Origin of the sequence: Streptomyces sp. NBC_00984, from assembly GCF_045162475.1 — a bacterium.
Classification (GTDB): Bacteria; Actinomycetota; Actinomycetes; order Streptomycetales; family Streptomycetaceae; genus Streptomyces.
On record NZ_CP108734.1, the window covers coordinates 7327271 to 7383530 of the forward strand.

The following is a 56260-nucleotide window of genomic DNA, read 5'->3' on the forward strand; positions in this document are numbered from 1 at the left end:
GGGCGATCCCTGGCCGGAGCTGGATGTGCCGGCCCGCGCCCTGACCGTCCAGGCCGCCGCGCTGGCCTTCGCCAAGTCCGCGGCGGAAGACCGGAATCCGGATGAAGTGGAGCAGACGATGATCGACGCCTGTGCCCGAATCGCATCCCTCCCGCCCGAGTTGGCCGCCGAACACTCGTCGTAGGCTGAACCGACCGTCGACGGGCATGCATTCCGGCGACGGCGACCCGACGGCGAGGAGTGAGCCGAACCATGCAGTGTCCCAAGTGCCACGCGCAGATGCACACGTACAACCGCAACGGCATACAGATCGAGCAGTGCAGCGGCTGCCGGGGAATCTTCCTCGACTACGGCGAGCTGGAGTCCCTCACCCGCATCGAGGCGCAGTGGACGCAGCAGGCCCCGCCCGCACCGCCGGCCCCGCAGGCCTACCCGGCCGCCCCGACGCCCGCCTGGGGTGCCCCGCAGCACCACGGCGGCCACCACGGCGGTCACTACCGGCACAAGAGCTTCGGCCGCATGCTCTTCTCGTCCTGAACGGACCGGCGCCCGACCGCGGGCCCGGACGCCTTCCGTCCGGGCCCGCAGTGCGCCCGTACCGGCAACTCGTACGCCGGGAACGACAAAGCCCCGGTCGTCGGGACGACCGGGGCTTTTGCTGGTGCGCGATACTGGGATTGAACCAGTGACCTCTTCCGTGTCAGGGAAGCGCTCTCCCGCTGAGCTAATCGCGCAGGGTGAACCTGCGTGTACTGCGTGCGCGATACTGGGATTGAACCAGTGACCTCTTCCGTGTCAGGGAAGCGCTCTCCCGCTGAGCTAATCGCGCGGGGACCCTTGCGGATCAGTGGACGATACTGGGATTGAACCAGTGACCTCTTCCGTGTCAGGGAAGCGCTCTCCCGCTGAGCTAATCGTCCTTGGAGGTGGAGACGGGATTTGAACCCGTGTAGACGGCTTTGCAGGCCGTTGCCTCGCCTCTCGGCCACTCCACCAGGAGTGAGGGCTCGGGAAGATCCCCCACTTTCTGCGAGCGGACGACCAGGTTCGAACTGGCGACCTCAACCTTGGCAAGGTTGCGCTCTACCAACTGAGCTACGTCCGCTTGTCTTTCCCGGTCCGCTTGCGCGTCCCGGCGACGTGTTGAACTCTAGCGGATTCCCGGGCCAGTACAAAAACGCGTTTGTGCAGCGTGCTGAGGTGCACCCGACCCGGCGCGGGTCATCGTGCGCCGCCCTAGACTCGACGGCGTGCACGACCTCGCTCCAATGGCCCGCTTCGGCGGCCTCGTCGCGTCCGATCTGCGGGACGTGACCAGTGATCCCACAGCCCTCGAATCGTCCGGCTTCTGGGCGGTATCCGTCGATTTCGAGGGCCGACTCGTCTGCGCGCGCTTCGGCTCCGTACGTACGCGGGCGGTACCCGCACCCGTGCGGGGCGCCTGGCGCGGGCCCGCGGCCGGTGACTGGAACTCGTCGCTGGACCGGGCCGCGTACATCGCGGGCGTTCGGCGGATCCGCGAGTACATCGCGGCGGGCGAGGTCTACCAGGCCAACCTCTGCCGGGTGATGACCGCGCCGCTGCCCGACCCGGGCGCCGCGGACGTGGACGCGCTGACCGCGGTGCTCGCCCGTGGCAACCCCGCCCCGTACGCAGGAACGATTCGGCTTCCCGGGCACGGCGTGGAGATCGCCACCGCGTCCCCCGAACTCTTCCTGAGCCGGGACGGCCGGACCATCGAGTCGGGGCCGATCAAGGGCACCGGCCGCACCGAGGCCGATCTCCTGGAGAAGGACCACGCGGAGAACGTGATGATCGTCGACCTGGTCCGCAACGACCTGGGCCGGGTCTGCGCCACCGGATCGGTCACCGTCCCCGACCTCTGCGTGGTCGAGAAGCACCCCGGCCTGGTCCACCTCGTCTCCACCGTGCGCGGCGAGCTCGCCGAGGGCGCCGGCTGGCCCGAGCTCCTCGACGCCGCGTTTCCGCCCGGCTCCGTCACCGGGGCACCCAAGTCCAGCGCCCTGCGGATCATCGAGGAGCTGGAGACCGCACCGCGCGGGCCCTACTGCGGAGGCATCGGCTGGGTCGACGCCGACCGCCGCACCGCATCGCTCGCCGTCGGCATACGCACCTTCTGGATCGACCGGACCGGCACCGCCCCGGTCCTCCGCTTCGGTACCGGGGCCGGCATCACCTGGGGCTCGGACCCGGAACGCGAGTGGGACGAGACCGAACTCAAGGCGTCCAGGCTGCTCGCTGTAGCGTCGGGCGCTCACGAAGCAACCGGAAGGACCGTGTGATGAGGATTTGGGTCAACGGCGAACTGCGCGACGCCGAGGACGCCAGGGTGTCCGTGCTCGACCACGGACTCACCGTGGGGGACGGCATCTTCGAGACGGTCAAGACCGTCGACGGCAGGCCCTTCGCCCTCACCCGCCACCTCGACCGGCTGACCCGCTCGGCCCGCGGCCTCGGACTCCCCGCCCCCGACGTCGACGAGGTCCGCCGTGCCTGCGCCGACGTCATCGAGGCCAACCCGATGGCACTCGGCAGGCTGCGCATCACCTACACCGGAGGACTCTCCCCGCTCGGCTCCGACCGCGGCGACGCCGGTCCCGGCCTGGTCGTCGCCCTCGGCGAGGCGGCCCGCCGTCCCGACACCACCGCCGTGATCACCGTCCCCTGGACGCGCAACGAACGCGGTGCGCTCACCGGGCTCAAGACCACTTCGTACGCCGAGAACGTCGTCGCCCTCGCCCGTGCCCACGAGCACGGTGCTTCGGAGGCGCTCTTCGCCAACACGGCCGGGCAGCTCTGCGAAGGAACCGGGTCCAATGTCTTCGTCGTCCTCGACGGGCAGCTGCACACCCCGCCGGTCGCCTCCGGCTGCCTGGCCGGGATCACCCGCGCGCTGGCCGTGGAGTGGACGGGCGCACAGGAGACCGAGCTGCCCTTCGACGTCCTGGAGCGGGCCGAGGAGATCTTCCTGACCTCCACCCTGCGCGATGTGCAGGCCGTCCACCGGGTGGACGGCCAGGAGCTGCCCGGGGGGCCCGGACCGGTGACCGCCAAGGCCATGCGGATCTTCGACGAGCGGGCCGGCGACGACCTCGACCCGTAAATCGGGGTGACGGGCCGGGCCCCGGCGGATAGAACATCTCCGATGACCACCACCCTCCGGCCGACCGGGCCGATCCAGCAAGGCACCGACGGTGCGAAGAACCGCGCGTACGACGTGTGCGACAACGGGCGGCCCGTCGGCTCCCTCGAGATCGGCACCGACGCCGCGTTCGGTACGGCCACCGGCGAGCTGCGCTCCCTGACCATCGACGAACCGAGCCGGCGCCGGGGCCGCGGCACCATCGCCGTGCTCGCCGCCGAGGAGGTGCTGCGCGGATGGGGCTGCGGCCAGGTGCACCTGTCGGTGCCGGAGGGCAACGAGGGGGCCGGACGCCTGGCGGCCGCACTCGGGTACACCGAACGCAGCCGCAACATGCTCAAGGGGATCGGCCCGACGGCCCCCGTGCTCCCGGACGGTGTCCTGGCCAGGGAGATGACGGCCGAGGAGTTCGCGGCCTGGCAGCGCACCAGTGTCGACACGTACGCACAGTCCTGGATCGACCAGGGTGTTCCGGTCGAGCAGGCCATGCACAAGTCCCGCTCCGACCACGCCCGCAACCTGCCGGCCGGAATGGACACCGAGGGCATGCACTTCCATGTCCTCGTCGCCGGGGGAGTGGTCGCCGGCCATGTGTGGGTGTCGGTCCGCGAGGGTGACGACGGTGAGGCGACCGGCTTCGTCTACGACGTGGAGGTGGACGAGGAGTACCGGGGCCGCGGCCACGGGCGTGCCCTGATGCAGCAGGCGGAGCACATCACCCTGGCCGCGGGCGCCCGACGCCTCGGACTGCATGTGTTCGCCGCCAACACGCCCGCCCTGCGGCTGTACGAGTCGCTCGGATACCGGACGACTCAGTACAACCTGGCCAAGAACCTCTGAGGGCCGGGCCGCTCAGCCCCGCTCGGCGAGCAGCCGGTCGGCGATCTCCTCGATCCGTTCGCGCAGCCCGTCCTGGCTCTTGCCGCCGTCCAGCCGCTCGTCGCCGATCACATACGTCGGGGTGCCGGTGACTCCGATCGCCTTGCCCTCGGCCTGGTCGGCGTCGACGATCAGCATGTGGCGTCCGTCGATCAGCGCGGTGTCCATCTCCTCGGCGTCCAGGCCGAGTTCCCGCGCCACCTCGACGAGCAGCGGCTCGCCGGTGCGGGCGAGATCGGCGGTACGGGCGAGCACCGCCTCGATGTACGGCCAGTCCTTGCCCTGGGCCGCCGCCTCCTCGGCGGCCTGCGCGGCGGCGTAGGCGTGCTTGTGCTTCTCCAGCGGGAAGTGCCGCAGCCGTACGTCCAGCCGGTCGCCGTACTTGGCCTGCAGGGCGTGCACATCGGAGAGGGCCTGGTGACAGTCGGGGCACTGGAGCTCGCACCAGATGTCGAGGACGACGGGGGCCGCAGGGGTGGAATCGCTCATGCGGCCAGTCTCCCAGGGCCCGCGCGAGCCTCCCAATCGGCACCCGGTCCGCCCCGGCTCCGTACGACCCGCGCACCGCCGATCGGCACCTGGGGAGGATCCCGGCCCTGAAATGTCCCTGATGCGGTCCCGGATCGTGGCCGCCGGGCCGGTCGCCGGTGCAGGATGGAAGGGACGTTTCCCCTTGCGCCTGGAGGCACCGATGCTTGCCGAGACCATCTGCTCCGCGGTGTCAGCGGCGGGCCTGGGCGTTGCCGCCGTCACCGCTTGGCGAAAGCGCTTCCTCGCCGCGACCCGGATCGCCGCCTACTCCCTGGTCCCGATCGCACTGGTGCTGACCGGGGTCGTGGGCTGGGTCGCCGGAATCGCCTTCAAGCCGAGCGTCTGGCTCGGTTTCGGGCTGCTCGCGGTGGCCTGGCTGCTGTTCACGACCACGCGCGCGATCGAGCGCCGGGGTGGCGGCACCCGCAAGGAGCGCAGGGCCGCCGCACGGGCGGCACAGGGCGAGGCGGTCGCCCCCGCGGCCTCGGCGCCCTCTCTGGGGTCGGGGCTCCCGGAGTCCCGGGCACAGGCGCGTCCGAAGGCGAAGTCCAGGCAGCAGTCCGACACGCCGGGCGAGGACTTCAGCGACATCGAGGCCATTCTGAAGAAGCACGGCATCTGACCCCTGCCCCCGTCCCGGTCCGGGGGAAGGGGTGTCCATGACGAGTGAATCGATTCATGGATGATTCTTGACGGTGTACGGACGCGAGGCTAGCTTGTCCCGATCGGATTGAAACAATTCATTCCACGGGTGGGTGGCCGGGGAGGCCGGCCCGTAATGCCGTCCGTACGATGGGGGCACGCCGCGGACCGGTGCGGCCGAAGTCATCAGTGGGGCAGGACAAGTGGCGCGTGTGGCAGGGATCAAGGATGTGGCCCGGCAGGCCGGAGTCTCCGTGGGCACCGTGTCCAACGTGATCAACCGGCCCGAGGCGGTGCTGCCGGAGACCCGTGCCCGGGTGCTCGCCGCCATCGAGGAACTCGGCTACGTGCGCAGCGAGTCGGCGCGCCAGCTCAGGGCGGGCCGCAGCCGGATCATGGCCCTGCTCGTCCTCGACATGGGCAACCCGTTCTTCGTGGACGTGGCCCGTGGCGCCGAGCGCGCCGCCCGTGCGGCCGGTCTCGGTGTCATGGTCTGCAACAGCGACCAGAGCCCGGCGGAGGAGGCCGAGTATCTCGGACTCTTCGCCGAGCAGCGGGTCTGTGGCGTCCTGGTCACCCCGGCCGACGCGACCGGCCGGAACCTGGAGGCGTTCAGCCGTCACCGGATCCCCTTCGTGCTGGTGGACCGGGTGGCGCCCGGCACGGGGACCTGCGCGGTCTCCGTCGACGACGTCCGCGGCGGCGCGCTCGCCGTCGGTCATCTGGTCGCGGCCGGTCATCGCTCGGTGGCGTACGTCAGCGGACCGGGAGACCTCCATCAGATCAGGGACCGGCGCCAAGGCGCCCTGTCGGCCCTCGCCGACGCCGGGCTGCCGCCCGAGGCGCTCGTCGAGATCCCTTCCGACCGGCTGGACGTGGCGGCGGGCCGCGACGCCGGGGCCCGGCTGCTCGGCCTCGTGCCCCGGCCGACCGCGGTGTTCTGCGCCAACGACCTGCTTGCCCTGGGTGTGCTCCAGGCCCTGTACGCGGCGGGCGTCGGGGTGCCGCACGACATCGCCATCGTCGGCTACGACGACATCGAGTTCGCCGCCGCCGCTGCCGTCCCGCTCACCTCGGTCCGCCAGCCCGCGGTCGTGATGGGCAGGATGGCCGCGGAGCTCCTGCTGGAGGAGTCGGACGACGAGGACGGCACCCACGAGCACCGCAGTGTGGTGCTCCAGCCGGAGCTCGTGGTGCGGGCCTCCAGCTCGACGCCACGCTGAGACCGCGGCGCCGCCCCCGGTCGCCTGCCTGCTCGCCGGATCCCGAATCCACCGCGTACGGGAAGGTGTTGGCCGATCGGGTCGTTCGAGGGGCGGCGTATCGGCCTTCCGCTCCGCGGAGTTGCGGCACGGGAGCGCTCCGGGCGCCGTACCGAATGTGTGGCGGCCGATCGGACGCCGGAGCGAATTGTGACCGGTCGGGGTGGGTGAACTCCCGGTGCGAAAAGGCGTATTGATCGCCAACGGGGCCCCGAGTGAGTCATGATCGTCCCGAGATGGTGGACACCTCCCGGGGCGATGCCCCCGCACCCCCTGCCGAAGAGCCGCGCGGCTGCCTCTTCGCGCTTTCCCAGCCCCCTTTGATGATCTTCCTCACGGTGGTCGGCGGCCTGCTGCTGATGGCCGCGTTGCATGATCTCTTCATGCTGTGAGCGGTCAGCCGGCCGCTTCCTTGCGGCGTGCCCGGTACGCGGCCACATGCAGACGGTTGCCGCAGGTGCGGCTGGAGCAGTAGCGGCGGGAGCGGTTTCGGGACAGGTCGACGAAGGCGTGCCGGCAGTCCGGCGCCTCGCACCGCCGCAGCCGTTCCTGCTCGCCCGCCACCACGATGAAGGCCAGCGCCATGCCGCAGTCGGCCGCGAGGTGGTCGGCGATCGACGCGTCGGGTGCGAAGTAGTGCACATGCCAGTCGTAGCCGTCGTGGTTGCTGAGCTGCGGCGTCGTGCCGGCGGCGGCGACGAGCGCGTTGACGAGCGAGGCGGCGGTCTGCGCGTCGTCCGTCGCGAAGATCTCGGCGAAGCGCGTCCGTACGTCCCGTACGGCCCGCAGGTCCTTCCCGTGGAGCTCGCCCACGCCGCTGATGCGATGGCGCCGCGCGAAGTCGTACAGCGCTTCGATGTGGGCGAGGCCGTCGCTCCGCTCGCCTTCCGGCTGCCCGCTCGACGGTGGTTCGCTCTCCGGTGCGGTGTTCACCAGGTCGACCACCGTGTCGAGGGCGATCCGGGTGTCGTGGGGGATCAGCACGCTTTCGCTCCCTGCCTCCGGCGGGCCGGTGTCCGCCGATGCGGGCTGACTCTACTGGCTCGGCCGCGGCGCACAGCGGCCCGAGAGGGCCCGCAGGGGGTGCGGGGAACGGATACCGGCCACGGGTGGGTACCCCATGCCCGGCGGACGGCTGCCCGGGGCGTGAGGGGGCCTACGGGCCCGGGGCGCGCGTAGCGGCGCCGTCACCACGGTGGATTCCGTGAGGACGGCGCCGGTGTCAGCCGTATGAAGTTTTCCGCGCGGCGCCGTCGCCCCGAGTCGGACGGCGCCGTGCAGCTCTCGGCCTGGCTCAGCTCTCGGCCAGGATGTGTGAGAGCTCCGTATCGAGGTCGAAGTGACGATGCTCGGTGCCTGGCGGCACCGCGGCGTCGGTCCGCTTCAGGAACGACTCCAGGGCCCTCGCCGGGGCTTCGAGCAGTGCTTCGCCCTCTGGGGAGCTCAGCGCGATACAGACGACGCCCTGGCCGTGACTACGGGATGGCCAGACGCGGACGTCTCCGGTGCCGGTGGGCCGGTGCAGCCCTTCGGCAAGGAGGTCGCGGGCGAATACCCATTCGACCGTCTCCTCCGCTCCGGTATGGAAGGTGGCGTGCACGGCATACGGATCGGCCGTGTCATACCGCAGGCCCGCGGGTACAGGCAGTGAGGACTCGCTCGACACAACGAGGCGCAGGTGCAGCTCGCAGCTGACCGTGGTGTTCATAAGCGCCAGGGCCTTTCGCTCAGTGTGCGCTCGGGGATTCGCACGTCGGCGAAATCGACATGCCACCTACGGTGGCGTTGTAAACCCCTCTGACCTTTTTGTGTTCCTTCAGGTAGCTCGTACGGCGGTGTGTGACTTTCGGTTATGCGGCCATTCCGGTGATGAAGGCCGTTCCGGTAGGTTGGCTCCTATGAATGCGGAGCGTGATGTGCGGGACGGGGACGCCGCACCGGCGACACCGGTGTCCGCCGCGGGGGACAGGGCGGACGGCGTGACGGGTGAGGTCACGGAAGGTGTGACCAAGGAGCGCGGGCTCGGCTCCCGGGCGCCCGGGTTCATCAAGGCATCCAGGGCGCTGCACCTGAGCTGGCAGGTCGGCGTCTTCGTGGTCGGCTTCGCCGTGGTCGTGGCGGGCATCATCATGCTGCCGCTGCCCGGCCCCGGCTGGTTGGTGATCTTCGGGGGCATGGCGATCTGGGCGACCGAATTCGTGTGGGCGCAGCTGGTGCTCCGCTGGACCAGGCGGAAGGTCACCGAGGCCGCCCAGCGGGCGCTCGACCCCAAGGTCCGGCGGCGCAACATCATCCTCACGTCGATCGGTCTGGTGATCATCGTGGTGCTGGTGGGGATCTACGTCTGGAAGTTCGGCATCACCATGCCGTGGAAGATCCACGAGTGACCCGTGGGTGGTCATGGGGCGCCGCTGACATGGGGTAATGTTTGGCCTGCGCCCGGGGCGATTAGCTCAGTGGGAGAGCGCTTCGTTCACACCGAAGAGGTCACTGGTTCGAACCCAGTATCGCCCACCCCGGACAGAGGGCCCGTGAGACCACAGAGTCTCACGGGCCCTCTGCGTTTCCCGCGTCCGGCCGGCCGCCGGGTCCCTGCCGGTTGTCTTCGAAGAAGATTCACAAGCGCTTTCGGGAACGATTCAATCCGGGTGGCGGTGGACAGGCGGGATCCGCTAATCGAGCAGCGGCATCCGGATATCGCGGCCGGACGTACTTCCGTGACCACGAGAATTCCTGGAAAGGGTTCGGCCTTCGGTATCCGAGGGCAATGCCCCCGACGATTCCGGAACTCCCGCCGAAAATTGCGCGGGTGCGACGACGGGAGCGACGACGGGTGCGAACTGCTCGATTTCACAGGTGAGTTCGCCGTGGCTGCTCCCTCGTCCGGTACGCCTTCGGGGCGGACCTGGGGGACGCCGGCCGGTCCGTGGCCCGTCAGGGCGCTCCGGGCCGGCCGTGCGACGCACCGTCAGCGCATCCGGCCCACGGTCTCCTTCAGTCGCCGCGCATCGCGCAGCCGCTGCTCGTACGTCGCCCCGACCACCAGGAGCAGCACCCCGGCCAGGGCGGGCGGCAGCCAGCGCGGGAGCGCGCCGACGACCTGGACCACGTACGGCGCCAGTTCGTGCACGGCGTCCATGGCCAGCACCGCGCCACCGAGCAGCAGCAGCGCCTGCAGCCGCAGCCGGGCGCCCGCCAGCGTGATCGCCAGTGCCGCCACACCGAGCAGCAGCGGGCGCAGCCAGTGCGGATCGACCCAGGCCGCGAAGAGGCTCGGGACCAGCGTGGCCGCGAGACCCGCCCCGTACGCCGTCCACGACGACGCCTCCGGGTCGCGACGACGGCGCAGTACACCGACGGCCAGGGCGGGCACCGTCACCGGCAGCGTGTACGCCTCCGGGTCCGACACGCCCGAGGCCGAGAGCCGCACCCAGGTCGCCAGGACGAACAGCGCCACCGCCAGATACCCGGCCACCGGCCGCCGTTCGGCCCGTACGGCCGTGCCCGCCGCCAGCACCCCGCTCAGCGCCAGCACCAGTGCCAGGAACGGCCGGTCCGGCACCGCCATGACCAAGGCCACCGCAGCCGATGCGGCCCCGGTCAGCTCGACCGGAAGAGCAGCCGGGCGGCCCCGCAACCGGGCCCCGAGCAGCACCGTCACCCCGGGGACGACCAGCATGAGCGGCGCCGCCTGGTACCCGGCAAGCCCCAGCGACGCCCCGGCCGCACGGGCGAGCACCGTCCCGCACACCACGGCCCCGCACGCCGGCACCGCCTGCGCGATCCGCAGCGCCCGTACAGCGCGCACCGCGCGGGCGTCCGGCAGCGCCCGCGCCGCCTGGACCGCGCCGCCTTCGAACAGCACCGCGGCCGCCCCGAGCACCACCAGCAGCACCGCGAACACCGCGTACGTCGCACCCTCCGCCGCGAGCGAGAGGAACCCCGTGCTCACCGCGCCGATCAGCCCGCACACCAGCGCGGTCGTCCCCACGGCACTCGTCCCGCGGCGCAGACCCCGTACCGCCACGGCGAACGCCCCGGTGACCAGCACCGATTGCACCGACACGGCCGCCGCGTACGACAGCCCCAGTACCGCGGGCAACGCGGTGAGCCCCGCCCAGCAGAGGGCCGACGCGGCGGCCCCCGCCGCACTCCGCCAGGCCGCACCCGGCGAAAGCACCGGCCCGGCCGCCCGTACCAGCCGGGCCCACGACCGGTGCGCAAGACCCAGCAGACCGGCCACCGTCAGCAACACCACCGGGGCCGCGGCCAGGTGGGACCAGGCCAGACCCTCCGTACCCAGAGCGCCCCGGACACCGCCGTCGGGAGCACCGGACCACACACGGGCCAGCTGCGACACCGTACCCATCAGTGACATGCCGACCGGCGGCGCCGCGGACACCACCGCGGCCACGGTCACCGCCGACGAGGCCCACACCAGCCCCTGCCCGACCGGGCGCGGCAGCGGCGCGCGCAGCGCGGCCAACAGCACCACACCGCACAGCAGATACACCGGCACCGACCAGCCCCAGTCCATCCCGGCACGCAGCACACCGCCCACCGCGGCCACCCCGCACAACCCGGCCAGCGCGCCGCCGGCCACCGCGAGACCCCTGGGCGCACGCCACGCCCCGAACAGCGCGACCGCCGCACCCGTGAGCAGCAGCGCGGCCGGCGCCACCGCGCCCGACGCCGCACCGGCGGACACCGACTGCGCCAGGGCCACCAGCAGTCCCAGCAGGCCCGTCGTCCAGCAGCCGACACAGGCCGTCACCCGGACCGCGACGCCCGGACCCCACACCGCGATCACGCAGTCCAGCGCCGCCGTCAGCAGCAGCGCCCAGCCGAACACCGAGGCGCCCGCGCCCGCCGACCAGGCCGACAGCAGCAGTGGCAGCTGAGCGCTCACCACCGCCAGGGGCAGCGGCAGTCGCAGCCGGCCGAGCAGCAGCCCGTACGCGCCCCACAGCACCGCCAGCACCGCCGAGGCGACCGCGGCGAATCCAGGACCGTCGGCGTCCGGCGCCGCCACCCGGTGCAGCGCGTAGGCATCGAGGATCATCAGCACGGACGCCAGGGCGCCGAGCGACTCGGCCGTCGCGGACAGCCCACGACGCAGCAGCACGGCGGGTGCGGCGAGCGTCGCGATCGTCACCACGGCGAGCACCGCCGAGCGGCCGGAGATCCCCATGTGGCCCCAGCTGACCAGGGTGAACGCGATCGCCGCGATCGTCAGCAGCAGACCACCCAGGGTGAGCAGCACATTCTGCGCACTGCGCGCCCCGGCCTGCGCGGCAGGCGGCCCGAAAGGAGCCGCGGACGGAGCCGGCGGCCGGGCCGGCGAAGGCGGCCCGAACGGGGCGGCGAACTGCGGCGCCGGCGGCGCGGCAGGAGGCCCGGCGGGTGGCGTCAGCACACTCAGCAGCCAGGCACGGCGAACCAGCAACTGGGACCGGCGGGCGTCCAGCCGGGCCAGTTCGCTATCGAGGAGCGCCAATTCCTCGGCGGGTGGCGGCACATGTTCCATGAACGCGAGTGTGGTGCGAGCCACAGACTCGGACATGCGCTCGGATACTCAGTTCCCCGGCTGAGTACGCGCAGACTGGGGTCATGGACTGGAGCCACTACCGATTTGTGAGTATCTGGGACCTTCCCGCCCCGCCCGACGCCGTGTACGAGGTCCTCGAACGCGCCGATGACTACCCGCGGTGGTGGCCGCAGGTCCGCGAGGTCACCTCGGTCGACGGGACCACCGGCACCACCCGCATCCGCTCCCTCCTCCCGTACGACCTCGTGATGACCGTCCGCGAACGCCGCCGCGATCCCCGGGCCAGGGTCATCGAGGCGACGCTCAGCGGCGATCTCGACGGTTGGGTCCGCTGGACGGTCTCCCCGTACGGCGGTGGCTGCCGGGCCGTCTACGAGCAGGAGGTCGAGGTGCGCGGACGGCTGATGCGGCTCCTGGCGGTGCCCGGACGCCCGGTGTTCCGGGCCAATCACGCCCTGATGATGCGCGCCGGACGGCGGGGTCTCGCGGCCAGGCTGGAAGGAGTTTGAACAGGACCCGCCGAGCCCTGTATGGTTCAACCCGTTCCCGGGCGATTAGCTCAGTGGGAGAGCGCTTCGTTCACACCGAAGAGGTCACTGGTTCGAACCCAGTATCGCCCACCCGGAAGCAGCCGGTCCGTCAGCAGAATCGACGGACCGGCTTCTGCATGTCCAGGGCATGTGCGGAAGCGGCGGCGGGCACCGGGGCCATCGGCTCCGGGCACCCGGTCACGCCGCGGCGGGAAGATCCGGGCGCAGCGGCCATGCCGGATCCACCATCTCCGCCGTGCCGTTCTTCGCGAACCACGCCTGGAGTCCACGCGCCTGCGCCGCGTGCCACACGGCCTGCAGGGTGTGCAGCTCCGGTGGGGTCAGCCGTTCCAGTCGGGACGAGAAGCGCCGCCCCACCGCCCGTACCAACTCCAGCGAGGCCGTCGCGTCGGCCGCCGCGTCATGGGCGCCGTCGAGCACCACGCCGTACAGCTCGCAGAGATCGGTGAGGGTCCGCCGCCCCTTGCGATAGCGGTCCAGATGCTTGTCGAGCACGCGCGGATCCAGCACGCACAGCGGGGAGTTCTGCAGATACGCCCCGAGCGACGACGCGCGATGACGCTTCAGCTCGCGGTCCAGCAGCGTCAGGTCGAACGGCGCGTTCATCACGACCAGCGGACGCCCGGCCGCGCACTGCTCGGCCAGCGCACGGGCTATCTCCTCCACCACCGGTGCCGGCCAGCGCCCGTTGCGCTGGAGATGATCGTCGGTCAGACCGTGGATCTCGGTCGCCCCCGCGGGCACCGGCACCCCCGGATTCACCAGCCAGCGGGTGATGCGTGTCCGCCCGCCCGCCGTGTCCTGGACGACCAGGGCGGCCGAGACGATCCGGTCCCCCTCGACGTCGACTCCTGTTGTCTCGGTGTCAAAAGCGGCCAGCGGCCCTTCGTACCAGTGCGTCATCCCCGAACTCCTCGTGCCCGAACGGCAGATGGTGTGATTCCCCTGCCCGGTTCGGTGATACCCGCGCCCTTTGCCTGATACGCCGTTTGCGGGCCGCCGTGTGCGGTGACAACACAGGTGGGGGGAACGGAAGTTGTCCGTCACCCCCGCACCGGAGAACCGATCGGCACAGCCCGGAAGGCACACGCAGCCATGGCGCTCGCGCAGCCCGAACCGAGCGGGCTGCTGTCCCAGCGGATCGAACCGCTGCGCGGCACACTCGCAACCACCGCCTGCATGGAGACCCTCCAGGTGGGCTATCTGCACGCGGTCGCGGCCGCGGCGGGGTGCTCCCTGTCGCAGCCCTTCCCCGACAACGGCATCGACTGGCACGTCAGCCACGGCGCCCCCGGCCATGCCGTGGACGACGAAGTGACCATAAAGGTGCAGCTCAAATGCACTTATCAGATCCCGCCGCACCCACCGGGACCGACGTTCGCCTTCACACTCGACAACGCCCACCTCGTGAAGCTCGCCCGGACCCCCGTGTCGGTGCACAAGATCCTCGTCGTGATGATCGTGCCGCGGAGCCAGGACGACTGGCTCCGCGCCGGACACGACCGGCTCGACCTGCGGCACTGCTGCTACTGGACCAACTTGGCCGGCCACGCGGTGACGGGCCGGCACCGGACCACCGTGCGGATCCCGACCTCGCGCATCTTCGACGACCGGGCACTCTGCGAGATCATGACCCGCGTAGGGGCGGGAGGGAGACCCTGATGCACCGGCCGATGGACGAGTACACCGACGGAGCGATCCCGCCGGCCACCCGCCCGCACCCCGCCGAATCCGCGGGACCGTGGCCCGGCACTCCCCGGCCGCCCGGGGACAACCCCGACCCCGCCCGCGTCGACCCCGCCGTCCTCGGCACCCTGCTCGGCCGGCACGGCTGGCAGCGCCGAGGCGGGGCTGCCGGGCGCTACAGCCGCTGGACCCCACCGGGGCCACCGGGCCCGCCCGGGGGCGGGACGAGCCTCCTGGTCCCCGACACCACCGCCTTTCCCGACAGCGAGGACCTCCTCGGCGAGGCACTGACCGCGCTCGCCCGCAGCGCCGCACCCTCCGCCCGCGAGGTCCTGATCTCCCTCGCCGTACCCAGCGACGAGATCCGCTGGTGGCGCGAGGTCCCCGAACCGGTCGCGGGAGCGGTGGGCGCGGCCGGCTGGACGGGGGCGGAGCACCTGCACACCGCCGCCCGGCAGACACTGCTCGCCGGAGCCCTCGCCGTACGCGGAAACACCGGCTACCACGGCGCCCGCCACCGGCGCAGGGCCCGTGCGGCGCTCGAAGACATCCTCGTCGGACCCGCTCCCGGCGGCCGTGAGCTTGCCGCGTTCGTGCCGGTCGAACCGGGCCGCGCCGTCGCCGTACGGCTCTACCAGGCCCTGCACGCCACCCGCGAGGCCGTGGACTATCAGCGGGCCACCGGCGGTTTCGAAGCCTTCGACACGGCCGTCGAGGCCGGCGTCAGCCGGGAACTGACCGAGGCCGTCGTCGCACTCGTCCGGGGCTCGGAAGGGGCGGGGATCGCCCTGGAGTGGGCGCCCGCCGCCGGTCCCCCCGAGGGCTGCCCGGCCCGTCCCGAGCCGGTGGAATTCTCACCGGGCGACCTGCCCGCACTGCGCCGGGCGGGCGCCCGCTACCTCCGGGACGAGCCGGCCGTGACGGTACGGATCACCGGCGCCGTCGTCCGCATGCGCCGCCCGGCACCGCGCGGCGCCGGGATCGTGCGGCTGCGGGTGCTGGCCGGCGCCGAGGTGTCGCACGTACGGCTGGAGCTGGACGAGGAGGCGTACCGGATCGCCGGCCACGCCCACCTGGTGGGGCTGCCGATCCGGGTGGAGGGCAGGCTGGAGAGCCGTGGCGGCTTCCGGCGGCTGACCCGGACCTCGCACGTCGTGCCCGTACAGGTCGACGAGGCGGAGCGGGACCGGCTGATGAAGTCCCTCCAGGAGAACGTCGACCAGTTCGAGGAGGCGTGCACGGGCGAGTAGCGGGGCGGAGGCCGCCGGGACCGGCCCTTTCGCTAAGGGGTGCGTCGGCTCGGTACGATTCCCATTGTGCCCACCACAGGAATGTGGGTGCGCCCCCTGAGTCAGGAGAGACCGGTGTCAGACGTCCGTGTGATCATCCAACGCGATTCCGAGCGGGAAGAGCGCGTGGTGACGACGGGCACTACGGCAGCCGAGCTCTTCCCCGGTGAGCGCACCGTCGTCGCCGCCCGGGTCGCCGGTGAGCTGAAGGACCTCGCGTACGTCGTCGCCGACGGCGAGGTCGTCGAGCCCGTCGAGATCTCCTCCGAGGACGGCCTGAACATCCTGCGGCACTCCACCGCGCACGTGATGGCGCAGGCCGTGCAGCAGCTCTTCCCCGAGGCCAAGCTGGGCATCGGTCCGCCGGTCAAGGACGGCTTCTACTACGACTTCGACGTCGAGAAGCCGTTCACTCCCGAGGACCTCAAGGCCATCGAGAAGAAGATGCAGGAGATCCAGAAGCGGGGGCAGAAGTTCTCCCGCCGGGTCGTGACGGACGAGGCCGCCCGCGAGGAGCTGGCCGACGAGCCGTACAAGCTGGAGCTCATCGGCATCAAGGGCTCCGCGTCCACGGACGACGGCGCGGACGTCGAGGTGGGCGGCGGCGAGCTGACCATCTACGACAACCTCGACCCGAAGACCGGCGACCTGTGCTGGAAGGACCTCTGCCGGGGCCCGCACCTGCCGACCACCCGGTTCATCCCGGCGTTCAAGCTGATGCGCAACGCCGCGGCGTACTGGCGGGGCAGCGAGAAGAACCCGATGCTCCAGCGCATCTACGGCACCGCCTGGCCCACCAAGGACGAGCTGAAGGCGCACCTGGAGTTCCTGGAGGAGGCCGCCAAGCGCGACCACCGCAAGCTCGGAAACGAGCTGGACCTCTTCTCCTTCCCGGACGAGATCGGCCCCGGTCTCGCGGTCTTCCACCCCAAGGGCGGCATCATCCGCCGCGCCATGGAGGACTACTCGCGCCGGCGCCACGAGGAGGAGGGCTACGAGTTCGTCTACTCCCCGCACGCCACCAAGGGCAAGCTCTTCGAGAAGTCCGGCCACCTGGACTGGTACGCCGACGGCATGTACCCGCCCATGCAGCTCGACGACGGGGTGGACTACTACCTCAAGCCGATGAACTGCCCGATGCACAACCTGATCTTCGACGCGCGCGGACGCTCCTACCGTGAACTGCCGCTGCGCCTCTTCGAGTTCGGCACGGTGTACCGGTACGAGAAGTCCGGCGTGGTGCACGGCCTGACCCGCTCGCGCGGCTTCACGCAGGACGACGCGCACATCTACTGCACCAAGGAGCAGATGGCGGAGGAGCTCGACCGTACGCTCACCTTCGTCCTGAACCTGCTCCGCGACTACGGTCTGACCGACTTCTACCTGGAGCTCTCCACCAAGGACCCGGAGAAGTTCGTCGGCTCCGACGAGATCTGGGAAGAGGCCACCGAGACGCTGCGCCAGGTCGCCGAGAAGCAGGGCCTGCCGCTGGTCCCGGACCCGGGCGGCGCCGCGTTCTACGGCCCGAAGATCTCGGTGCAGTGCAAGGACGCCATCGGCCGCACCTGGCAGATGTCGACCGTGCAGCTCGACTTCAACCTCCCGGAGCGCTTCGACCTGGAGTACACCGGCCCGGACGGCACCAAGCAGCGCCCGGTCATGATCCACCGCGCCCTGTTCGGCTCCATCGAGCGCTTCTTCGCGGTGCTCCTGGAGCACTACGCGGGTGCGTTCCCGGTGTGGCTGGCGCCGGTCCAGGCGGTCGGCATCCCGATCGGCGACGCGCACATCCCGTACCTCCAGGAGTTCGCGGCCAAGGCCCGGAAGAAGGGGTTGCGGGTCGAGGTGGACGCCTCCTCGGACCGGATGCAGAAGAAGATCAGGAACCAGCAGAAGGCCAAGGTGCCCTTCATGATCATCGCGGGTGATGAGGACATGGCCAACGGCGCCGTCTCCTTCCGCTACCGCGACGGATCGCAGGAGAACGGCATCCCGGTCGAGGACGCCATCGCCAAGATCCAGAAGGTCGTCGAGGACCGCGTCCAGGTCTGACGGTCTGACGGGCACGTGAGAAGAGGCCCCCGGAGAGCTACCCGCCCTCCGGGGGCCTCTTCTCGTCCTCCCGGGTGAACACCTGCAGCAGCCACGACGAGAACGAGCCCGTCACCGCCCCCAGCAGCCCCAGCCCGCAGACCATCAGGCCCGCGGCGACCACCCGGCCGCCCGGCGTGACCGGCACCGCGTCCCCGTACCCCACCGTGGTGAGCGTCGCGCACGCCCACCACACCGCGTCACCGAAGGTACGGATCGAGGCGTCCGGGACCATGTGTTCCTGGTGGTAGACGGCGAGCGCGGCGGAGAAGCCGAGCAGCAGGGCGGTCGCCCCGGCATAGGCGATCACGCGGGCGTACAGACTCAGCCGCGGTCGCTCCCGGCGCCGCTGGACCGCGGTGTAGACCCGGAGCAGGCGCAGCGGCCGCAGCAGCGGAAGCAGCAGCACCACCGTGTCCAGCCAGTGCACCCGGACGAAGCGGTGGCCGAGGCCGCTGAGCCGGAGCCGTACGACGTAGTCCGCCGCGAAGACCAGCCAGGTGGCGCCGACCAGGGCGAGGGCCAGGTCCCGCCAGGTGCCGGCGTCCTCGGGGGCGAGGACGCGGACCGCGTAGCCGAGCAGGAAGAGCAGCGAGGCGCCGAAGAGCGGCACTTCCGTGCGTTGCTCCCAGCGCCGGAAGCGAACGGGGGCGGAGTCGGCGGACTGGTCGCTCATCGCCTCAGCATCGCCGTACGCCGACGGGTGCGGCCCCGGCGACACGCACCCCGGGAGTGAAGCAATATGCTGATCGTCATGACGAGTGAGCCGGAGCAGCAGATCGGAGTGGGGACGCCCGACGCGTTCCAGCGCCTGTGGACGCCCCACCGGATGGCGTACATCCAGGGTGAGAACAAGCCGACCGGTCCGGAGGCCGGCGACGGCTGTCCGTTCTGCGGGATCCCGTCGAATTCGGACGAGGACGGGCTCGTCGTCGCGCGTGGCAAGCATGTCTATGCCGTGCTGAATCTGTATCCGTACAACGGCGGCCATCTGATGGTGGTGCCGTACCGGCATGTCGCCGACTACACGGAGCTGGACGGCCCGGAGACGATGGAGCTGGCCGATTTCACCAAGCGGGCGATGGTGGCTCTGCGGACCGCCTCTGGGGCGCACGGATTCAACATCGGCATGAACCAGGGTTCGGTGGCGGGGGCCGGCATCGCCGCCCATCTGCACCAGCACCTGGTGCCGCGCTGGGGCGGCGACACGAACTTCATGCCGGTGGTCGGGCACACGAAGGTGCTGCCGCAGCTGCTCGCCGATACGCGCAAGATGCTGGCCGACGCCTGGCCGGTCGGCTGATCCAGGCTGCCGCTTCCGGGCGGGCCGCCCCGGCATCCGTCATCTGCCGGGGCGGCCTCCGTCCGTCCGTGTCCGTCTACGCGTCGTACAGGTCGGCCTTGCGCGGGGTCGGGTCCTGTACCAGGCCGCTCAGTATCATCGAGCGGTTGTCGAAGCGCTCGATGTCGACGCCGTTCTCCCGGAGGACGCGCAGGGCGGCGCTGTGGACGGCGCGTAGGACGGGCGTCGCCGCGCGCATCGCGTCGTCCGCCATGAAGCGGTGGCGCCAGGGCTTCTCGGCCCAGGCGTGCCGCAGGCCGAACGGCTCGGGCAGGGCGATCTTGCCGCCCAGGTAGTCCAGGAGCGGCGGGTACCAGGTGAACGGGGCGCGCAGGGCGAGGCGGACGACCTCGCTGGATTCGACCAGCGGAAGGGTTATGTCGCGGGTCTCCCAGAACCGGACGGTCTTGTTGACCGTCTTGGTCTTGGCCGCGGGCTTGCTGGTGAAGAGCGAGTGCACCGGACCGAGCGCGTGCCCGGTGACTTCGATGCGCAGGGTTTCGTGGAGCACCGTCACCGTGATCATCATCGTGATGATCAACTGGCCTTCCCAGAGGGTGAACTGGACGCCCAGATAGTGCCGGTCACCGCTGCCGAACTGCTGGTGGTTGCAGATCCGCTGTATCTCGTGCGGTTTGACCTGGAAGGTGGCGACGTCCTCGCCGTCGGGGCGGGAGACCGAGTCGGCGTTCTCCCCGACGGGGGACACGATCCAGTGGGTGACCGCCGGGGTGGGGAACCCCCCGGTGTTCAGCGGGCCGCGCTCCAGCACCTTGAGCTGGTCGTGGATGGCCCGTATCAGGTCCCAGCTGCGGAACTGGTGGAATTCCTTGCCGGGCTCCTTGGGGACGAGCTCCTCGGCGAGCTGCCAGCTGCCCCAGCGGGTGCCCATGCCGAGGATGCCCTTGGGGCCCGCGTAGAAGACCGAGTTGGACTGCTGCTCGGCGGAGAGCTTCTCCAGGCCCTGGCGGAGCGCCTCGCGGGAGGTCTCGTTGGGGTTCTTCGGCACGGCCTCGGGGATCTTGGCGATGACACCGCCGCCGGAGAGCAGCCCCTCCCAGCGGGCGCGCATGTCCTTGGCGGAGGACTCGGCGATCCGTTTGGCGATGAGCCAGCCGACGACGGGGGCGATGATCATCAGGCGGACGTAGAGCGCCAGGAATCCGTTGAGCGGCAGCTTGACCAGGAAGATCAGCGCCACGATGCCGATGATCGGGAGCAGCGCGCTGCCCAGGGTGGAGAGCGCCTTGTCCTTGGTCTTGCCGAGGAAGTCGCGCAGGCGGAACGCGAGGACCCACAGGATCATGCCGGGCAGGAAGAGGAAGCCGAACAGGGCGGTGACGGCGGTGAGTTTGGTGTCGCGGCTCTTGCGGAGACGGCTCGCGGACAGGCAGTGCTCGACGACCGTCTGCGGATCGGTCCCGAACGACTGGATGAGCGCCTTCCGGGCGCCGCCCAGCATGCGTTCCTGGACGGCGCGGGAGAACGCCTCGCCGAGATTGGGCTTGAAGTAGTCGGACTTGAAGAGCTTGGAACGGCCCACCTTGACTTCGGACTTGTGCCACTCGCTGTTGGCGTCAAGGATTTTCTCCACCGGGCTGTCCCGGTACGCGGCGGAGGCGAGGGCGTTCGTCGCCACCGCCTGTCCGCCCGAACCCTGGAGCGGGATCTGCGCTCCGGGAGAGAAATCGAATCCGTCGCTGGCCACTGTCGCCCCCACTCACCGCCGAGGAACTGCTCCTGCGGCTGTTTCCCAACTGCCGTGCCCGGCACACCTTCTGAGCTGGGACCAAAGCGTATCGTCCGGATCGCTGCGCCGCCCGCCCCTGTGGACAAAGGCGGGCGGCATGGCTGGTCATGAGTCGTTGGGATTGTTCTCCTGCTGCTCCCGGAGGCGCTCGGCGAGCTGCGGGGGCATGGCTTCGTGCCGGGCGTACGCCCGGTCGAAGCGACCGGCGCCATGGGAGAGGGAGCGCAGGTCGACCGCGTATCTGCCGATCTCCAGTTCTGGTACCTCGGCCCGTACGAGGGTCCGGCCGGGGCCGGACTGCTCGGTTCCGATCACTTTGCCGCGCCGCCCGGACAGATCGCTCATCACCGGCCCGACATAGTCGTCGGGGACCAGGACCTGGATCTCGGCGACGGGTTCGAGGAGCTGGATGCGGGTGTCCGCGGCGGCTTCGCGCAGGGCCAGCGCGCCTGCGGTCTGGAACGCGGCGTCGGAGGAGTCCACCGAGTGGGACTTGCCGTCCCGCAGGGTGATGCGTACGTCGACGAGCGGGTGGCCGGCCGCGACCCCGCGGGCGGCCTGGGTGCGCACGCCCTTCTCGACGGACGGGATGAACTGGCGGGGTACCGCTCCGCCGACCACCTTGTCGACGAATTCGATGCCCGAGCCCGGAGGCAGCGGCTCCACGTCGATCTCGCAGATGGCGTACTGGCCGTGGCCGCCGGACTGTTTCACATGCCGGCCGCGCCCGGTGGACGGCGCGGCGAAGGTCTCGCGGAGCGACACCTTGTGCGGTACGGCGTCGACCTGGACGCCGTAGCGGCTGCGCAGCCGGTCCAGTGCCACGTCCTGGTGGGCCTCGCCGAGACACCACAGGACCACCTGGTGGGTGTCCTGATTCTGTTCGAGGCGCATGGTCGGGTCCTCGGCGACCAGCCGGGAGAGTCCCTGGGAGAGCTTGTCCTCGTCCGCCTTGCTGTGTGCCTCGATGGCGAGCGGCAGCAGCGGGTCCGGGGTGGTCCAGGGGTCCATCAGCAGTGGTCGGTCCCGGTCGGACAGGGTGTCCCCGGTCTCGGCGCTGCCCAGCTTGGCGACGCAGGCCAGATCTCCCGCGATGCACGCGGTGAGGGGACGCTGCTGCTTGCCGAAGGGGGAGGAGAGCGCGCCGACACGTACCTCGGCCTCGTGGAAGGGGCGGGTCTCGTGGCCGGGGTCGGTGAGGCCGTGGCCGAACACATGGACGGTCTCGTCGGGACGCAGGGTGCCGGAGAAGACGCGCACGAGCGAGACCCGGCCGACGTACGGGTCGGAAGCCGTCTTGACCACCTCGGCGACGAGCGGGCCCTCCGGGTCGCAGGTCAGGACCGGTCGCGACGTCCCGTGCAGGGGGGTGACGCCGGGGAGCGGGCGCTCCAGCGGGGTCGGGAAGCCGCCGGTGATCAGGTCCAGCAGCTCCACCGTGCCGATGCCCTGGCGGGCACCCGCGGCGGCGGGGGACGCGGTGAGGACCGGGTGGAAGGTGCCCCGGGCGACGGCGCGCTCAAGATCGTCGACGAGTGTCTTGATATCGACCTCGGCGCCGCCGAGGTAGCGGTCCATCAGGGTCTCGTCCTCGCTCTCGGCGATGATCCCCTCGATGAGCCGGTTGCGGGCCTCCTGGAGCGTCGCCCGCTGGGTCTCCGCGGGCGGGTTCTCCTGCCGCTCGCCCGAGGAGTAGTCGAAGATCCGCTGGGTGAGGAGGCCGGTGAGCCCGGTGAGCGGGGCGTGTCCGTCGGCGCCCTCGGGGCCGAGGACGGGCAGGTAGAGAGGGAGCACGGCGTCGGGGTCGTCGCCGCCGAAGATCTCGCCGCAGATCCGGGTCATCTCGTCGAACGAGGTGCGTGCCGTGTCCAGGTGGGTGACGACGATGGCGCGCGGCATGCCGACGGCCGCGCACTCCTCCCACACGGCGCGGGTGGCGCCCGCCACCGCGTCGGCCTCCTGGGCCGCGGACACGACGAACAGGGCCGCGTCCGCGGCCCGCAGACCGGCCCTGAGTTCCCCGACGAAATCGGCGTATCCGGGGGTGTCCAGCAGATTGATCCGGTACCCGTCCCATTCGACGGGGACCAGGGAGAGCTGTACGGAACGCTGCTGGCGGTGCTCGATCTCGTCGTAGTCGGAGACGGTCGCGCCGTCCTCGACCCGGCCGGCCCGGTTGATCGCACCCGCGGTCAGTGCGAGGGCCTCGACGAGCGTGGTCTTTCCGGAGCCGCTGTGGCCGACCAGCACCACATTCCGTACGGATGAGGGCCGGTCGGCCGTCGCTGCCCTGCCGGCGGCCCCGGTGTGTGCGTGTGCCTTGTCGCCCATGATGCGTGCCTCCCAGGTAGTGGCGCGGAGCTGAGGAGATACCGACGCGATGTGGGGAGTGATGCACGGGCACCGGGGAGCCGCCGCGGCGGCTACGGCGACGCCCGCGGTAATTCGAGCTTTCCACTCGGGCCAGGCCGCGTCCATACATGGCACGCCGCCGCGCGAGGCCGGGTGCCCGGACGGTGGAGTCCGGCGGGCGTGACTACGATGGGCCAGCCGGTGGCCGATGGGGCCGCTCGGCCCACCGACCCTCGGGAAGGCCATGCTGAACAAGTACGCGCGTGCATTTTTTACGCGTGTCCTCACACCGTTCGCCGCGCTGTTGCTCCGTCTCGGTGTGAGCCCTGACGCGGTCACTCTGATCGGTACGGCCGGGGTGATGGCAGGTGCGCTGGTCTTCTTCCCGATGGGGGAGTTCTTCTGGGGCACGATCGTCATCACGATCTTCGTCTTCTCCGACCTCGTCGACGGCAACATGGCCCGGCAGGCCGGTATCTCCAGCCGCTGGGGCGCGTTCCTGGACTCGACCCTGGACCGGGTCGCCGACGGGGCGATCTTCGGAGGGTTCGCGCTCTGGTACGCGGGCAAGGGCGACGACAATGCGCTCTGCGCCGTCGCGATCTTCTGTCTGGCCAGCGGTCAGGTGGTCTCGTACACGAAGGCGCGCGGCGAGTCGATCGGGCTGCCGGTCGCGGTCAACGGTCTCGTGGAGCGCGCCGAGCGCCTGGTGATCTCGCTGGTCGCGGCCGGATTGGCCGGCCTGCACAAGTTCGGTGTCCCCGGGATCCAGATCCTGTTGCCGATCGCGCTGTGGATCGTCGCCGTGGGCAGCCTGATCACGCTCGTGCAGCGGGTCGTGACCGTGCGCCGCGAGTCCGCGGAGGCCGACGCGGCCGAGGCCGCCGCTGCCCGCCCGGGGAGCGGGACCGCACAGTGAGCGACGACCCCGGGGAGGCGCGGACCGGCCTGCGGGACCGGCTGACCGACGGGCTGTACGGACTCGGCTGGACCGCCGTCAAGAAGCTCCCCGAACCGGTCGCCCGAGCGCTCTTCCGCACCATCGCCGACCAGGTGTGGAAGCGGCGCGGCAAGAGCGTGCTGCGGCTGGAGTCGAATCTGGCACGGGTCGTACCCGGAGCGTCACCGGCCCGGCTGGCCGAGCTCTCCAAGGCCGGGATGCGCTCGTACATGCGCTACTGGATGGAGTCGTTCCGGCTGCCCACCTGGAGCCCGGCGCGGATCAAGGCGTCCATAGAGGTGGCCGACGCGCACCGGCTGACCGACGGCCTCGACACCGGCCGCGGTGTCATCCTCGCCCTGCCGCACCTGGGGAACTGGGACCTGGCGGGAGCCTGGGTCACCACCGATCTCAAGGTGCCCTTCACCACGGTCGCCGAGCGGCTCAAGCCCGAGACGCTGTACGACCGGTTCGTGGCCTACCGCGAGGGGCTCGGCATGGAGGTCCTGCCGCACAGCGGCGGCGCGGCCTTCGGCACCCTGGCGCGGCGGCTGCGCGCGGGCGGGCTGATCTGTCTGGTCGCCGACCGCGATCTGTCCGCCTCCGGTGTCGAGGTGGAATTCTTCGGCGACACCGCGCGGATGCCCGCCGGGCCCGCGCTGCTGGCGCAGCAGACCGGGGCGCTGCTGCTGCCCGTGACGCTCGGCTACGACGAGACGCCCGTGATGAAGGCACGTATCCATCCGCCGGTCGAGACGCCCGAGTCAGGCAGCCGCACGGAGAAGACGTCCTCGATGACACAGGCGCTGGCCGATGCCTTCGCCGTCGGGATCGCCGACCATCCGGAGGACTGGCACATGCTGCAACGGCTCTGGCTCGCCGATCTGGAGATCCGGGAGGACAGGACGTGAAGATCGGCATCGTCTGCCCGTACTCCTGGGACGTACCGGGCGGTGTGCAGTTCCACATCCGCGACCTGGCCGAGCACCTGATCCGGCTGGGCCACCAGGTGTCGGTGCTGGCGCCGGCCGACGACGAGACACCGCTGCCGCCGTACGTGGTGTCGGCGGGCCGTGCCGTGCCCGTCCCGTACAACGGCTCCGTCGCCCGGCTGAACTTCGGCTTCCTCTCGGCCGCCCGGGTGCGCCGCTGGCTGCACGACGGCACCTTCGACGTCATCCACATCCACGAGCCGACCTCGCCCTCGCTGGGGCTGCTCGCCTGCTGGGCCGCGCAGGGGCCGATCGTCGCCACGTTCCACACGTCCAACCCGCGCTCCCGGGCCATGATCGCGGCGTACCCGATCCTCCAGCCGGCGCTGGAGAAGATCAGCGCGCGCATCGCGGTGAGCGAGTACGCCCGCCGCACCCTGGTCGAGCACCTGGGCGGCGACGCGGTCGTCATCCCGAACGGGGTCGACGTCGGCTTCTTCGCCGCCGCCGAGCCCAGGGCCGAGTGGCAATCAGGAGGGGCGCGAAGCACGGTCGAGGGCAGTGGTGGGAGGCCGGAGGGCGGGACGATCGGCTTCATCGGGCGCATCGACGAGCCACGCAAGGGCCTGCCCGTCCTGATGCGGGCGCTGCCCGCGATCCTCGCCGCCCGCCCGGACACCAGGCTGCTGGTCGCCGGCCGGGGCGACGAGGAGGAGGCCGTCGCCTCGCTGCCCAGGGCGATGCGCGAACGCGTCGAGTTCCTCGGCATGGTGAGCGACGAGGACAAGGCGCGGCTGCTTCGCAGTGTCGATGTGTATGTCGCTCCCAACACGGGCGGCGAGAGCTTCGGGATCATCCTGGTCGAGGCCATGTCGGCCGGCGCCCCGGTCCTCGCCAGCGATCTGGACGCCTTCGCACAGGTGCTGGACCAGGGTGCGGCGGGCGAACTCTTCGCCAACGAGGACGCGGACGCGCTGGCCTCGGCGGCGATCCGGCTGCTCGGCGACCCGGAGCGGCGTGCGGAGCTGCGCGAGCGGGGCGCCGCGCATGTGCGGCGGTTCGACTGGTCGACGGTCGGGGCGGACATCCTCGCGGTGTACGAGACGGTGACGGACGGCGCGGCCTCGGTGGCGGCCGACGAACGCACGGGCCTGCGCGCGCGGTTCGGGCTGGCACGGGAGTAGGGGCCGGGGGCGGGCCCGGACCGTCACGCCGTCCGCGCCTCGACGGTAGCCTTGCCGCCCGTGATCGAAACCCTCATCTGGATCGCTGTCGCGGTCGTCGCGATCGGCATGTACCTCAGCTGGACCGCCGGACGGCTGGACCGGCTGCACACCCGCATCGACGCCGCACGGGCCGCGCTCGACGCGCAGCTTCTGCGCCGTGCGTCGGTCACCCAGGAACTGGCCACCTCCGGTGTCCTCGACCCGGCCGCGTCCATCGTCCTGTACGAGGCCGCGCACGCCGCCCGCCAGGCGGAGGAGGAGCACCGCGAGGTCGCGGAGAGCGAGCTGAGTGCCGCGCTGCGGGCGGTCTTCGGCGAGACGGCACAGGTGGAGGCCGTGAAGGAGATCCCCGGCGGTGAGGAAGCGGCGTCCGAGCTCGCCGCCGCCGTGCGCCGCGTCCCGATGGCCCGGCGGTTCCACAACGACGCGGTGCGCGCGGCGCGCGCGCTGCGCCGGCACCGCAAGGTGCGGTGGTTCCGGCTGGCCGGTCACGCCCCTTTCCCGCTGGCCTTCGAGATGGACGACGAACCCCCGGTGGCCCTGGCGGACCGCCCCGTCAGCCGACCGGACGGCCGCAGGCGCGCGTGACGGGGGCCACATCTCGTCCTGTACGCATGCAAAACGATCCACCGGCCTTCCATTGGCCCTTGCAGTGGACTGTTCCCGGAGAGTTTGCTCAGCACTGCACCGAGCAGTGCTTTTCAGCAACTTTTCTCCGAGTGAGGTCGATCCATGTCCACGCTTCCCACCACCCCGCAGTCCGTCGACTCCCCGGCCACCGGCACCGCGCGCGTCAAGCGCGGCATGGCCGAGCAGCTCAAGGGCGGCGTGATCATGGACGTCGTCGACGCCGAGCAGGCGAAGATCGCCGAGGACGCGGGCGCTGTGGCCGTCATGGCCCTGGAGCGGGTGCCGGCCGACATCCGCAAGGACGGCGGCGTGGCCCGGATGTCGGACCCGAACATGATCGAGGAGATCATCGAGGCCGTCTCCATCCCGGTGATGGCGAAGTCGCGTATCGGCCACTTCGTCGAGGCCCAGGTCCTCCAGTCCCTCGGAGTCGACTACATCGACGAGTCCGAGGTCCTCACCCCGGCCGACGAGGTCAACCACAGCGACAAGTTCGCCTTCACCACCCCGTTCGTCTGCGGTGCCACCAACCTGGGCGAGGCGCTGCGCCGGATCGCCGAGGGCGCGGCCATGATCCGCTCGAAGGGCGAGGCCGGCACCGGGAACGTCGTCGAGGCGGTCCGCCACCTGCGCCAGATCAAGAACGAGATCGCCCGCCTGCGCGGCTACGACAACAACGAGCTGTACGCCGCCGCCAAGGAGCTCCGCGCCCCGTACGAGCTGGTCAAGGAGGTTGCGGAGCTCGGCAAGCTGCCCGTCGTGCTGTTCTCCGCGGGCGGTGTCGCCACCCCCGCCGACGCCGCGCTGATGCGCCAGCTCGGCGCCGAGGGCGTCTTCGTCGGCTCCGGGATCTTCAAGTCCGGCGACCCGGCCAAGCGCGCCGCCGCGATCGTGAAGGCCACCACCTTCTACGACGACCCGAAGATCATCGCGGACGCTTCCCGGAACCTGGGCGAGGCCATGGTCGGCATCAACTGCGACACCCTGCCCGAGGCCGAGCGCTACGCCAACCGTGGCTGGTAATCACTGATGAGCGACACCCCTGTGATCGGAGTCCTGGCTCTCCAGGGCGACGTACGGGAACACCTGATCGCCCTGGCCTCGGCTGATGCCCTGGCCAGGCCGGTCCGGCGTCCCGAGGAACTCGCCGAGGTCGACGGCCTGGTCATTCCCGGTGGCGAGTCCACCACGATGTCCAAGCTGGCTTCCCTCTTCGGCATGCTGGAACCGCTGCGCGAGCGGGTGCGGGACGGAATGCCCGTCTACGGCACCTGCGCCGGAATGATTCTGCTCGCCGACAAGATCCTCGACCCGCGCTCGGGCCAGGAGACGGTCGGCGGGATCGACATGATCGTGCGCCGCAATGCCTTCGGGCGGCAGAACGAGTCCTTCGAGGCGGCCGTCGAGGTCGCCGGCATCGAGAGCGGCCCCGTGGAGGGCGTGTTCATCCGCGCCCCCTGGGTGGAATCGGTCGGCGCGCAGGCCAAGGTCGTGGCGGAGCACGGCGGCCACATCGTCGCCGTACGTCAGGGAAACGCCCTGGCTACGTCGTTCCACCCGGAATTGACCGGAGACCATCGCGTTCACGCGCTGTTCGTGGACATGGTGCGCGCAGTCGGCTGACTCGATCCCGGTAGGATCTCTCGGGTTCGAATCGTTTTTGGTGACGCGAAGGAGAAGGCAGATGTCCGGCCACTCTAAATGGGCTACGACGAAGCACAAGAAGGCCGTGATTGACGCCAAGCGCGGCAAGCTCTTCGCGAAGCTGATCAAGAACATCGAGGTCGCCGCCCGCACCGGAGGTGTGGACCCCGAGGGAAACCCGACCCTCGTGGACGCGATCCAGAAGGCGAAGAAGAGCTCCGTACCGAACAAGAACATCGACTCCGCGGTCAAGCGCGGTGGCGGTCTCGAAGCGGGCGGCGTCGACTACCAGACGATCATGTACGAGGGTTACGGCCCGAACGGTGTCGCGGTGCTCATCGAGTGCCTCACCGACAACCGCAACCGTGCCGCCTCCGACGTGCGTGTCGCGATGACCCGCAACGGGGGTTCGATGGCCGACCCGGGTTCGGTCTCGTACCTCTTCAACCGCAAGGGCGTCGTCATCGTCCCCAAGGGCGAGCTGACCGAGGACGACGTCCTGGGTGCCGTGCTCGACGCGGGTGCCGAGGAAGTGAACGACCTCGGTGACACGTACGAGGTCGTCAGCGAGGCCACCGACATGGTCGCGGTCCGCACCGCGCTCCAGGAGGCCGGCATCGACTACGACTCCGCCGAGGCCAACTTCCTGCCCACCATGCAGGTCGAGCTGGACGAGGAAGGCGCGCGCAAGATCTTCAAGCTGATCGACGCGCTGGAGGACAGCGACGACGTGCAGAACGTCTTCGCCAACTTCGACGTCTCGGACGAGGTCATGGAGAAGGTCGACGCCTGAGCCGCGCCCAGCGCAGCCTTCATGGACGGGCCGACGGGGACACACCCCGTCGGCCCGTCGCATTGTCAGTGCGAGCCGATAGCCTGCGGGAACAGTTGACCGATCGGTACGGAGGGGGCGTCCCATGCGGGTACTGGGTGTGGACCCGGGGCTGACCCGGTGCGGTGTCGGCGTCGTCGAAGGCGTCGCCGGCCGCCCCCTGACGATGCTCGGTGTGGGCGTCGTCCGCACCCCGCCCGACGCGGAGCTCGGTCCCCGGCTGGTCGCCATCGAGCGCGGCATCGAGGAGTGGCTCGACGAGCACCGGCCCGAGTTCGTCGCCGTGGAGCGGGTGTTCAGCCAGCACAACGTCCGTACGGTCATGGGCACCGCCCAGGCCAGCGCCGTCGCCATGCTCTGCGCGTCGCGCCGCGGCATTCCCGTCGCCCTGCACACCCCCAGCGAGGTCAAGGCGGCCGTCACCGGCACCGGCCGTGCGGACAAGGCACAGGTCGGCGCGATGGTCACCCGGCTGCTGCGGCTCGACGCCCCGCCGAAGCCGGCCGACGCCGCCGACGCCCTCGCCCTCGCCATCTGCCACATATGGCGCGCCCCCGCCGCCAACCGCCTCCAGCAGGCACACGCGGCAGCCGCCGCGGCCCGAGCCGGGCGCGTTCCCCATACACCCGCAGTCCCCGTCCGGAAGGTCCCCCGATGATCGCCTTCGTCAGCGGCCCCGTGGCCGCACTCGCCCCGACCACGGCCGTGATCGAGGTCGGCGGCATCGGCATGGCCGTCCAGTGCACGCCGAACACCCTCGCCGGCCTCCGGATCGGCAAGGAGGCCAGGCTCGCCACCTCCCTCGTCGTGCGGGAGGACTCGCTCACCCTCTACGGCTTCGCCGACGACGACGAGCGGCAGGTCTTCGAGCTGCTCCAGACCGCCAGCGGGGTCGGGCCCCGGCTCGCCCAGGCGATGCTCGCCACCCACAGCCCGGACGCCCTGCGCACCGCGGTCGCCACCGGCGACGAGAAGGCGCTCACCGCCGTTTCCGGCATCGGCAAGAAGGGCGCGCAGAAACTCCTCCTCGAACTGAAGGACAGACTCGGCGAGCCCGTCGGCGCCCACATCGGCCGGCAGGGCATCGGCACCGCCGTCACCTCGTCCTGGCGCGATCAGCTGCAGGCCGCCCTGATCGGCCTCGGCTACGCCACCCGCGAGGCCGACGAAGCGGTCACCGCCGTCGCCCCCCAGGCCGAGGCAGCCCTCGCCGAGGGCGGGCAGGCCCCCGTGCCGCAGCTGCTGCGTGCCGCACTGCAGACCCTCAACCGCGCGCGCTGACCGGAGCGCGACACCCCCGGGGAACACCCCGACGCCGGGCCGGGCACCGCACGGCACCGAAACACCCGAGGCGGGACAGACTGAATGAACTGGGACGAGACCGGACCCGACACCGACGAGCGGCTCGACGAGCGCCTCGTCCAGGCCGACGCGGACGGTGAGGACACCGCGGTCGAAGCGGCGCTCCGGCCGAAGGATCTCGACGAATTCGTCGGCCAGGAGAAGGTGCGCGAACAGCTCGACCTGGTCCTCAAGGCGGCTCGGGCCCGCGGCGCCACCGCCGACCACGTCCTGCTCTCCGGCGCCCCCGGCCTCGGCAAGACCACCCTCTCCATGATCATCGCGGCCGAGATGGGCGCGCCGATCCGGATCACCTCCGGCCCCGCCATCCAGCACGCGGGTGATCTTGCCGCGATCCTCTCCTCCCTCCAGGAGGGTGAGGTCCTGTTCCTCGACGAGATCCACCGCATGTCGCGGCCGGCCGAGGAGATGCTCTACATGGCGATGGAGGACTTCCGGGTCGACGTCATCGTCGGCAAGGGCCCCGGCGCCACCGCCATCCCGCTGGAACTGCCGCCCTTCACCCTGGTCGGCGCCACCACCAGGGCCGGACTGCTGCCGCCGCCGCTGCGCGACCGCTTCGGCTTCACCGGCCACATGGAGTTCTACGCACCCACCGAGCTGGAACGCGTCATCCACCGCTCCGCCCGTCTCCTCGACGTGGAGATAGACGCGGACGGCGCCGCCGAGATCGCCGGCCGTTCCCGCGGCACCCCCCGTATCGCCAACCGGCTGCTGCGCCGCGTCCGGGACTACGCCCAGGTCAAGGCCGACGGGCGGATCGACCGCCCGGTCGCCGGCGCGGCGCTCGGGGTGTACGAGGTCGATGCCCGCGGCCTCGACCGGCTCGACCGCGCGGTGCTCGGCGCCCTGCTGAAGCTCTTCGGCGGCGGTCCTGTCGGGCTGTCCACCCTCGCGGTCGCCGTGGGGGAGGAGCGCGAAACCGTCGAGGAGGTCGCGGAGCCCTTCCTGGTCCGGGAAGGACTGCTGGCCAGGACGCCGCGGGGGCGGGTCGCGACCCCCGCGGCCTGGGCCCACCTGGGTCTCGTGCCTCCACAGCAAGGCGGAAAGGGACAACAGGGCCTGTTCGGGGCGTGATCTGTCACAGGTTGGCCGACGCAGGAACCACGGAGGGGCGCTGGGCGTTGTTCCATCGATGCGGACTCGCTTAGACTCCGCCGATGCCGCCCTTACAGGTCGGTGTACCCACCCCCGTAGATACAGGCCGCCTTCCAGCGCGGTCGTGCGAAGGAAACTCGTCCCGTGAATCCCGTGACTCTCCTCCCCTTCATCGTGCTCATCGGGGCAATGTTCCTGATGACGCGGTCCGCCAAGAAGAAGCAGGCGGCCGCCGCCCAGATGCGCAACGAGATGCAGCCCGGCACCGGCGTCCGGACGATCGGGGGCATGTACGCCACCGTCAAGGAGCTGCACGACGACACGGTTCTCCTTGAGATCGCGCCCGGCGTCCACGCCATCTACGCCAAGAACGCCATCGGCGCCGTCCTCGACGACGCGGAGTACAACCGCATCGTCCACGGCGACGGCGAGAGCGGTCTCGACCTCGACGGCACGGTCGTTCCGGACGACGCCTCCTCGCTGACCGAGGCCGACGCCGACGAGGACACCTCGGACGACTCCCGGATCGACCTGGGCAAGAAGGCCGAGAAGGCCGACGAGGCCGAGCCGAAGGACGCCGAGTCCGGCAAGAAGTCCGAGGGCAAGGACGACGGCGAGGCCGACGCGAAGTAAGCCACGCCCGGGGATGCCGTGAGCCCACCGGCGTCCGGCATTCCCCGGACCGTGCGATCTTCTGCGGGGGCGGGTCCCCACTACACTTCGTGGCCGCTCGGGCGCGTACCCGGCGCGGGGCGGTTGGACAGGGAGAAACGAGAAGGTGGCAGCACCGAAGAAGAGCCGAGGGCCGGCCGGCGGTCAGGGCAGGCCGGGGCGTTCCCTGGCTCTGATCCTGATCGCCATGGTCGCGCTCACCGGCGGGATGTTCCTGGCCGATCAGCCGACCCCACGGCTGGGTATCGACCTGGCGGGCGGCACCTCGATCACGCTTGAGGCGAAGAGCGAGCCGGGCCAGGAATCGGCGATCAACAAGACCAACATGGACACGGCGGTCCAGATCATGGAGCGCCGTGTCAATGGTCTTGGTGTCTCCGAGGCCGAGGTCCAGACACAGGGCGATCGCAACATCATCGTCAACATCCCCAAGGGCACGAACTCCGCCCAGGCCCGGGAGCAGGTCGGCACCACGGCCAAGCTCTACTTCCGGCCGGTGCTGACCGTCGCCCAGGGCACGCCCACCCCGACGCCCAGCGCCTCGACGTCCGGCAAGCCCACCCCGTCCGGCAGCCCCAGCGCCCCCACCGCCGACAAGGGCAAGACGTCGGCGACGCCGAACGCGAGCGCCACCACCCAGGGTCGCGCGGTCACCGGCGCCCTCAAGGCCGACTCCACGCCCACTCCCAAGGCGAGCACCACGCCCAAGGCCGACACCACGCCGTCGGCGTCCGCCGCCGACGAGGCCGCCGCCGCCAAGCTGCAGAAGCAGTTCGCGGCGCTGGACTGCTCCAGCAAGGCGTCCCGCGCCGAGGCCGCACGGGGGGCCAAGCCCACCGACACGGTCGTCGCATGCAGCTCCGAGGGTGACGCGAAGTACGTCCTCGGCCCGTCCGAGGTGTCCGGCACCGAGGTCGACAACGCCAAGGCCGGCTTCAACCAGCAGCGCGGCATGTGGATCGTCAACATGGAGTTCACCAAGCAGGGCTCCAAGCAGTTCCAGACGATCACCAAGAAGCTCTCCGCGCAGCCGTCCCCGCAGAACCAGTTCGCCATCGCCCTGGACGGCGAGGTCGTCTCCGCGCCCCAGGTGAACTCGACGCTCAGCGGCAGCGCCGAGATCTCCGGCAGCTTCACCCAGCAGTCCGCCGATGACCTGGCCAACGTGCTCTCCTACGGTGCGCTCCCGCTCTCGTTCAAGGAGCAGAGCGTCACCACGGTCACCGCCGCGCTCGGCGGCGAGCAGCTCCAGGCAGGTCTGATCGCCGGTGCCATCGGTCTGGCCCTGGTGGTCATCTACCTGGTGGCCTACTACCGAGGCCTCGCGCTCATCGCGCTCCTGAGCCTCCTGGTCTCCGGCATCCTGACCTACACGCTCATGTCGCTGCTCGGCCCGGCCATCGGCTTCGCGCTGAACCTCCCGGCGGTCTGCGGCGCCATCGTTGCCATCGGTATCACCGCGGACTCCTTCATCGTGTACTTCGAGAGGGTCCGCGACGAGATCCGCGAGGGCCGCACGCTCCGTCCGGCCGTCGAGCGGGCCTGGCCGCGCGCCCGGCGCACCATCCTGGTCTCCGACTTCGTGTCGTTCCTCGCCGCCGCGGTGCTCTTCGTCGTCACCGTCGGCAAGGTCCAGGGCTTCGCGTTCACGCTGGGTCTCACCACTCTGCTCGACGTGGTCGTGGTGTTCCTCTTCACCAAGCCCGTCATGACGCTGATGGCCCGTACGAAGTTCTTCGCCAGCGGTCATCCGTGGTCCGGTCTGGACCCGAAGCGGCTCGGTGCCAAGCCGCCGCTGCGCCGCTCGCGCCGTGTCAACGCCCCCACCGACCCGAAGGAGGCGTGAGATGTCGCGACTCGGCACTCTCGGCGCCCGTCTCTACCGCGGCGAGGTCGGCTACGACTTCATCGGCAAGCGCAAGATCTGGTACGGGATCTCGATCCTGATCACCATCACGGCCATCGTCGGCCTGGCGGTCAGCGGCCTGAACATGGGCATCGAGTTCAAGGGCGGCGCGGTCTTCACCACCCCGAAGACGAGCGTCACCGTCGCCAAGGCGGAGGACCTGGCCACGGAGGCCTCCGGCCACCAGGCGATCGTCCAGAAGCTCGGCAACGGCGGTCTGCGCATCCAGATCACCGAGGTCGACACCGCGAAGTCCGACGAGATCAAGAACACGCTCTCCAAGGACCTCGACGTTCCCGCGGAGAAGATCGCCGCCGACCTGGTCGGCCCCAGCTGGGGTGAGCAGATCGCCAACAAGGCCTGGACCGGCCTCGGCATCTTCATGGTGCTCGTCGTGATCTACCTGGCCATCGCCTTCGAGTGGCGCATGGCCATCGCGGCCCTGGTCGCACTGATCCACGACATCACCATCACGGTCGGCGTCTACGCCCTGGTCGGCTTCGAGGTCACCCCGGGCACCGTGATCGGTCTGCTGACCATCCTCGGTTACTCCCTCTACGACACGGTCGTCGTCTTCGACAGCCTCAAGGAGGGCACGAAGGGGATCACCAAGCAGACCCGGTGGACGTACAGCGAGATCGCCAACCGCTCCATCAACGGCACGCTGGTCCGTTCCATCAACACCACCGTCGTGGCACTGCTGCCGGTCGCCGGTCTGCTGTTCATCGGTGGCGGTGTCCTCGGCGCCGGCATGCTGAACGACATCTCCCTGGCGCTCTTCGTCGGCCTCGCCGCCGGTGCGTACTCCTCGATCTTCATCGCCACGCCGCTCGTCGCCGACCTCAAGGAACGCGACCCGCAGATGAAGGCCCTGAAGAAGCGGATCCTCGCCAAGCGCGCGGCAGCCGCCGCCAAGGGCGAGTCCGCCGACGACGAGCCGTCGGACGACGACTCCCCGCAGGACGCCGCACCCGCCGCCGCGGTCGTCGGCCAGCGCCAGCAGCCCCCCAGGGGCCACGGCCGGACCTCGGGGAAGCGTCGATGACCAGCACCACCGAGAGCACCCGCGAGCTCCTGCTCAGCCGCATCCGCGATGTGCCGGACTACCCGAAGCCGGGTGTGCTGTTCAAGGACATCACCCCGCTGCTCGCGGACCCGACGGCGTTCGCGGCCCTCACCGACACCCTCGCGGAGCTGTGCGTACGGCACGGCGCCACGAAGGTCGTCGGCCTGGAGGCCCGGGGCTTCATCCTGGCCGCCCCGGTCGCGGTCCGGGCCGGGCTCGGCTTCGTCCCCGTCCGCAAGGCGGGCAAGCTGCCCGGAGCCACGCTCGGCCAGTCGTACGAGCTGGAGTACGGCACCGCCGAGATCGAGATCCACGCGGAGGACCTGTCCGCCGACGACCGGATCATGGTCATCGACGACGTCCTCGCGACCGGCGGCACCGCCGAGGCCTCGCTGGAGCTGATCCGGCGGGCCGGTGCCGAGGTCGTGGGCGTCGCGGTCCTCATGGAGCTCGGCTTCCTGCCCGGACGGGCCCGACTGGAGCAGGGGCTGCGGGGCGCTCCGCTGGAGGTTCTGATCACGGTCTGAGCAGCACCGACCGTACGTGGCAACGGCATATGCGAGCAGGACGGGCACTCGGGAACAACCGGGTGCCCGTTCCGCGTTGTCAGGAGTCTCACGGTCCCCGGGGGAGGACCGGCCGCAGGGTCGATACGATGGCCTCTCCGGGTACCCGGATCCGCACGAGGAGCGCTCTTGCCAGACGAGGCCCAGCCAGTCGCCGCCCCGCAGCCCGACAAGCCCGCGGCGGCCCCAGCCACGCCCGGGAAGACGCGGCCCGCGGACAAGCCGAAGCCCCCGGCCCCCGAGCCCGGCAAGGGCCCGGACCGGGCGAGTGCTCCGGCGGCCGGGGCCGCGCCCGCTTCGCCCGCACAGCCGGCCGCACCCGCCTCCCCGGCCGCGTCCGCCCCGAAGCCTCCCGCGAAGCCCGCAGCCAGGCCGGTGCCGTCGGCCGCCCCCACGACCCGCTCCGGCGGCTCGTCCAACCGGGTGAGGGCCAGGCTGGCCCGGCTCGGCGTCCAGCGCTCCAGCCCGTACAACCCGGTGCTCGAACCGCTGCTGCGCATCGTCCGCGGCAACGACGCCAAGATCGAGGCGGCCACGCTGCGCCAGATCGAGCGCGCCTACCAGGTCGCCGAGCGCTGGCACCGTGGCCAGAAGCGCAAGAGCGGCGACCCGTACATCACGCATCCGCTCGCCGTCACGACGATCCTCGCCGAGCTGGGCATGGACCCGGCCACGCTGATGGCCGGACTGCTGCACGACACGGTCGAGGACACCGAGTACGGCCTGGACACCCTGCGCCGCGACTTCGGCGACCAGGTCGCCCTGCTCGTCGACGGCGTCACCAAGCTGGACAAGGTCAAGTTCGGCGAGGCCGCCCAGGCCGAGACCGTACGCAAGATGGTCGTCGCCATGGCCAAGGACCCCCGGGTCCTCGTCATCAAGCTCGCCGACCGGCTGCACAACATGCGCACCATGCGCTACCTCAAGCGGGAGAAGCAGGAGAAGAAGGCCCGCGAGACCCTTGAGATCTACGCTCCGCTGGCACACCGCCTGGGCATGAACACCATCAAGTGGGAGCTGGAGGACCTCGCCTTCGCGATCCTCTACCCCAAGATGTACGACGAGATCGTGCGTCTGGTCGCCGAGCGGGCCCCCAAGCGCGACGAATACCTCGCCATAGTGACCGACGAGGTCCAGGCCGACCTTCGCGCCGCCCGGATCAAGGCCACCGTCACGGGCCGGCCGAAGCACTACTACAGCGTCTACCAGAAGATGATCGTGCGGGGCCGGGACTTCGCCGAGATCTACGACCTGGTGGGCATCAGGGTCCTCGTCGACACCGTCCGCGACTGCTACGCGGCGCTCGGCACCGTCCACGCGCGATGGAATCCGGTCCCCGGCCGGTTCAAGGACTACATCGCGATGCCCAAGTTCAATATGTACCAGTCGCTGCACACCACGGTGATCGGTCCCAGCGGCAAGCCCGTCGAGCTGCAGATCCGCACCTTCGACATGCACCGTCGCGCCGAGTACGGCATCGCCGCGCACTGGAAGTACAAGCAGGAGGCCGTCGCGGGCGCCTCCAAGGTGCGTACCGACGTCCCCAAGAACACCGGCCGCGGCCAGGACACCGTCAACGACATGGCGTGGCTGCGCCAGCTCCTGGACTGGCAGAAGGAGACCGAGGACCCCAGCGAGTTCCTGGAGTCGCTGCGCTTCGACCTCTCCCGCAACGAGGTCTTCGTCTTCACGCCCAAGGGCGACGTCATAGCGCTGCCCGCGGGTGCGACCCCGGTCGACTTCGCGTACGCGGTCCATACGGAGGTCGGCCACCGGACCATAGGAGCACGGGTCAACGGGCGGCTCGTACCGCTCGAATCGACGCTCGACAACGGCGATCTGGTGGAGGTCTTCACCTCCAAGGCGGCCGGCGCCGGACCCTCCCGGGACTGGCTGGGCTTCGTCAAGTCCCCCCGTGCCCGCAACAAGATCCGCGCCTGGTTCTCCAAGGAGCGCCGCGACGAGGCGATCGAGCAGGGCAAGGACGCCATCGCGCGGGCCATGCGCAAGCAGAACCTGCCGATCCAGCGCATCCTGACCGGCGACTCCCTGGTCACCCTCGCCCACGAGATGCGCTACCCCGACATCTCGTCCCTGTACGCGGCGATCGGCGAGGGACATGTCGCGGCCGCCGGAGTCGTGCAGAAGCTGGTCCAGGCGCTCGGCGGCGAGGACGAGGCCAACGAGGACATCGCGGAGAGCTCACCGCCCTCGCGCAGCCGCAGCAAGCGCCGCTCCAACGCCGATCCGGGTGTGGTCGTCAAGGGCGTCGAGGACGTCTGGGTCAAACTGGCCCGCTGTTGCACGCCCGTCCCCGGCGACCCGATCATCGGCTTCGTCACCCGGGGCAGCGGCGTCTCCGTGCACCGCGCCGACTGCGTCAACGTCGACTCGCTGTCGCAGCAGCCGGAACGGATCCTGGAGGTCGAGTGGGCGCCGACCCAGTCCTCGGTCTTCCTGGTCGCCATCCAGGTCGAGGCCCTCGACCGGTCCCGGCTGCTCTCGGACGTCACCCGCGTCCTGTCCGACCAGCACGTCAACATCCTGTCGGCGGCCGTCCAGACCTCCCGGGACCGGGTGGCCACCTCACGATTCACCTTCGAGATGGGCGACCCGAAGCACCTCGGCCACGTACTGAAGGCGGTCCGGGGTGTGGAGGGCGTCTACGACGTCTACCGGGTGACCTCGGCCCGCAGGCCGTAACGGCGTACCACGACCGCACACGAGGAAGGGGCTCCCGTACGTCGCGTACGGGAGCCCCTTCCTCATGGTGCGACTGTCAGCCGCCGAACTCCTCCAGGCCCTTGAGCGCCTGGTCCAGCAGCGCCTGCCGGCCCTCGAGCTCCTTGGCCAGCTTGTCGGCACGGGCGTTGTTGCCCGAGGCGCGGGCCGTGTCGATCTGCGTACGCAGCTTGTCCACGGCCGCCTGGAGCTGACCGGTCAGACCCGCGGCGCGCGCACGCGCCTCAGGGTTCGTCCGCCGCCACTCCGACTCCTCGGCCTCCTGGAGCGCCCGCTCCACCGCTTGCATCCGCCCCTCGACCTTCGGGCGGGCGTCACGCGGAACGTGGCCGATGGCCTCCCAGCGCTCGTTGACGGCCCGGAACGCGGCCCTGGCCGCCTTCAGGTCCTTCACCGGCACCAGCTTTTCGGCCTCGACCGCGAGCTCCTCCTTGAGCTTGAGGTTCTCGCCCTGCTCCGCGTCCCGCTCGGCGAAGACCCCGCTGCGGGCGGCGAAGAAGACGTCCTGAGCACCGCGGAAGCGGTTCCACAGATCGTCCTCGGCCTCGCGCTGGGCGCGGCCCGCCGCCTTCCACTCCGTCATCAGGTCGCGGTAGCGGGCGGCCGTGGCCCCCCAGTCGGTGGAACCGGAGAGCGATTCCGCCTCGACGACCAGCTTCTCCTTGGCCTTGCGGGCCTCCTCGCGCTGGGCGTCCAGCGACGCGAAGTGGGCCTTGCGGCGCTTGGAGAACGCCGAGCGGGCGTGCGAGAAGCGGTGCCACAGCTCGTCGTCGGACTTGCGGTCGAGCCGCGGCAGGCCCTTCCACGTGTCGACGAGCGCACGGAGCCGCTCGCCCGCGGAGCGCCACTGCTCGCTCTGCGCCAGCTCCTCGGCCTCGGCGACCAGGGCCTCCTTGGCGTGCTTCGCCTCGTCGGTCTGCTTCGCCTTCTGGGCCTTGCGCTCCTCGCGCCGCGAGTCGACCGTCGCGACGAGCGCGTCGAGCCGCTTGCGCAGTGCGTCGAGGTCACCGACGGCGTGATGCTCGTCCACCTGCAGACGCAGATGCTCGATGGCGGTCGTCGCGTCCTTCGCCGACAGATCGGTGGTCTTCACCCGCCGTTCGAGGAGGCCGATCTCGACCACAATGCCCTCGTACTTGCGCTCGAAGTAGGCCAGAGCCTCCTCGGGGGAACCCGCCTGCCACGATCCGACGACCTGCTCGCCGTCGGCTGTCCGCACGTACACGGTGCCGGTCTCATCGACACGGCCCCACGGGTCGCTGCTCACAGCGCCTCCTCCACCTGATGCCCGCGAGGGGGTTCGCCCCCCTGGCATCGTCCACAGTTTCCTGGGGCGGGCAGCGCCCGCCCTGCACAACGCCAATCTAGGCGACCGGCCGCCCGGCTGTCCGCACTCAGCGCGGCCGAAAAAAATCCGGCCCGCGCCAGGGCCTCTCGTTCGGATCATGCGGGGCTCGTGTGCCCGTGTGCCTGATCCGAACGAAAGACCCCGGTCGTCACCGGCCGGCCCGGTCCGGCCGCCCCGAGCCGGTCACGACTTGTCGACAGCGGCCTTCGAGATCTTCACGGCCTTCTTCGGCGCACCGTCGGGCGCACCGCCGGCCGCGCCCGCCGCGCCGATGTCCTTGACGGCCTTCAGCGAGGCGTCGTCCATGGTGCCGAACGGGGTGTAGGTGGGCGGCAGTTTGCTGTCCTTGTACACCAGGAAGAACTGGCTGCCACCGGTGTGCGCCTGGCCGGTGTTCGCCATCGCCACCGTGCCCGCCGGATAGGTCACCGTGCCGTCCTTGCCCGCCTTGCCCAGCGCGGTCAGGTTCTCGTCCGGGATCGTGTAGCCGGGACCGCCCGAGCCGTTGCCCTTGGGATCGCCGCACTGCAGGACGAAGATGCCCTGCGTGGTCAGCCGGTGACACTTGGTGCCGTCGAAGAAGCCCTTGTCGGCCAGTGACTTGAAGGAGTTCGTGGTGTGCGGGGTCTTCGCCGCGTCCATCGTGAACGCGATGTCGCCCTGGCTCGTACTGAGCGACATCTTGTACCCGGACTTCTTGTCGATCTTCATCGCGGGCTCGGGCGCCTTGCTCTCGCTCGGCGACGGCGACGCGGGGTCCGACGGGGTCGAACTGGCGGCGGCGTCCGCCGTGTCCTTCTTGTCGTCGCCGTCGAGGGCGAGGTACGAGCCCACACCCACGACCGCCACCACGGCCACCGCGGACGCGATGACGACCGTCAGCCGCCTCGTCCTGCGGCGGGCCTCCTCCCGGCGCTGCTGCTGCCGCTCGAACTTCTCCCTGGCGAGCTGCCGCCGCCGCTGATCGCTGCTGACCACCGGGTGATCTCCTTGAGTAGGTCGTGTGATGGGCCTTGGCTGCCCCGTACCGTATATGGGTTAGCTGTGGAATGAGGAGCGCCGGTAGGCTCTGAACTGCCGCGACCTTCTCAGTCGCAATCCGCCGTCGGACGACCATTAAGGACGATCGTGCTCATTGCCGGGTTCCCCGCAGGGGCCTGGGGGACCAACTGTTATCTGGTCGCCCCGGCCGCAGGCGAGGAGTGCGTGATCATCGACCCGGGCCACCAGGCCGCGGACGGAGTCGAGGAAGCACTGAAGAAGCATCGGCTGAAGCCCGTCGCCGTCGTACTGACCCACGGCCACATCGACCATGTCGCCTCGGTCGTCCCGGTGTGCGGCGCGCACGACGTCCCCGCCTGGATCCACCCGGAGGACCGGTACATGATGAGCGACCCGGAGAAGGCCCTCGGCCGCTCCATCGGGATGCCGCTCATGGGCGAGCTGACGATCGGGGAGCCGGACGACGTCAAGGAGCTGAGTGACGGCGCCCGGCTGGAGCTGGCCGGTCTGGAGTTCGGTGTCGCGCATGCGCCCGGCCATACCAAGGGGTCGGTGACGTTCAGGATGCCCGAGGCCGCGGATGTTCCGCAGATCCTCTTCTCGGGCGACCTGCTCTTCGCCGGCTCCGTCGGACGCACCGACCTGCCGGGTGGCGACCACGCCGAGCTGCTCGAGTCGCTGGCCCGTGTGTGCCTGCCGCTCGACGACTCGACCGTGGTGCTGTCCGGCCACGGCCCCCAGACGACCATCGGCCGCGAGCGCGCCTCGAATCCGTATCTGCACGGTATGGACGCGCCCCGACGAGGAATGTGACGAGAGACATCCCGTGAGCACTTTCAAGGCCCCCAAGGGCACGTACGACCTGACCCCGCCCGACTCCGCCAAGTACCTCGCGGTGCGCGAGGCCATCTCCGCACCCCTGAAGAACTCCGGCTACGGCTACATCGAGACACCCGGCTTCGAGGACGTCGCCCTCTTCTCGCGCGGAGTCGGTGAGTCCACCGACATCGTGACCAAGGAGATGTACACCCTCACCACCAAGGGCGGATCCCAGCTGGCACTGCGCCCCGAGGGCACCGCTTCCGTGCTCCGCGCCGCACTGGAGGCCAACCTCCACAAGCTCGGCAACCTGCCCGTGAAGCTCTGGTACTCCGGCTCGTACTACCGCTACGAGCGCCCGCAGAAGGGCCGCTACCGCCACTTCTCGCAGGTCGGTGCCGAGGCGATCGGGGCCGAGGACCCGGCGCTGGACGCCGAGTTGATCATCCTGGCCGACCAGGCGTACCGCGCGCTGGGCCTGCGGAACTTCCGCATCCTGCTCAACTCGCTGGGCGACAAGGAGTGCCGCCCCGTCTACCGGGACGCGCTCCAGGGCTTCCTGCGCGAGCTCGACCTGGACGAGGAGACCCGCCGCCGCATCGAGATCAACCCGCTCCGGGTCCTCGACGACAAGCGGCCCGAGGTGCAGAAGCAGCTGACCGGCGCCCCGGTGCTGCGCGACTACCTCTGCGACGCCTGCAAGGCGTACCACGAGGAGGTGCGCGACCTGCTCTCCGCGGCAGGTGTGGTGTACGAGGACGACGAGAAGCTCGTCCGCGGCCTCGACTACTACACCCGCACCACCTTCGAGTTCGTCCACGACGGGCTCGGCTCGCAGTCCGCGGTGGGCGGCGGTGGCCGCTACGACGGTCTGTCCGAGATGATCGGCGGACCGGCGCTCCCGTCGGTCGGCTGGGCGCTCGGCGTGGACCGTACGGTGCTCGCGCTGGAGGCGGAGGGCATCGAGCTCGAACTGCCCGCCGCCACCAGTGTCTTCGCGGTACCGCTCGGCGAGGAGGCCCGCCGGGTGCTCTTCGGTGTCGTCACGCAGCTGCGCCGCGAGGGTGTGGCGGCGGACTTCGCGTACGGGAACCGGGGCCTCAAGGGCGCGATGAAGAGCGCGAACCGGTCGGGAGCCCGCTTCACCGTCGTCGCGGGCGAGCGGGACCTGGCCGAGGGCGTCGTCCAGCTCAAGGACATGGAGTCCGGCGAGCAGACGCCCGTTGCCCTGGCCGATGTGGCCGGGGCGATCCGCGAGCGCCTGGCCTAGGGACTGTCCGGCGGGTCAGGGCCGGACAGGCCCTGGTCCGTCCGGTGCGGCCGGCGGGCGGAATCCCGTCCGCCGGCCGCACCGGAGCTCCGCGGGCCCCGTCCCGCCGGCCGCCCCGGGGCGCGCGCATCCCGGTCAGTCGTCGCGCCGGTCCTTCCACCGGAAGGTCAGCAGGCACAGCACGAGACCGCCGGCGCACCAGGCACCGAGGACCAGCGCGACCTTCCCGTACTCCCAGCTCCCGGCCTGTTCGAGGACGGCCGCCGACTCGGGCAGGAACACGCCGCGGAAGCCCTGGCACATCCACTTCAGCGGGAACAGCGCCCCGAGGTTCAGCATCCAGCCGGGCAGCGTGTCGACCGATATGTAGACACCGGAGATGAACTGCAGGACGAGGAAGGGCAGGACGACCACCGAGGTCGCACTCCGCCCGGACCTCGGCACACTGCTGATCGCGATGCCGAGCAGCGCGCAGCCGGTGATCCCCAGGACGAAGATCCAGCCGAAGGTCAGCCACTTGCCCGCGCTCGTCGGCAGGTCGACGTCGAACAGTGTGGTGCCGACCAGCAGCAGGGCCGCGGCCTCCAGCAGCCCGGTGACCAGCACCAGCCACACCTTGCCGAGAAAGTACGCGGCGGGCGGCATCGGAGTGCCGCGCAGCCGGCGCAGCACCTTCTCGTCCCGTTCGATCGCGATGGAGATCCCGAGCGACTGGAAGCTGGTCGACATGATGCCCGCGGCGAGCATCGCGGCGACGTACAGCTGGGACGCCGTGATGCCCGCGCCCTTCACGTCGTCGCTGAAGATCGACGCGAACAGCGCCAGGAACACCACGGGGAACGCGAAGGTGAAGACGACCTGTTCGCGCTGGCGGAAGAACTGCCTGAGTTCCAGGGCGCCGCGCCGCAGGCCGATGCTCCAGGCCCCCGGCAGCGACGCCGGCCCGTCCGCGTCGGCCCGCCGCCGGGACGTGCGCGCGGTCATCGGGCCCGCTCCTGTCCGGTGAGCCGGAGATAGACGTCCTCCAGCGTCGGGCGGGTGACCCGCAGCCCGGGTATCTCGCCGTCGAAACGGCCGATCAGGCCGGCGACGGTACGGGTCGGGGCGGTCGTGCGTTCCGAGCGCGGGGTGCCGTCCGGCTCCGTCCACTCGACGGTGGCGTGGGTGCCGAACCGCTCGCGCAGGGCGGCGGGTTCGCCCTCGGCGACCACCTTTCCCGCGGAGATGACGGCGAGCCGGCCGGCCAGCGCCTCGGCCTCCTCCAGATAGTGCGTCGTGAGCACGATCGTCGTGCCCTCCCGGGCCAGGAGCCGGATCAACTCCCAGAAGCGGCGGCGGGCTGCCGGGTCGAAACCGGTGGTGGGCTCGTCCAGCAGCAGGAGTTCGGGGGATCCGATCACGCCGAGCGCCACATCGAGACGGCGCCGCTGGCCGCCGGAGAGTTCCTTGATGCGGGCGTCGGCCTTCTGCTCCAGACCCACGAGAGCGATGACGTCCTCGCAGTTGCGCGGCCTCGGGTAGTAACGGGCGAAGTGCGCCACCGTCTCGCGCACCGTCAACTCGGCGGGTGCGGATTCATCCTGCCAGACGATGCCGACCCGGGAACGCCAACGGCGGCCGGCGCGCGCCGGGTCGACGCCGAGCACCGACACGGTCCCCTCGTCGCGGCTGCGATGACCCTGCAGGATCTCCACGGTCGTGCTCTTCCCCGCCCCGTTCGGCCCGAGGATCCCGAACACCTCGCCCTGCCCGATCCCCAGGTCCAGGCCGTCGACGGCGGTGAGTCCGCCGTAGCGTTTCCTGAGGCCGCGTACCTCCACCGCGAGTTCGGTCATGGTGCCGAGCTTCCCCCGGACCCTTGGGTTCCGTGCCGGTCGTGCGCAGACCTTTGAGTACACCTTTATGTCCATCGAACAGAGGGCCGACGCCGTGGTGCGGCACAATGACCGTGCCCAGCAGGCCACTCACTGATGGAACGGCGATATGACGACTGCAGCGGTTGACCATCCCTCCTCCGAACAGGACGAGGACGGCGGGAAGAGGACCATCGGCGGCAGTCGGGCGCTCGCGCTGCTGCTGGTGATCACCGGCGCTGCCGGACTCCTCGCCGCCTGGGTCATCACGATCGACAAGTTCAAACTGCTGGAGGACCCCAACTTCACACCGGGGTGCAGCCTCAACCCGGTTGTCGCGTGCGGCAGCATCATGAAGAGCGAGCAGGCGGCCGCCTTCGGCTTCCCGAACCCGATGCTCGGCATGGCGACCTACCCCGTGATCATCGGCATCGGGCTGGCGCTGCTCGCGGGCGCCCGCTTCCGAAGCTGGTACTGGCTCGGGATGAACGCCGGCGCGCTGTTCGGCGTCGGCTTCTGCACCTGGCTCCAGTACCAGTCGCTCTACAACATCAACTCGCTCTGCCTCTGGTGCTGCCTGGCCTGGGTCGCCACGATCTTCATGTTCTGCTACATCACCACGCACAACATCAAGCACCGGATCATTCCCGCGCCGAACTGGCTGCGCAACGGTCTGACGGAGTTCCACTGGGTGCCGCCGGTCCTGTGGGTCGGCATCATCGGCATGCTGATCCTGACCCGCTGGTGGGACTTCTGGACCAGCTGACCGGCCCGCTCGTCCCTCCCGGGCGACCGGCCCGGCGGGGATGTCAGTGCCGTGACATAGGCTTCAAAACGTGGAGCCCGACCTCTTTACCGCAGCAGCCGAAGACCGCCAGGAGAAGGACCCGTCCAGCAGCCCACTGGCTGTCCGGATGCGCCCCCGCACCCTCGACGAGGTCGTCGGCCAGCAGCATCTGCTCAAGCCGGGCTCGCCGCTGCGCCGCCTCGTGGGCGAGGGGGCCGGCGGGCCGGCGGGCCCGTCCTCGGTGATCCTCTGGGGTCCGCCCGGCATCGGGAAGACGACTCTGGCGTACGTGGTCAGCAAGGCCACCAACAAGCGCTTCGTCGAGCTCTCCGCGATCACCGCGGGCGTCAAGGAGGTCCGCGCCGTCATCGAGGGAGCCCGCCGCGCCACCGGCGGCTACGGCAAGGAGACCGTCCTCTTCCTCGACGAGATCCACCGCTTCTCCAAGGCGCAGCAGGACTCCCTGCTCCCGGCCGTGGAGAACCGCTGGGTGACGCTGATCGCGGCGACCACCGAGAATCCGTATTTCTCGATCATCTCGCCCTTGCTGTCCCGCTCGCTGCTGCTCACCCTGGAATCGCTCACCGACGACGATCTGCGCGGGCTGCTCGGGCGCGCGCTGGCCGACGAGCGCGGGCTCGGCGGCGCGGTGACGCTGCCGGAGGAGGCCGAGGCGCATCTGCTGCGCATCGCGGGCGGCGACGCGCGCCGGGCGCTGACGGCGCTGGAGGCCGCGGCCGGTGCCGCGCTGTCCAAGCAGGAGAAGGAGATCAGCCTCCTGACCCTGGAGGAGACGGTCGACCGCGCGGCCGTCAAGTACGACCGGGACGGCGACCAGCACTACGACGTGGCGAGCGCGCTCATCAAGTCGATCCGCGGCTCCGACGTGGATGCCGCGCTGCACTACCTGGCCCGGATGATCGAGGCGGGGGAGGACCCCCGGTTCATCGGCCGGCGGCTGATGATCTCGGCCAGCGAGGACATCGGCCTCGCCGACCCCACGGCCCTGCCCACCGCCGTGGCGGCCGCCCAGGCGGTGGCCATGATCGGTTTCCCGGAGGCGGCGCTCATCCTGAGCCACGCCACGATCGCCCTGGCCCTCGCCCCCAAGTCCAACGCGGCGACGCTGGCGATCTCCGCCGCCCAGGAGGACGTGCGCAACGGCCTCGCGGGCCCTGTCCCGGCCCATCTGCGCGACGGCCATTACAAGGGCGCCGCCAAGCTGGGCCACGCCCAGGGCTACGTGTATCCGCACGACGTCCCCGGCGGGATCGCCGCCCAGCAGTACGCGCCGGACGCGGTCCGCGACAAGCACTACTACCGGCCCACGCGCTACGGCGCGGAGGCGCGCTACGCCGATGTGGTGGAGCGGGTCCGCGAGCGGCTCGGCCGCACAGCCGGCGACGACACCCGCCCGTCCGCGGGCTGAGGGCCGAGCGGAGCCGCGCCCCCGTTCAGTACGCCGCCGCCTCGAAGAGCGTGTGCATGGCCTGGCTCAGTTCGACGACGTCCCGCACCGGAGCGGGGAACTCGAAGCGCGCGTCGTAGCACTGCCCCCGGTCCTCGCACAGCCGCAGCCGCAGCCCGTACCGGTCGAGCGCGAGCGGTACGACGGAGGGCAGGTGGGCCGAGCAGCGACCGGCCGCCCGTTCGCCCAGCAGCCCGCACAGCATCGCCAGCTGCTCGCCGTGCGCAGCGTGCAGATGCTGCAGCAGCTCCGCCTCGTGTCCGATCAGCGGATCGGGTGCCGCGTCCCGGAATTCCTCCGGTTCCACGTCCTGCGCGCCCCACAGATCGTCGACGTACGCCTCGCCCGTCTCCAGCCGGAGCGTCATCCGACCGGGCCCCGACATGCCGGGTACGGTGGTGAGCCAGCCCGAGACCCACGCCCGGCCGCGGATGCGGTGCGGGACGGAGACCGGGGCGACGTCCGTGATCTCCAGCACAGCCGTCAGTTCGTCGTCCTCGGCGTGCGTCGCGGCCCGTACGGCCGGGGAATCAGCGGGGAGTTCGAGGAACAGATCCCCGTCGGGCCCCACGCTTCTGGTCAGTGGCATCACCTGGTCCGAGCCGGCCACGTCCAGCCCTGGGATGAGCAGCACCGCCGAACAGGTACTCTGTACGAGAGTTCGTGTGCGCTCGGCTGCTGACGGCATCCGAGTGTTTTCAAGCCCGCCGGGACGCGGCTGACCACGATCTGATCGGTCCTCCGTCGTATCGGCACCCCGAGGGGTGTCGACGCTGTCAGTGCTGTCCGTGATGTGACTGGTGTTCCCCGGGCGAGACATGCGATCTCCTCAAGTAAGGTGAGCCTAACCTAACCTACAACGGAGGTCTGGAGAACGTGCCTAACCAGTCGCGTCCCAAGGTCAAGAAGAGCCGCGCGCTCGGCATTGCGCTGACGCCGAAGGCCGTCAAGTACTTCGAGGCCCGCCCCTACCCGCCGGGCGAGCACGGCCGTGGCCGCAAGCAGAACTCGGACTACAAGGTCCGTCTGCTGGAGAAGCAGCGTCTGCGCGCCCAGTACGACATCAGCGAGCGCCAGATGGCGCGTGCCTACGACCGCGCCAAGAAGGCCGAGGGCAAGACGGGCGAGGCGCTCGTCGTCGAGCTCGAGCGCCGTCTCGACGCGCTGGTCCTGCGTTCGGGCATCGCCCGCACCATCTACCAGGCCCGCCAGATGGTCGTGCACGGTCACATCGAGGTCGACGGCCGCAAGGTCGACAAGCCGTCCTTCCGTGTCCGTCCCGACAACATCGTGATGGTCCGCGAGCGCAGCCGCGACAAGCACCCCTTCCAGGTGGCCCGCGAGGGTGGCTACGCCCCCGACGGCGAGACCCCGCGCTACCTGCAGGTGAACCTGAAGGCCCTGGCCTTCCGCCTTGACCGGGACCCGAACCGCAAGGAAATCCCCGTGATCTGCGACGAGCAGCTCGTCGTCGAGTACTACGCCCGCTGATCCAGGCGTAGCCGCTCTCACCAGCGCTCGGGCCCGCCCCTCCCGGATGTACGGGAGGCGGCGGGCCTCCGCGTTTTCCCGGGGCCCGGGGGCGTTCCGGGCAGCCGCGCCGGAGTCTCCGGGTGGTCCGCGGGGCCGCTCGCCAGAGCCCTGGCCACCGCCGCGTCCGGATCCAGTTCTCCGCCCGCGCGCAGCCCCGATTCGTAGCGGACGTCGCCCAGCTCCCGGCGGGCCAGCTCCTCGCAGCGGACCCGGGGCTGCCCGTAGTGCGCCGATCCGAACAGCGGCAGTCCCACCGACGGCCAGATCCGGTCGGCGGCCCCCTGGAGCACCGCCGCCTCCGCCGCATCGCCCTCGATGGCCGTGATCAGCGCCAGCAGTTCCAGGGCGAGCACCGAGCCGAGCAGATCGTGGAAGGTGTGGCTGATCGCCAGCGACTGACCGAGCAGTTCCCGGGCCCGGTCCGGCCGGCCGCGCTGCGATGCCGCGAAGGCCAGCACGTACAGCGCGTACGACAGGGCCCACCGCTCCCCGTGGTCCTCGCAGATCTCCCTGACCTCTTCGCAGATCGCGGCCGCCCCGTCCAGATCCCCGTGGAATCCGACCGCCATCGCGAGCTCGACCTGGGCCATCAGGACGTTGCTGTTCAGCTCGCCGAGCTCCCGGTAGCGGCGCAGCGCGTCGTCCAGCAGCTCCTGAGCCCTGGCCATGTCGTCGGTGACGAGCGCCAGACATCCCATCCGGTGCACCGCGTACGCGAGCGCCGTGGAGTCATCGGCCCGGTCCGCCTCGTCCCGGCACTCCTGCAGCGCGGAGACCGCGCCGACCGGGTCGCCCTGAAGCACGGCCACGTACCCGAGCACCCACAGCGCCTTCAGTCGCGAGGAGTCGTACGGGGTGTCCTCCTCCAGCACATGGTCCAGCCAGTGCCGGCCTTCCGAGAGCCGCCCGCAGCCCACCCAGAGGAACCACAGGGTGCCCGCCAGATACTGCGCGAGATGGGCCTCGCCCGGAATCTCCAGCGAACACTCCATCGCCCGGCGCAGATTCGGCAGCTCGCTCTCGACCCGGGCGGCCACCTCGCCCTGCCGGGGGCTGAACCAGTCGAGCTCGCACCAGGTCGCGAGCCCCAGGAACCAGTCCCGGTGGCGGCGCCGCAGCCGGTCCGTGTCATCGGTGGCCGCCAGCCACTCGGCGCCGTACTCCCGCACCGTGTCCAGCATCCGGTAGCGGGTGCCCTGCGCCGAGTCCTCGCGCACCACCACGGACTGCGCCAGCAGCCCGGAGAGCACATCGAGCACCGACTCGGCCGGCAGATCGGCGCCGCTGCAGATGTATTCGACGGCCTCCAGGTCGAACTGCCCGGGGAACACCGAGAGCCGCGCCCAGAGCAGCCGCTGCTCCGGAGCGCAGAGTTCATGGCTCCAGCCGATGGCCGTACGGAGCGTCTGGTGGCGCGCCAGCGCGCTGCGGCTGGAACCGGTCAGCAGCCGGAAGCGGTCGTCCAGACGCTGCAGCACCTGGTCGGTGGACAGGGCGCGCAGCCGCCCGGCGGCCAGTTCCAGGGCGAGCGGGATTCCGTCCAGGCGGCGGCACAGCTCCAGGGCGGTCGAGCGGTTGTCGTCGGTCAGCCGGAAATCCGGCCGTACGGCGGCGGCCCGCTCCGCGAAGAGCAGCATCGCGTCCTCGTCCGTCATCGGCGCGAGCGGGTAGGTGAGCTCCCCGTCCAGTTCCAGCGGCAGCCGCCCGACGGCCAGCACCCGCAGCCCCGGGGCCCGGCGCAGCAGTTCCCGCACCAGTTCGGTGCAGGCGTCGACGAGATGTTCGAAGCCGTCGACCACCAGCAGGAGCCGGCGCCCGGCCAGATGCTCGATGAGGGTCGTGCGCGGCGGTCTGCTGGTGTGATCGGTGAGTCCCAGCGCGTCGACCAGGGCGTGTTCCAGCAGCTCGGGGTCGTGGACGTCGGAGAGCTCGGCCATCCGGACGCCGTCGCAGTACCGTTTCTGCAGAAGCGCGGCGATCCGGGTGGCACAGCGGGTCTTGCCCACGCCGCCCACGCCGACGACGGTGACGAGCCTTGACTCGTCCAGGAGTTGGGCGAGACGGACGAGTTCGTTCTGCCGTCCCACGAATCTGTTCAGTTCCGCCGGGAGATTTCCGAGGGCGGTGGGGGCGCTCGGATCGTGGGGGGACGGAAAGGGGCGCTGGGGGCGTCGCATGAAACACGCAGAGTACTGGCACGGAAGCTCTCCGTACAATCTCCTTATGGGAACGCCCGTCGTTCCCGCCGGTAATGCGGTACGGGGTGCGACCACCGGCGCGATAGGCTCGGGGGACGACGATCGGCTGTTGCGACGGCCGTCGCCGGACCGAGCAGAGACAGTACAGAGACAGCGACAAGCTAGAGAGCGGTGCACTGTGTCCGGTGGAGAGGTGGCCGGGATCCTGGTGGCCGTCTTCTGGGCGATCCTGGTTTCGTTCCTCGCCGTCGTGCTGGTGAGGCTGGCCCAGACGCTCAGGGCGACCACCAGGCTCGTGGCGGACGTGACCGAGCAGGCGGTCCCGCTGCTCGCCGACGCCTCCGCCACCGTGCGTTCCGCGCAGACCCAGCTCGACAAGGTCGACGCCATCGCGACGGACGTCCAGGAAGTCACCTCGAACGCCTCCGCGCTCTCCACCACCGTCGCCTCGACCTTCGGTGGCCCGCTCGTCAAGGTCGCCGCGTTCGGCTACGGGGTTCGGCGGGCCATCGGCCGCAAGACCGATCCCGAACCGGAACCCGCCCGCCGTTCGGTGCTGGTCGGCCGCACCGTGCCGTCCGCGCGCGGCAGGAAGCGCAACGGCAGAAACCCCCGCGGACCGAAGGACTGACGCAGCCATGTTCCGCCGTACGTTCTGGTTCACCGCCGGTGCCGCCGCCGGTGTCTGGGCCACCGCCAAGGTCAACCGGAAGCTCAAGCAGCTCACCCCCGAGAGCCTTGCGGCGCAGGCCGCGGACAAGGCGGTCGAGACGGGGCACAAGCTCAAGGACTTCGCGCTGGACGTCCGTGAGTCCATGGCCCGGCGCGAAGCCGAACTGGGCGAGGCGCTGGGCCTGGCGGCACCGGTCGACCGGGAACTGCCGGTCCGGCCGCACTTCGTCGTCGAGGCGTCCGAGCCCGTCGGGCCCGACAGGTCTCTTGAGACCGCCAAGTACCGCAAGCTCCCCTACAAGTCGTACAACCGGAATGAGGACCACTGATGGAGTCGGCTGAAATTCGTCGCCGCTGGCTGAGCTTCTTCGAGGAGCGCGGTCACACCGTCGTCCCTTCGGCGTCGCTCATCGCGGACGACCCGACTCTGCTGCTGGTCCCCGCGGGCATGGTCCCCTTCAAGCCGTACTTCCTCGGCGAGGTCAAGCCGCCCGCCCCGCGCGTCACCAGCGTGCAGAAGTGTGTCCGTACGCCGGACATCGAAGAGGTCGGCAAGACCACCCGGCACGGCACGTTCTTCCAGATGTGCGGCAACTTCTCCTTCGGCGACTACTTCAAGGAAGGCGCCATCTCCTACGCCTGGGAGGCTCTGACGAGCTCCGTGGCGGACGGCGGCTTCGGCCTCGACCCCGAGCGGCTGTGGATCACGGTCTACCTCGACGACGACGAGGCCGAACAGATCTGGCGCGACAAGATCGGCGTACCGGCCGAGCGCATCCAGCGCCTGGGCAAGAAGGACAACTTCTGGTCCATGGGTGTCCCCGGCCCCTGCGGTCCCTGCTCCGAGATCAACTACGACCGCGGCCCCGAGTTCGGCGTCGAGGGCGGCCCGGCCGTCAACGACGAGCGGTACGTGGAGATCTGGAACCTGGTCTTCATGCAGTACGAGCGCGGCGCCGGTGACGGCAAGGAGGACTTCCCGATCCTCGGCGACCTGCCGTCGAAGAACATCGACACGGGTCTGGGCCTGGAACGCCTCGCCATGATCCTGCAGGGCGTACAGAACATGTATGAGACGGACACCCTGCGCGTCGTCATGGACCGGGCCACCGAGCTGACCGGCGTCCGGTACGGCGCCGACCACGGTTCGGACGTCTCGCTCCGCGTGGTCGCCGACCACATCCGTACCTCCGTGATGCTCATCGGTGACGGCGTCACGCCGGGCAACGAGGGCCGCGGCTACGTCCTGCGCCGGATCATGCGCCGGGCCATCCGCAACATGCGGCTGCTGGGTGCCACCGGGCCGGTCGCCAAGGACCTGGTCGATGTCGTGATCGAGACGATGGGGCAGCAGTACCCGGAGCTGATCACCGACCGCAAGCGCATCGAGACCGTGGCCCTCGCCGAGGAGGCCGCCTTCCTCAAGGCGCTCAAGGGCGGCACCAACATCCTCGACACCGCCGTCACCGAGACCAAGGCCGCCGGCGGCAAGGTCCTCGCCGGCGACAAGGCGTTCCTGCTCCACGACACCTGGGGCTTCCCGATCGACCTCACCCTGGAGATGGCCGCCGAACAGGGCCTCTCGGTGGACGAGGACGGCTTCCGCCGCCTGATGAAGGAGCAGCGGGAGCGCGCCAAGGCCGACGCCCGCGCCAAGAAGACCGGTCACGCCGACCTGTCCGCCTACCGCGAGGTCGCCGACAACTCGGGCGCCACCGACTTCACCGGCTACACCGCCACCGAGGGGGAGTCCACCATCGTCGGCCTCCTCGTCGACGGAGTGTCCTCCCCGGCCGCCTCCGAGGGCGACGAGGTCGAGGTCGTTCTCGACCGCACGCCGTTCTACGCCGAGGGCGGCGGCCAGATCGCCGACCAGGGCCGGATCAGGCTCGACACCGGCGCCGTCATCGAGGTCCGCGACGTCCAGAAGCCGGTCCCCGGCGTCCACGTCCACAAGGGCGTCGTCCAGGTCGGCGAGGTCACCGTCGGCGCTCCGGTCCTCGCCTCGATCGACGTCAAGCGCCGCCGTGCCATCGCCCGCGCCCACTCCGCCACGCACCTCACGCACCAGGCCCTGCGCGACGCGCTCGGCCCGACGGCCGCCCAGGCCGGTTCCGAGAACCAGCCCGGCCGCTTCCGCTTCGACTTCGGCTCGCCGAACGCCGTTCCCGGCTCGGTCATGACCGACGTCGAGCAGAAGATCAACGACGTGCTCTCGCGCGAACTCGACGTCCAGGCCGAGGTCATGTCGATCGACGAGGCCAAGAAGCAGGGCGCCATCGCCGAGTTCGGCGAGAAGTACGGCGAGCGGGTCCGGGTCGTCACCATCGGCGACTTCTCCAAGGAGCTCTGCGGCGGCACGCACGTCCACAACACCGCCCAGCTCGGGCTGGTGAAGCTGCTCGGCGAGTCGTCCATCGGTTCCGGTGTGCGGCGTATCGAGGCCCTCGTCGGCGTCGACGCGTACAACTTCCTCGCCAAGGAGCACACGGTCGTCGCCCAGCTCCAGGAGCTGGTCAAGGGGCGTCCCGAGGAGCTCCCGGAGAAGATCGCCGGAATGCTCGGCAAGCTGAAGGACGCCGAGAAGGAGATCGAGAAGTTCCGCGCGGAGAAGGTCCTCCAGGCCGCCGCCGGACTGGTCGAGTCCGCCAAGGACGTACGCGGCGTCGCCCTGGTCACCGGCCAGGTCCCCGACGGCACGTCGGCCGACGACCTGCGCAGGCTCGTCCTCGACGTCCGCGGCCGCATCCAGGGCGGCCGGCCGGCCGTCGTGGCCCTGTTCACCACCGCCAACGGCCGCCCGCTGACCGTCATCGCCACCAACGAGTCCGCCCGCGAGCGCGGTCTCAAGGCCGGCGACCTGGTCCGGGCCGCGGCCAAGACCCTCGGCGGCGGTGGCGGCGGCAAGCCGGACGTCGCCCAGGGCGGCGGCCAGAACCCCGAGGCCATCGGCGCCGCGGTGGCGGCTGTCGAACACCTCGTCACCGAGACGGCGTGACGGCGGGAATGACGCAGATGCGCCGCGGTCGCCGTCTCGCGATCGATGTCGGGGACGCCCGGATCGGGGTCGCCTCGTGCGACCCCGACGGGATCCTCGCCACGCCGGTGGAGACCGTTCCGGGACGCGATGTCCCGGCGGCCCACCGGCGGCTCGGACAGATCGTCGAGGAGTACGAGCCGATCGAGATCATCATCGGCCTGCCGCGGTCCCTCGGCGGCGGTGAGGGACCCGCCGCCGCCAAGATCCGGGTCTTCGCACAGGAGGTCGCCCGCTGGGTCGCGCCCATTCCGGTGCGGTTGGTGGACGAGAGGATGACCACAGTGACGGCCAGTCAAGGGCTGCGCGCTTCGGGCGTGAAGTCCAAGAAAGGCCGATCCGTCATCGATCAAGCTGCCGCTGTGGTGATCCTTCAGAACGCTCTGGAGTCCGAACGGGCGTCGGGCCAGGCCCCCGGCGAAGGCGTCGAAGTGGTTGGCTGATCGCGATACGGTAACGTTCCGCGCGATGCGGCGGTGCTTCGAACAAACACCGCACAGCAAAGAGACGGAATGTCGTCTCGCGGCTCTAGGGGATCGATGACTGAGTATGGCCGGGGCCCCGGCTCCGAACCGTGGCATCCCGAGGATCCCTTGTACGGGGACCAGGGTTGGGGAGGACAACAGTCTGCCCACGGCCAGAGCCAGTACGGCGGCCAGCAGCAGCCCTACCCGCACGATCCGTACGCGCAGCAGCCGCAGCAGCCGCACGACCCGTACGCCCAGCAGCACTACCAGCAGCAGCCCGGCTACGGAGTCCCGCAGGACCCGTACGCGCAGCAGCAGCCCCGGCAGCCCCAGCAGCCGCAGTACGACAACGGCGGCTGGGACACCGGGCAGCAGACCACCGCGATGCCGTACGACGCCCAGCCGGCCGACCCGTACGGCGGCGGGCAGGGCGGCTACGGCGAGACGCACGACTACTACGGCACGCCGGAGGCCTACCCGCCGCCGCAGCCCCCGGGCCGTCGTGAGGCCGCTCCCCAGCAGGCCCCGACGGAGAGTCCGGACTGGGACCCGGAGGCCCAGCCGGAAGAGACCCACCCCTTCTTCACGGGCGCCGACGACCGTGACGGCAACGACGACGAGCAGGACGACGATCCGCGTGAGTCACGCCGCGGCAGCCGTGGCGGCAACGAGCGCCGCGGCAAGGGCAAGAAGAAGAGCCGCAGCGGCTTCGCCTGCCTGGTCGTCTCGCTGGTCCTGGTCGGTGGCCTCGGCGGGGTGAGCTACTTCGGCTACACGTACTGGAAGGACAAGTTCGGCTCGGCGCCGGACTATGCGGGCAGCGGCTCGGGGTCGGTCGAGGTGGAGATCCCCAAGGGTGCCTTCGGCTACGACATCGGCAACATCCTGAAGAAGCAGGGTGTCGTCAAGAGCGTCGACGCGTTCGTCTCGGCGCAGAGCGAGAACCCCAAGGGTAAATCGATCCAGGCCGGGGTCTATCTCCTCCACGAGAAGATGTCCGCGGCCGAGGCATTGAAGATGATGGTCGACCCGAAGAGCCAGAATCTTCTGGTGATTCCCGAGGGTTCCCGCGATGTCGCCATCTACGGGATGGTCGACAAGAAA

The 56260-nt window shown here is 70.5% G+C and carries 53 protein-coding genes and 7 tRNA genes (2 of these 60 cut by a window edge); 41 read left to right on the forward strand and 19 right to left on the reverse strand.

Annotated elements, in window-relative coordinates; genetic code table 11:
* Together OG520_RS32775 and OG520_RS32780 are read left to right on the forward strand one after the other, a co-directional pair.
* Positions 1-184, forward strand: the final stretch of a protein-coding gene (locus OG520_RS32775; RefSeq protein WP_399332436.1) for a phosphotransferase family protein. It extends 788 nt beyond the left edge of the window; only the last 184 of its 972 coding nucleotides appear in the window; the start codon falls outside the window, past its left edge; its stop codon occupies positions 182-184.
* A gap of 68 nt (positions 185-252) precedes the next feature.
* On the forward strand, positions 253-537 hold the full coding sequence (locus OG520_RS32780; protein WP_406015523.1) for a zf-TFIIB domain-containing protein: 285 nt from the start codon (positions 253-255) through the stop codon (positions 535-537).
* A 122-nt stretch (positions 538-659) separates the two neighbouring features.
* On the opposite strand, the gene OG520_RS32785 is transcribed toward OG520_RS32780, so the two are convergent.
* The 5 genes from OG520_RS32785 to OG520_RS32805 all read right to left on the reverse strand — a co-directional run bounded on the left by OG520_RS32785 (position 660) and on the right by OG520_RS32805 (position 1105).
* Positions 660-734 (reverse strand) — tRNA-Val (locus tag OG520_RS32785).
* 23 nt (positions 735-757) lie between these two features.
* Positions 758-829, reverse strand: a tRNA-Val gene (locus OG520_RS32790).
* A gap of 19 nt (positions 830-848) precedes the next feature.
* A tRNA-Val gene (locus OG520_RS32795) sits at positions 849-920 on the reverse strand.
* A gap of 1 nt (position 921) precedes the next feature.
* Positions 922-995, reverse strand: a tRNA-Cys gene (locus OG520_RS32800).
* 37 nt (positions 996-1032) lie between these two features.
* Positions 1033-1105: transfer RNA gene (locus tag OG520_RS32805), tRNA-Gly, on the reverse strand.
* Between the two features lie 163 nt (positions 1106-1268).
* Between OG520_RS32805 and OG520_RS32810 the strand changes: the two genes are divergently transcribed.
* Genes OG520_RS32810 through OG520_RS32820 form a run of 3 tightly spaced genes read left to right on the forward strand, consistent with a single transcriptional unit; the run spans position 1269 to position 4003 of the window.
* The gene (locus OG520_RS32810) at positions 1269-2303 is read left to right on the forward strand and encodes a chorismate-binding protein (protein WP_406016627.1); all 1035 of its coding nucleotides are present in this window, start codon (positions 1269-1271) and stop codon (positions 2301-2303) included.
* A complete protein-coding gene (locus OG520_RS32815; RefSeq protein ID WP_399332432.1) occupies positions 2303-3124 on the forward strand; it encodes an aminotransferase class IV in 822 nt (273 codons plus the stop codon). The genes OG520_RS32810 and OG520_RS32815 overlap by 1 nt, the downstream gene beginning before the upstream one ends.
* A 42-nt stretch (positions 3125-3166) precedes the next feature.
* Positions 3167-4003 carry a GNAT family N-acetyltransferase gene (locus tag OG520_RS32820; protein WP_406015524.1) on the forward strand — a complete coding sequence of 279 codons (837 nt, stop codon included), beginning with the start codon at positions 3167-3169 and terminating at the stop codon, positions 4001-4003.
* A gap of 12 nt (positions 4004-4015) precedes the next feature.
* Here the strand turns inward: OG520_RS32820 and OG520_RS32825 are convergent, their stop codons facing one another.
* A complete protein-coding gene (locus tag OG520_RS32825; protein ID WP_406015525.1) occupies positions 4016-4531 on the reverse strand; it encodes a DsbA family protein in 516 nt (171 codons plus the stop codon).
* 202 nt (positions 4532-4733) lie between these two features.
* Here OG520_RS32825 and OG520_RS32830 point away from each other — a divergent pair, with 202 nt between their 5' ends.
* The 3 genes from OG520_RS32830 to OG520_RS32840 all read left to right on the forward strand — a co-directional run bounded on the left by OG520_RS32830 (position 4734) and on the right by OG520_RS32840 (position 6869).
* Positions 4734-5195 carry a hypothetical protein gene (locus OG520_RS32830; RefSeq protein WP_399332426.1) on the forward strand — a complete coding sequence of 154 codons (462 nt, stop codon included), beginning with the start codon at positions 4734-4736 and terminating at the stop codon, positions 5193-5195.
* A gap of 223 nt (positions 5196-5418) precedes the next feature.
* Positions 5419-6438: a LacI family DNA-binding transcriptional regulator gene (locus OG520_RS32835; RefSeq protein WP_399332424.1), complete on the forward strand. Its 1020-nt coding sequence runs from the start codon at positions 5419-5421 to the stop codon at positions 6436-6438.
* Between the two features lie 275 nt (positions 6439-6713).
* Positions 6714-6869, forward strand: a complete 156-nt coding sequence (locus tag OG520_RS32840; RefSeq protein WP_266421860.1) for a hypothetical protein — start codon at positions 6714-6716, stop codon at positions 6867-6869.
* Between the two features lie 4 nt (positions 6870-6873).
* On the opposite strand, the gene OG520_RS32845 is transcribed toward OG520_RS32840, so the two are convergent.
* Both OG520_RS32845 and OG520_RS32850 read right to left on the reverse strand, forming a co-directional pair.
* Positions 6874-7461, reverse strand: coding sequence for a CGNR zinc finger domain-containing protein (locus OG520_RS32845; RefSeq protein WP_399332422.1), 588 nt, complete (start codon positions 7459-7461; stop codon positions 6874-6876).
* A 310-nt stretch (positions 7462-7771) separates the two neighbouring features.
* Positions 7772-8185 carry an SsgA family sporulation/cell division regulator gene (locus OG520_RS32850; protein ID WP_003959770.1) on the reverse strand — a complete coding sequence of 138 codons (414 nt, stop codon included), beginning with the start codon at positions 8183-8185 and terminating at the stop codon, positions 7772-7774.
* Positions 8186-8375: 190 nt separating this feature from the next.
* Between OG520_RS32850 and OG520_RS32855 the strand changes: the two genes are divergently transcribed.
* Entirely contained in the window at positions 8376-8864 is a 489-nt protein-coding gene (locus tag OG520_RS32855; RefSeq protein ID WP_399332420.1) for a TIGR02611 family protein, read from the forward strand.
* A 55-nt stretch (positions 8865-8919) separates the two neighbouring features.
* Positions 8920-8991, forward strand: a tRNA-Val gene (locus OG520_RS32860).
* 454 nt (positions 8992-9445) lie between these two features.
* Here OG520_RS32860 and OG520_RS32865 read toward each other — a convergent pair.
* The gene (locus OG520_RS32865) at positions 9446-12004 is read right to left on the reverse strand and encodes an SCO7613 C-terminal domain-containing membrane protein (protein WP_406015526.1); all 2559 of its coding nucleotides are present in this window, start codon (positions 12002-12004) and stop codon (positions 9446-9448) included.
* 83 nt (positions 12005-12087) lie between these two features.
* On the opposite strand from OG520_RS32865, the gene OG520_RS32870 reads away from it, so the two are divergent.
* Complete coding sequence (locus OG520_RS32870) at positions 12088-12534, forward strand: SRPBCC family protein (RefSeq protein ID WP_406015527.1); 447 nt, start codon at positions 12088-12090, stop codon at positions 12532-12534.
* A gap of 39 nt (positions 12535-12573) precedes the next feature.
* Positions 12574-12645, forward strand: a tRNA-Val gene (locus tag OG520_RS32875).
* A gap of 108 nt (positions 12646-12753) precedes the next feature.
* Here the strand turns inward: OG520_RS32875 and OG520_RS32880 are convergent.
* On the reverse strand, positions 12754-13479 hold the full coding sequence (locus tag OG520_RS32880; protein WP_399332414.1) for a 3'-5' exonuclease: 726 nt from the start codon (positions 13477-13479) through the stop codon (positions 12754-12756).
* 192 nt (positions 13480-13671) lie between these two features.
* Here OG520_RS32880 and OG520_RS32885 point away from each other — a divergent pair, with 192 nt between their 5' ends.
* The 3 genes from OG520_RS32885 to thrS all read left to right on the forward strand — a co-directional run bounded on the left by OG520_RS32885 (position 13672) and on the right by thrS (position 17603).
* Positions 13672-14238, forward strand: coding sequence for a DUF4365 domain-containing protein (locus OG520_RS32885; protein ID WP_266421872.1), 567 nt, complete (start codon positions 13672-13674; stop codon positions 14236-14238).
* Positions 14238-15512, forward strand: a complete 1275-nt coding sequence (locus tag OG520_RS32890) for a hypothetical protein (RefSeq protein WP_406015528.1) — start codon at positions 14238-14240, stop codon at positions 15510-15512. Before OG520_RS32885 ends, OG520_RS32890 begins: the two co-directional genes overlap by 1 nt.
* A 114-nt stretch (positions 15513-15626) precedes the next feature.
* Complete coding sequence (gene thrS, locus OG520_RS32895; RefSeq protein ID WP_399332410.1) at positions 15627-17603, forward strand: threonine--tRNA ligase; 1977 nt, start codon at positions 15627-15629, stop codon at positions 17601-17603.
* Between the two features lie 37 nt (positions 17604-17640).
* Here the strand turns inward: thrS and OG520_RS32900 are convergent, their stop codons facing one another.
* Positions 17641-18318 (reverse strand): potassium channel family protein, encoded by a 678-nt coding sequence (locus OG520_RS32900; RefSeq protein ID WP_399332408.1) that lies wholly within the window; start codon positions 18316-18318, stop codon positions 17641-17643.
* A gap of 66 nt (positions 18319-18384) precedes the next feature.
* On the opposite strand from OG520_RS32900, the gene OG520_RS32905 reads away from it, so the two are divergent.
* A complete protein-coding gene (locus OG520_RS32905; RefSeq protein WP_406015529.1) occupies positions 18385-18945 on the forward strand; it encodes an HIT family protein in 561 nt (186 codons plus the stop codon).
* A 76-nt stretch (positions 18946-19021) separates the two neighbouring features.
* Here the strand turns inward: OG520_RS32905 and OG520_RS32910 are convergent, their stop codons facing one another.
* Entirely contained in the window at positions 19022-20692 is a 1671-nt protein-coding gene (locus OG520_RS32910; protein WP_406015530.1) for a hypothetical protein, read from the reverse strand.
* A gap of 147 nt (positions 20693-20839) precedes the next feature.
* Positions 20840-23065, reverse strand: a complete 2226-nt coding sequence (locus tag OG520_RS32915) for an elongation factor G-like protein EF-G2 (protein WP_406015531.1) — start codon at positions 23063-23065, stop codon at positions 20840-20842.
* Between the two features lie 265 nt (positions 23066-23330).
* Between OG520_RS32915 and pgsA the strand changes: the two genes are divergently transcribed.
* From pgsA to OG520_RS32990, 15 genes are all read left to right on the forward strand, one after another.
* Positions 23331-24005 (forward strand): phosphatidylinositol phosphate synthase, encoded by a 675-nt coding sequence (pgsA, locus tag OG520_RS32920; RefSeq protein ID WP_406015532.1) that lies wholly within the window; start codon positions 23331-23333, stop codon positions 24003-24005.
* The gene (locus OG520_RS32925; protein ID WP_406015533.1) at positions 24002-24937 is read left to right on the forward strand and encodes a phosphatidylinositol mannoside acyltransferase; all 936 of its coding nucleotides are present in this window, start codon (positions 24002-24004) and stop codon (positions 24935-24937) included. The genes pgsA and OG520_RS32925 overlap by 4 nt, the downstream gene beginning before the upstream one ends.
* Positions 24934-26142, forward strand: a complete 1209-nt coding sequence (locus tag OG520_RS32930) for a glycosyltransferase family 4 protein (protein ID WP_399332400.1) — start codon at positions 24934-24936, stop codon at positions 26140-26142. The genes OG520_RS32925 and OG520_RS32930 overlap by 4 nt, the downstream gene beginning before the upstream one ends.
* A gap of 60 nt (positions 26143-26202) precedes the next feature.
* On the forward strand, positions 26203-26772 hold the full coding sequence (locus OG520_RS32935) for a hypothetical protein (RefSeq protein WP_399332399.1): 570 nt from the start codon (positions 26203-26205) through the stop codon (positions 26770-26772).
* 144 nt (positions 26773-26916) lie between these two features.
* Complete coding sequence (pdxS, locus tag OG520_RS32940; protein WP_406015534.1) at positions 26917-27837, forward strand: pyridoxal 5'-phosphate synthase lyase subunit PdxS; 921 nt, start codon at positions 26917-26919, stop codon at positions 27835-27837.
* Positions 27838-27843: 6 nt separating this feature from the next.
* On the forward strand, positions 27844-28437 hold the full coding sequence (gene pdxT, locus OG520_RS32945; protein ID WP_266421899.1) for a pyridoxal 5'-phosphate synthase glutaminase subunit PdxT: 594 nt from the start codon (positions 27844-27846) through the stop codon (positions 28435-28437).
* A gap of 61 nt (positions 28438-28498) precedes the next feature.
* Complete coding sequence (locus OG520_RS32950) at positions 28499-29251, forward strand: YebC/PmpR family DNA-binding transcriptional regulator (RefSeq protein ID WP_072484508.1); 753 nt, start codon at positions 28499-28501, stop codon at positions 29249-29251.
* A 124-nt stretch (positions 29252-29375) separates the two neighbouring features.
* Complete coding sequence (gene ruvC / locus OG520_RS32955; RefSeq protein ID WP_406015535.1) at positions 29376-29948, forward strand: crossover junction endodeoxyribonuclease RuvC; 573 nt, start codon at positions 29376-29378, stop codon at positions 29946-29948.
* The gene (ruvA, locus tag OG520_RS32960; RefSeq protein WP_266421907.1) at positions 29945-30571 is read left to right on the forward strand and encodes a Holliday junction branch migration protein RuvA; all 627 of its coding nucleotides are present in this window, start codon (positions 29945-29947) and stop codon (positions 30569-30571) included. The genes ruvC and ruvA overlap by 4 nt, the downstream gene beginning before the upstream one ends.
* A gap of 84 nt (positions 30572-30655) precedes the next feature.
* Positions 30656-31729 (forward strand): Holliday junction branch migration DNA helicase RuvB, encoded by a 1074-nt coding sequence (ruvB, locus tag OG520_RS32965; protein ID WP_399332394.1) that lies wholly within the window; start codon positions 30656-30658, stop codon positions 31727-31729.
* A 165-nt stretch (positions 31730-31894) separates the two neighbouring features.
* Entirely contained in the window at positions 31895-32383 is a 489-nt protein-coding gene (gene yajC / locus OG520_RS32970; RefSeq protein WP_399332392.1) for a preprotein translocase subunit YajC, read from the forward strand.
* Positions 32384-32528: 145 nt separating this feature from the next.
* Entirely contained in the window at positions 32529-34268 is a 1740-nt protein-coding gene (secD, locus tag OG520_RS32975) for a protein translocase subunit SecD (RefSeq protein WP_406015536.1), read from the forward strand.
* Between the two features lies 1 nt (position 34269).
* On the forward strand, positions 34270-35373 hold the full coding sequence (gene secF / locus OG520_RS32980) for a protein translocase subunit SecF (RefSeq protein WP_406015537.1): 1104 nt from the start codon (positions 34270-34272) through the stop codon (positions 35371-35373).
* Positions 35370-35921: an adenine phosphoribosyltransferase gene (locus OG520_RS32985; RefSeq protein WP_399332386.1), complete on the forward strand. Its 552-nt coding sequence runs from the start codon at positions 35370-35372 to the stop codon at positions 35919-35921. The genes secF and OG520_RS32985 overlap by 4 nt, the downstream gene beginning before the upstream one ends.
* 168 nt (positions 35922-36089) lie before the next feature.
* Complete coding sequence (locus OG520_RS32990; RefSeq protein ID WP_406015538.1) at positions 36090-38663, forward strand: RelA/SpoT family protein; 2574 nt, start codon at positions 36090-36092, stop codon at positions 38661-38663.
* A 76-nt stretch (positions 38664-38739) separates the two neighbouring features.
* Here the strand turns inward: OG520_RS32990 and OG520_RS32995 are convergent, their stop codons facing one another.
* Both OG520_RS32995 and OG520_RS33000 read right to left on the reverse strand, forming a co-directional pair.
* Positions 38740-39969, reverse strand: a complete 1230-nt coding sequence (locus OG520_RS32995) for a DUF349 domain-containing protein (protein WP_399332383.1) — start codon at positions 39967-39969, stop codon at positions 38740-38742.
* Positions 39970-40233: 264 nt separating this feature from the next.
* Entirely contained in the window at positions 40234-41028 is a 795-nt protein-coding gene (locus tag OG520_RS33000; protein WP_399332381.1) for a peptidylprolyl isomerase, read from the reverse strand.
* Between the two features lie 150 nt (positions 41029-41178).
* Between OG520_RS33000 and OG520_RS33005 the strand changes: the two genes are divergently transcribed.
* Both OG520_RS33005 and hisS read left to right on the forward strand, forming a co-directional pair.
* Positions 41179-41865: an MBL fold metallo-hydrolase gene (locus OG520_RS33005; RefSeq protein WP_399332379.1), complete on the forward strand. Its 687-nt coding sequence runs from the start codon at positions 41179-41181 to the stop codon at positions 41863-41865.
* Between the two features lie 13 nt (positions 41866-41878).
* Positions 41879-43141 carry a histidine--tRNA ligase gene (hisS, locus tag OG520_RS33010; protein WP_406015539.1) on the forward strand — a complete coding sequence of 421 codons (1263 nt, stop codon included), beginning with the start codon at positions 41879-41881 and terminating at the stop codon, positions 43139-43141.
* 135 nt (positions 43142-43276) lie between these two features.
* Here hisS and OG520_RS33015 read toward each other — a convergent pair whose 3' ends face one another.
* Together OG520_RS33015 and OG520_RS33020 are read right to left on the reverse strand one after the other, a co-directional pair.
* Positions 43277-44125 carry an ABC transporter permease gene (locus tag OG520_RS33015; RefSeq protein WP_399332375.1) on the reverse strand — a complete coding sequence of 283 codons (849 nt, stop codon included), beginning with the start codon at positions 44123-44125 and terminating at the stop codon, positions 43277-43279.
* On the reverse strand, positions 44122-44976 hold the full coding sequence (locus OG520_RS33020) for an ABC transporter ATP-binding protein (RefSeq protein WP_406015540.1): 855 nt from the start codon (positions 44974-44976) through the stop codon (positions 44122-44124). The genes OG520_RS33015 and OG520_RS33020 overlap by 4 nt, the downstream gene beginning before the upstream one ends.
* A 148-nt stretch (positions 44977-45124) precedes the next feature.
* Between OG520_RS33020 and OG520_RS33025 the strand changes: the two genes are divergently transcribed.
* Together OG520_RS33025 and OG520_RS33030 are read left to right on the forward strand one after the other, a co-directional pair.
* Entirely contained in the window at positions 45125-45760 is a 636-nt protein-coding gene (locus tag OG520_RS33025; protein ID WP_389974226.1) for a vitamin K epoxide reductase family protein, read from the forward strand.
* Positions 45761-45830: 70 nt separating this feature from the next.
* Positions 45831-47210: a replication-associated recombination protein A gene (locus OG520_RS33030; RefSeq protein ID WP_406015541.1), complete on the forward strand. Its 1380-nt coding sequence runs from the start codon at positions 45831-45833 to the stop codon at positions 47208-47210.
* 25 nt (positions 47211-47235) lie between these two features.
* Here the strand turns inward: OG520_RS33030 and OG520_RS33035 are convergent, their stop codons facing one another.
* Positions 47236-47937, reverse strand: a complete 702-nt coding sequence (locus tag OG520_RS33035) for a DUF2470 domain-containing protein (RefSeq protein ID WP_406015542.1) — start codon at positions 47935-47937, stop codon at positions 47236-47238.
* A gap of 188 nt (positions 47938-48125) precedes the next feature.
* On the opposite strand from OG520_RS33035, the gene rpsD reads away from it, so the two are divergent.
* Positions 48126-48740 carry a 30S ribosomal protein S4 gene (rpsD, locus tag OG520_RS33040; protein ID WP_030918857.1) on the forward strand — a complete coding sequence of 205 codons (615 nt, stop codon included), beginning with the start codon at positions 48126-48128 and terminating at the stop codon, positions 48738-48740.
* Positions 48741-48757: 17 nt separating this feature from the next.
* Here rpsD and OG520_RS33045 read toward each other — a convergent pair whose 3' ends face one another.
* Positions 48758-50959 (reverse strand): ATP-binding protein, encoded by a 2202-nt coding sequence (locus tag OG520_RS33045; protein ID WP_406015543.1) that lies wholly within the window; start codon positions 50957-50959, stop codon positions 48758-48760.
* A gap of 214 nt (positions 50960-51173) precedes the next feature.
* Between OG520_RS33045 and OG520_RS33050 the strand changes: the two genes are divergently transcribed.
* From OG520_RS33050 to mltG, 5 genes are all read left to right on the forward strand, one after another.
* Positions 51174-51611 (forward strand): DUF948 domain-containing protein, encoded by a 438-nt coding sequence (locus OG520_RS33050; RefSeq protein ID WP_406015544.1) that lies wholly within the window; start codon positions 51174-51176, stop codon positions 51609-51611.
* A gap of 7 nt (positions 51612-51618) precedes the next feature.
* A complete protein-coding gene (locus tag OG520_RS33055) occupies positions 51619-51981 on the forward strand; it encodes a DUF6167 family protein (RefSeq protein ID WP_399332363.1) in 363 nt (120 codons plus the stop codon).
* On the forward strand, positions 51981-54650 hold the full coding sequence (gene alaS / locus OG520_RS33060) for an alanine--tRNA ligase (RefSeq protein ID WP_406015545.1): 2670 nt from the start codon (positions 51981-51983) through the stop codon (positions 54648-54650). The genes OG520_RS33055 and alaS overlap by 1 nt, the downstream gene beginning before the upstream one ends.
* Positions 54651-54658: 8 nt before the next feature.
* The gene (ruvX, locus tag OG520_RS33065; RefSeq protein ID WP_399332487.1) at positions 54659-55132 is read left to right on the forward strand and encodes a Holliday junction resolvase RuvX; all 474 of its coding nucleotides are present in this window, start codon (positions 54659-54661) and stop codon (positions 55130-55132) included.
* Positions 55133-55228: 96 nt separating this feature from the next.
* On the forward strand, positions 55229-56260 hold the 5' portion of the coding sequence (gene mltG / locus OG520_RS33070; protein ID WP_406015546.1) for an endolytic transglycosylase MltG. It continues 666 nt past the right edge of the window; 1032 of the gene's 1698 nt are visible here — the first part of the coding sequence; the start codon lies at positions 55229-55231; the stop codon falls past the right edge of the window.

Excerpts from the sequence above, each read along its gene's own strand:
- OG520_RS32780 (WP_406015523.1), top strand. The coding sequence starts at position 253 with ATGCAGTGTCCCAAGTGCCACGCGCAGATGCACACGTACAACCGCAAC.
- OG520_RS32810 (WP_406016627.1), top strand. The coding sequence starts at position 1,269 with ATGGCCCGCTTCGGCGGCCTCGTCGCGTCCGATCTGCGGGACGTGACC.
- OG520_RS32815 (WP_399332432.1), top strand. The coding sequence starts at position 2,303 with ATGAGGATTTGGGTCAACGGCGAACTGCGCGACGCCGAGGACGCCAGG.
- OG520_RS32820 (WP_406015524.1), top strand. The coding sequence starts at position 3,167 with ATGACCACCACCCTCCGGCCGACCGGGCCGATCCAGCAAGGCACCGAC.
- OG520_RS32825 (WP_406015525.1), bottom strand. The coding sequence starts at position 4,531 with ATGAGCGATTCCACCCCTGCGGCCCCCGTCGTCCTCGACATCTGGTGC.
- OG520_RS32830 (WP_399332426.1), top strand. The coding sequence starts at position 4,734 with ATGCTTGCCGAGACCATCTGCTCCGCGGTGTCAGCGGCGGGCCTGGGC.
- OG520_RS32840 (WP_266421860.1), top strand. The coding sequence starts at position 6,714 with ATGGTGGACACCTCCCGGGGCGATGCCCCCGCACCCCCTGCCGAAGAG.
- OG520_RS32850 (WP_003959770.1), bottom strand. The coding sequence starts at position 8,185 with ATGAACACCACGGTCAGCTGCGAGCTGCACCTGCGCCTCGTTGTGTCG.
- OG520_RS32855 (WP_399332420.1), top strand. The coding sequence starts at position 8,376 with ATGAATGCGGAGCGTGATGTGCGGGACGGGGACGCCGCACCGGCGACA.
- OG520_RS32865 (WP_406015526.1), bottom strand. The coding sequence starts at position 12,004 with ATGGAACATGTGCCGCCACCCGCCGAGGAATTGGCGCTCCTCGATAGC.
- OG520_RS32870 (WP_406015527.1), top strand. The coding sequence starts at position 12,088 with ATGGACTGGAGCCACTACCGATTTGTGAGTATCTGGGACCTTCCCGCC.
- OG520_RS32880 (WP_399332414.1), bottom strand. The coding sequence starts at position 13,479 with ATGACGCACTGGTACGAAGGGCCGCTGGCCGCTTTTGACACCGAGACA.
- OG520_RS32885 (WP_266421872.1), top strand. The coding sequence starts at position 13,672 with ATGGCGCTCGCGCAGCCCGAACCGAGCGGGCTGCTGTCCCAGCGGATC.
- OG520_RS32890 (WP_406015528.1), top strand. The coding sequence starts at position 14,238 with ATGCACCGGCCGATGGACGAGTACACCGACGGAGCGATCCCGCCGGCC.
- OG520_RS32900 (WP_399332408.1), bottom strand. The coding sequence starts at position 18,318 with ATGAGCGACCAGTCCGCCGACTCCGCCCCCGTTCGCTTCCGGCGCTGG.
- OG520_RS32905 (WP_406015529.1), top strand. The coding sequence starts at position 18,385 with ATGCTGATCGTCATGACGAGTGAGCCGGAGCAGCAGATCGGAGTGGGG.
- OG520_RS32915 (WP_406015531.1), bottom strand. The coding sequence starts at position 23,065 with ATGGGCGACAAGGCACACGCACACACCGGGGCCGCCGGCAGGGCAGCG.
- pgsA (WP_406015532.1), top strand. The coding sequence starts at position 23,331 with ATGCTGAACAAGTACGCGCGTGCATTTTTTACGCGTGTCCTCACACCG.
- pdxS (WP_406015534.1), top strand. The coding sequence starts at position 26,917 with ATGTCCACGCTTCCCACCACCCCGCAGTCCGTCGACTCCCCGGCCACC.
- pdxT (WP_266421899.1), top strand. The coding sequence starts at position 27,844 with ATGAGCGACACCCCTGTGATCGGAGTCCTGGCTCTCCAGGGCGACGTA.
- OG520_RS32950 (WP_072484508.1), top strand. The coding sequence starts at position 28,499 with ATGTCCGGCCACTCTAAATGGGCTACGACGAAGCACAAGAAGGCCGTG.
- ruvC (WP_406015535.1), top strand. The coding sequence starts at position 29,376 with ATGCGGGTACTGGGTGTGGACCCGGGGCTGACCCGGTGCGGTGTCGGC.
- ruvA (WP_266421907.1), top strand. The coding sequence starts at position 29,945 with ATGATCGCCTTCGTCAGCGGCCCCGTGGCCGCACTCGCCCCGACCACG.
- ruvB (WP_399332394.1), top strand. The coding sequence starts at position 30,656 with ATGAACTGGGACGAGACCGGACCCGACACCGACGAGCGGCTCGACGAG.
- secF (WP_406015537.1), top strand. The coding sequence starts at position 34,270 with ATGTCGCGACTCGGCACTCTCGGCGCCCGTCTCTACCGCGGCGAGGTC.
- OG520_RS32985 (WP_399332386.1), top strand. The coding sequence starts at position 35,370 with ATGACCAGCACCACCGAGAGCACCCGCGAGCTCCTGCTCAGCCGCATC.
- OG520_RS33015 (WP_399332375.1), bottom strand. The coding sequence starts at position 44,125 with ATGACCGCGCGCACGTCCCGGCGGCGGGCCGACGCGGACGGGCCGGCG.
- OG520_RS33020 (WP_406015540.1), bottom strand. The coding sequence starts at position 44,976 with ATGACCGAACTCGCGGTGGAGGTACGCGGCCTCAGGAAACGCTACGGC.
- OG520_RS33025 (WP_389974226.1), top strand. The coding sequence starts at position 45,125 with ATGACGACTGCAGCGGTTGACCATCCCTCCTCCGAACAGGACGAGGAC.
- OG520_RS33035 (WP_406015542.1), bottom strand. The coding sequence starts at position 47,937 with ATGCCGTCAGCAGCCGAGCGCACACGAACTCTCGTACAGAGTACCTGT.
- OG520_RS33045 (WP_406015543.1), bottom strand. The coding sequence starts at position 50,959 with ATGCGACGCCCCCAGCGCCCCTTTCCGTCCCCCCACGATCCGAGCGCC.
- OG520_RS33055 (WP_399332363.1), top strand. The coding sequence starts at position 51,619 with ATGTTCCGCCGTACGTTCTGGTTCACCGCCGGTGCCGCCGCCGGTGTC.
- alaS (WP_406015545.1), top strand. The coding sequence starts at position 51,981 with ATGGAGTCGGCTGAAATTCGTCGCCGCTGGCTGAGCTTCTTCGAGGAG.
- ruvX (WP_399332487.1), top strand. The coding sequence starts at position 54,659 with ATGACGCAGATGCGCCGCGGTCGCCGTCTCGCGATCGATGTCGGGGAC.